Genomic DNA, 55,791 nt, shown 5'->3' with positions numbered 1-55,791 from the left:
CTCTGCTACCACCGTGACCGGTCCGGCTCCCTGGCGCTGCGCGAGGAGTTGACGGAAGAGCACTGGTGCTACATGGACCGGTTCGCGAAGGAGTTGATCGCCCGGGGCCCGACGTTTGCCGACGACGGCGACACGCTCACCGGCAGCGTGCACATCGTCGACCTGCCCGGTCCCGCGGCCGCCCGCGCGTTCGCCTTCGACGAGCCGAACTACCAGGCGGGGGTCTACCGTGACGTGCTGCTGCGGCGGTGGCGCAACACGCTGGGGCGCACCATGTGGGAGTTTCCCGGCGGCCGCGACGGCGGCCGCCGCTACCTGGTGCTCGGCCTGGGCGCGGGCCCGGCCGCCGACCTGGAGGTGCCGCCCGGCCGGGACGAGCTGATCGCGTACGGGCCGCTGCTGTCCGACGACGGCGCGGCCTGGCTGGGCACGGCGGCGCTGCTGCGGGCGCCGGACGCGGAGAGCGCACGCGCCGTGCTGACGCCGGGCCGGTACGCCGACATCGAGGTGCACGACTGGGTGTTCGGCGGGCGCCGGTAGCGACCGGAGCCGGCCCGCCGGGTTCCTGACGTCGCGCTCAGGACCGGGCGGCGTCCGCCGCTCTCAGGTGTGCCGCCCGGCGCGCGGGCCCGCGCCGCGCGCGGTCCGCGGGCGGGACCGGCCGCGGTCACCGGTCCCGCCCGCGGACCCGTGTCACGAGGTGAAGCGCTGGCTCGCCGAGCCGTCGCAGTTCTGCAGGCGCAGCGGCTGGCGGACGGCGGTCTGGGTCAGGCAGAGCCCGGTCGCTGCGGCCGGCCGGACCGTGCCGCCGTCGCGGAGGAACTTCTGGTTCGCCGCGCCGGAGCAGTTCCAGATGATCAGCGCGGCGCCGGCCTGATATTTGGCGCCCGGCACGTCCAGGCACCGGTCCTGGGTCAGTCCGGTGTGGAGGGTCTGCCGGGCGGCGTCGTACCACCAGTCCTGGTTGCGGGTGCCGCCACAGGTCCAGCCGAGCACCGCGGTGCCGTTGGCGCTCTGCGAGGAGTCGACGTCGACGCAGTCGCCGGTGGCCTGGTTGCGCACCGGCCGGTAAGCGTCGTCCCAGGCCTGCGGGAAGAGCGTGGGGGTGCCGGAGGAGTTGACGTCCGCGCACGCGCCCTCGCGCAGCCCTGAGTCGTAGAAGCGGGTCAGGCAGGTCGCGAAGGCCGCGTGGCCGCGGGCGTTGGGGTGGAAGGACTGGCGTACGGAGTTCTCGTCGGGCAGGCCGGGCTTGGACAGGTCGATGTAGAGGCCGCGCGCCCAGGTGTCCTCCGTGCACACCTCGTGGCCGTTGAACAGGCGCGAGTCGTCGAGGTAGAGCGCCCCGGCGTCGGCCGCGGCCTCGCGGATGCCCCGTTCGAAGGCGGGCACCGCCACGTTGCGTCCCCAGGCGGTGTCCGAGTCGTAGCCGAGGCCGCCGCAGGCGAGCTTGCCGGGGAAGTTCGGGTTGTCGCGGAAGTCCGGCCCGATGGGGCTCGGGTAGCTCATGACGACGAGTTTGTAGTCCCCGTCGGCGTAACCGGCGTCGCGCATCACGGTCTTGAGATCGCGCACGGTCTGTTCGACCTTGGGGACCAGGGCGTCGACGCGGGCCTGCCAGCCGGGTGCGTACTTGGACTCGCAGGGGCCCTGGGAGAGCAGGTAGCGCTCGACGCAGTCGGTCATGACGGGACCGAACTGGAGGTCGTCGTTGGCGCCGGCCACCAACAGCACCATCTTGATGCGGGTGTTGCGCGCCTTGACGGCCAGGCTGTCGCTCTGCACCAGCTCGTCGGCGTACTGCTTGGCGCCGCCGATGCGGATGTTGCCGGTGTAGGCGCCGGAGCAGGCCACGTTGTAGGTGAGGTCCGCGGGGATCCCGGTGCGGTGGATGGCGGCGTCGCCGGAGCGGTGGCACCAGTTGGCGGGGCCGTTGGTCGGCGCCTCGTAGGAGCCGACGCCCTCCCCCGAGATCTCGCTGTCGCCGAGCGAGATCAGCGCGGTCTTGCGGTCGGCGAGCGGACGCACCGCCGCGTCGCCGTAGAGCGCGGTGGCCTCGGCGGCCCGGATGCTCTCGAGGTCGGGCGGGAGCAAGGTGGCGGACACCGGCGCGGCGGTGTCCGGGCCCGCCGCCGCCGCGGGGGCGGCTGCCGCGGGTGTGCCGAGCAGGGCGGCGGACGCGGCCACGGTGGCGAGCGTCCACCTGAGTCTGTACCGGGAGCGTCTCATGGGCACCTCCTGGTCGTATCGGGTTACCCACGGTTCTTACTGGTCGGTAGGGGTTTTGGGAATACCTCCGGCGAGAACTGCCGCAGGATGTGCCGCACGACGTCTTGAAGGCACGCCCCGGCGGCTGATGGGATGCGCGGCACCGTGCACACCGACGAGCCGGAGGTCCCTCGTGCTGCGAACCACCTTGACGGCAGGCGCGGTCGTCGCCGCGCTGCTCGCCCCCGCTGCCCCGCACGCCCGCCCGGCCGGCCGGGACTCCCCCGCGACCGCCACCGCCCGCCCGGCCGGGCAGCGGATCCCCCGCCTCACCGACCGGGACGGGCGCACCCTGACGCTGCGCGGCTGGAACGTCGAGGACAAGGCGCACCGCGGCGACCAGGCGCTGACCGCCGTCACCGAGCGCGACTTCAGGGATCTGCGGGCCAAGGGCTTCGACTTCGCGCGGCTGCTGGTCTTCTGGGACGACCTGGAGCCGCGGCCCGGCCGGTACAGCCAGGAGTACCTGCGGCGCATCGGGCGCGTCCTCGACTGGGCCGCGCGCTACGACGTGCGGGTCGTCATCGACATGCACCAGGACGTGTTCGGACCCGCGTTCGGCCACCGCGGCGTCCCCGCGTGGGCGACCCGGACCGACTCGCTGCCCTTCACGGCACACCCGGACGACTGGTTCGCCGAGTACTTCGAGCCGGCCGTCCAGCGCGCCTTCACCCACCTGTACGAGGACGCGGACCTGCGCCGCGCCCAGGCGCGGGCCTGGCAGGTGCTCGCCGCCCGCTTCGCCCGCCACCCGGCCGTCCTCGGCTACGACCTGATCAACGAGCCGATGGGAGAGGTGCGCGGGGACGAGGACCTGGCGACGGCGGCCCGCCGGATCGAGCGCGACCAGCTCACTCCGATGTACAACCGCCTCGCCGACGCGGTCCGTTCGGCCGACCCGCACGCGTGGCTGTTCGTCGAACCCACCCCGATCGTGGGCGAGGGCGTGCCGACCGGGCTCGGACGGATCGACGACCCGAAGGTGGTGTACGCGCCGCACTTCTACAACACGGCCATGGAGGCGGGCGCGGACTACGATCCCGCGGCCGGCTGGATCCCGGCGTACGAGGCGGCCGTCACCCGGTACCCGAAGGAGTACGGGGTGCCGGTGGTGGTCGGCGAGTGGGGACCGCTCAACAGCGGCCTGCCGAACATGAACCGCTTCTACCGGGAGGCGATGGCCTCGCTCGGCCGCTACAGCTCGGGCTGGGCGGGCTACGTGTGGTGCCGCGGCGGCGGGTACTGCGCCCTCGACGACACCGGCGCCTTGCGCCCCAACAAGGAGCTGACCGCCGAGCCGTACGCCGAGGCGGTGGCGGGTACGGTGCGCTCCGCGTCGTACGACGCCGCGCGCGGCGTGTACCGGCTGACGTACACCGCGGCGCGGCGCGGTTCCCGCACCACCGAGCTGTCCCTGCCGCCCGGGCGGTGGCGGATCTCGGTCGGCGGCAGGGCGACCGTGCGGCGCGAGGCGGCGGGCCGGGCACGGGTGCTGGCCGCCGCGGGCGGCCGGATCTCGGTCACCGTGACGCGCGGCTAGACGGGGAGACCCGGGCCGCCGCGCGCGGGTCCTGGGCCGGTGGGCGGCAGGTCGTGGCGCAGGTGTTCGGGCGGCAGCCCGGCGTGGACGAGGGCGGCCGCCAGGGCGTGCACGACGGCCGGTGGTCCGGCCATCAGGGTCCGTCCGGCCGCCGGGGCCGGGCCCCGGGTCAGGGCCTCGGCCGTCCGGTCGCGGGCGCGCTCGGGCGAGGTGTCCACGACCGGCACCACGGTGAGCCACGGGTGGCGGCGTTCCAGTTCGGTGAGGTGGTCGGTGTCGTAGAGGTCGGCGGGCGTCTCGGCGCCGAGGTGGCGCCGTACCGGGCGCGCCTGGTGCCGCGGGGCCGACCGGAGGCGGTGGTCCAGTTCCTGGAGGAGCGCCTTCATCGCGGCCCAGCCGGTGTCCCAGGCCACCAGCCGCAGTTCGCCGTCCGCCGCGTCGTCCAGCGCCAGGTTTCCCCGCGGCGGGCCGACGCGCACCTCGTCCCCGGCCGCCGTACCGCTCACCAGGGCGTCGCTGACTCCCCCGGGTCCGGTGCGGCGGACGTGGAACTCGATGTCCCCCCGCGTGCCGGGCGCGCCGGCCGGATCGTACGGGCGCCAGGTGCGCGGCAGTCGCGGCGACTCCCGTGCGACGTACTGACCGGCCCGGTGGCGGAAGGTCTCGTGCCGGCGGAGACGAAGGAGCGTGAGGTCCGGTGCGAGCAGCCGGTGGGAGGTCACCGTGGCCCGCCAGAAGGGCGGTTCGCGCGGCGCCGCCTCCGCGCCCCGCACCGGGGCCGTGACGCCGAAGCGCAGCATGCGCAGCCACGCCTGCCCCAGTTCCGCGGTCCAGCGCGGGCCCGCCTGCACCCGCAGCGCCTCGCTCAGCGCCGTCTCGAACGCCGCGTACTGTGCCGGGAGCAGCCCGAGTCCGCGGTGGTCGCGGCCGAGCCGGGTGAAGGTCTCGACGATGGCGTCGGGCTGGTCCAGGTGCTCGATCAGGTACCGCAACGCCCGTGCGAGATGCGCTCGTTGGAACTCCATCGAGGCCGGGAAGAGTGAGCGCGGCGAGGGGTGCCGGGCGAAGAGTGCCCGGTAGAGGTGGCCGATCAGCTCGTCGAAGCTCATCGTCGGCGTCCCCTCGGCGTCGGTGACGGGTGGCCGCGCCTGGCGCAGGGGTGATCCACCCGTGGAAACGCCGGTCAGTACGGCATCGGGGGCATCTGCCCCGACGTCCCGCCTGACCAGGGACTTCGGGCCCTTGACAGGGGTCGGCGGAGAGGCTCGCGGCGTCGGTGCGCGCGAGGTCACACGGGACGCAGGCGGGTGCGCAGGAGGCAGAACTCGTTGCCCTCGGGATCTGCCAGGACGTGCCAGTCCTCGGTTCCGCTCTGCCCGACGTCGGCGGGCCGGGCGCCCAGGGCGAGCAGTCGCTCCAGCTCGGCGTCCTGGTCGCGGTCGGTGGCGTTGACGTCGAGGTGCAGGGGCAGTTTCCCGGCCCGGGGGTGCTCGCCGGGGCTGAGGATCAGGGTGGGCTGCGGGCCGCCGAAGCCGACGCCGGGCGGGCCGATCTCGATGCTTCCGTCGTCCTCGCGGCCCACTTCGACATACCCGAGCACCTCGCACCAGAACACCGCGAGCCGTTCCGGATCGGCGCAGTCGAGGACCAGCTCACTGATGCGGCATGCCATGCCGGTCAGTCTACGCGTACGGGCCGATCGGGGCCGCGTGTAGGGGAGTTGTCCGCCGCGGCCCGGGGCTTTCCTCTCGCCCTGTCTCCGGTGGGCGGTGGCGTGGTGATCCGTGGCGGGAGGGGCGGGTCCGGATGCGCTCCGTCGGGGTGGGACGGCGTGTGCCGCGACGGGTCCGGAGGAGAGCGCGCCGAGGTGGACCAGGGTGGTCGCCACCGCGCCGCCGGGGGGGCGCGCACTGTCCGGCCGGTGCGGGCCGGGTGTGCGGGCCGGCCGGCGAAGGCCGGGCAGGTGGCCGGCGCCCCGTCGGCCACGTGTTTCGCCTCCGGTCGGTCCGGCGGTGTGTGGGATGGCCGGCGGCGTGAGGTGGGCGGCGGTCTCGCCGAACCCGGCGTGCGGGCAGCGCCGTTGGTCGGCGGTATACGAACGCCCGGGCCGTGGCGTGTGGGCGGCCTTCGTCCCGTACGGCCGGTGCTCGCTCGCCGTCGGGCTACGTGCCCCCGCGCCCGGGAGCCACCTGAGGGCTCGTCCTGTGGGCCGGCGCCGAATCCGACGGTTCGTCCGCGCGCCGGGTTTCTCGTCGTCACCCGGGTGTGTGGATGCGAGGGTTTCAGCTCATGATCATGACAGGCGGGTGTGAGCCTGACGGGGTGTGGGCGGCCGGGTGTGTCGCGTCGCGGGTCGGCTCCCTTGGCAGGTGCTTCACGAAGAGTGGCCCGGTGTCCCCCTGGTGGAGCAGGAAAAGGCCGTCGGATGCCGTCGCGTGCTCCGAATGCGGCTCTCAAGTGGTGCGCCGACGCCAGCCCGCACAAGGTGATCACGTCACGACTGTGATCCCGAAGAGCGGGAGTCGTGATGACTCACGAATGGCGAAGGGAACACCCATGCGTATCACTCGTACCCTGTTCACCTCTGCTGCGGTCGCCACCGCCGTGGCCCTCTCCGCTCCGGGAGCGGGTGCCATGACCGCGGCCACCCTCTCCGGCGCCGTCTCCCACACGGCCGGTGTCACGGCCAAGGGTGACTCCGGCGACAACGGCGACGACCACGGCTCGGACCGCGGCGGCGACGAAGGCGGCCACGGCGGCGACAAGGGCGGCCGTGGCGGCGACGAAGGCGGTTCGGGCAAGGGCGGCCGCGGCGGCGACGAGGGCGGTCGTGGCGGTGACCGCGGCGGCGACGAGGGCGGCCACGGCAAGGACAAGCCTCGCGGCGGCGTCCACGCCGGCGGCGGCTTCCTCGCCATGGCCACCACCGGCGACAACGGCGGCGACGACCACGGCTCCGACGAAGGCGGCCACGGCAAGGGCGACCGCGGCGGCGACGAAGGCGGCTCCGGCAAGGGCGACGAAGGCGGGCGCGGCGGCGACCGCGGCGGCGACCGCGGCGGCGACGAGGGCGGCCACGGCAAGGACAAGCCTCGCGGCGGCGTCCACGCCGGCGGCGGCTTCCTCGCCATGGCCACCACCGGCGACAACGGCGGCGACGACCACGGCTCCGACGAAGGCGGCCGCGGCGGCGACGAAGGCGGCCACGGCAAGGGCGACCGCGGCGGCGACGACCACGGCGGCGACAAGGGCGGCCGCGGCGGCGACGAAGGCGGGCGCGGCGGCGACCGCGGCGGCGACGAGGGCGGTCGTGGCGGTGACCGCGGCGGCGACGAGGGCGGCCACGGCAAGGACAAGCCTCGCGGCGGCGTCCACGCCGGCGGCGGTGGCCTCGCGCAGAACGCGAACGGCATGGGCGCGGGCGCCGCGCTGGTGCTCGGCGGTCTGGGCGTCGGCGCCTACATGCTGCGTCGCCGGCGTGCCGCGGACGGCTCTGTCGCCTGACCGGATTCCGGTCGGCCACGCTCCGCTGTCGCGGGTTCGGTAGCCCCGCGCGCTCCGGGCGACACGCCCGGAGCGTGGCAGGGGCCGAGGCGACAGAGTGTCCGCCGGCCCGCAGCCTCCTCACCACCACCGGTTCATGAAAGGCACCGAGCATGTCCGTGCAGCAGCCGTCCCAGAACGAGCAGTCCGGGACCAGGCACAGGGGTCCTCACCGACGTCGGCTGCTGTGGCCCGCGGCGGCGGTCGGACTGGGTCTCGTGCTGATCCACAACTCACTCGGCACCACACAGGCGAGCCTGCCGTATCCGGCCCGCCCCAAGACGGCCGTCTCGGCGGCCCCGCACCCGAAGACCTCCGCGAGCCCCGACGGCGAGGAACTGCCGCGGTCGCAGCCGAAGCGGATCTCGATCCCGGACATCGGCGTGGACGCGCCGTTCACCAACCTGTCGATCGGCGCCTCCGGTCAGCTCGACGCACCGCCGGCCGACGACACCAATCTGGTCGGCTGGTTCCAGGGCGGGGTGTCGCCCGGTGAGCGCGGCGCGGCGATCGTCGTGGGCCACGTGGACACGAAGACCGGCCCAGCGGTCTTCGCCAACCTGTCGACGCTGGAGCCCGGCAGCCTCATCGACATCACGCGGTCGGACGGCGTCGTCGCGAGCTTCAAGATCGACACCGTGGACACCTTCAGCAAGGCGGACTTCCCCAACGACGAGGTCTACGCCGACACCTCGGACCCGGAACTGCGTCTGATCACCTGCGGCGGCAGCTACAACCGCACCGCCCAGGACTACGAGTCGAACGTGGTGGTGTTCGCCCACCTCGACTCGACCAGTCCCGCTGAGTGAACCTTCCCGGCGACAAGGAGCGCGGCATGCCGACGGACCCGGTCGAACGATTCCTGGCGGCACTGGACCCGGAGCACCGGGAGGCGGTCGGCGCCGGGCCGCGCGAGGAGCAGGAGCGGCTCGCGGCGGCCTGGGAACGGGAACTCGAGGCGGACGACGAACTCGACACCCTGGACGAGCTGTCCCCGCCGGCTGCGGAGGCCGAGGCGGCCCGGCGCGTCCTGGAGCGGGAAGCCGGGTAGCGCTTTGTCAGGGTCCCCGCGGCGGCGTGGCCGTCCGGCGCCGCGGGGCCGCTCGGCCGAGTCCTCGGCGTGGCGCCGCTCGGCGGGCGCTCCGGCCGGGCCGCCCGACATGCCCGGCGCGACCCGGCCGTGGCCGGAAATGGTTGCACCCCACATGTTGCGCTTGCGTCCCACTTCTGTAGCACTTTCGTGCCAGCGCCAAATCTGGTTGACGTGTGAAGGAGACGTGTAAAAGATCATTGGGTAACCCGGGTCCCCCGGGCCGCACGCCGGCCCGGGGGACCCGTTCCTCACAACAACTGGAGGACCCACGTGGTCAAAGGTTCCGGCCTGAACACGCGCCGCACGGTGACGCGTGTCGCGGCTGCGGCGCTCACCGCCGCTCTCGTGGCGACCGGCACGAGTGCCGCTTTCGCCGCCGACGCGTCCGGGAGCCGTTCCGCCGCGAGGGCCTTCGACGGCGCCAAGCCGTCGGCGGCCTCCAAGTCCGGTGTCCGGGCGGGGCTCGGCAACACTCAGATCAACCCGGTGTTCGGTACGGACAGCTCGGGCACCCTGTGGGAGTACGACCCCAACTTCAAGGGTGGCCTGGACGCCCGCTACAAGGCGGGCAAGGGTTGGCAGTACACCAGCTTCATGACGCAGGTCGACCAGGACTCCGACGGCCTCTCCGACGGCGTCTGGGACGTGACCAGCGGCAGGCTGTCCTACACCGAGTGGGGCTCCACCACCAACACGGTGATCGGCAGCGGCTGGAACATCTACAACCGGGTGTTCTCGGCCGGCAACCTCGGCGGCGCCGACGCCGACGACCTGCTCGCGCGGGACGGCTCCGGTGTGCTGTGGCTGTACCTCGGCTACGGCAACGGCAAGCTGACCACGCGCTACAAGGTCGGCTCCGGGTGGAACGCCTACACCGAGATCACCGGCAAGGGCGACCTGTCCGGTGACGGCAAGGACGACATCGTCGCCCGGGACAGCTCCGGCGTGCTGTGGCTCTACAAGGGCACCGGCAACTCCAAGGCGCCCTTCGCGTCCCGCGTGAAGATCGGCGCCGGCTGGAACACGTACAACAAGCTGGTCTCGGTCGGTGACATCGACATCGACGGCATCACCGACCTTGTCGCCCGCGACAAGAGCGGCGCGCTGTACCTGTACAAGGGCACCGGCAACGCCTCCGCCCCGTACGCGCCCCGCGTGAAGATCGGCACCAGCGGCTGGAACACCTACCGCCTCCTGTTCTGACCGGGATGCGTCGCCTTCCCTGAAGGCGTCTGAACGGGCCGCTCCCTCCGGGGGGCGGCCCGTTTCGCTCGTCCGGTCCCGCCGGCCGACACACGCTGTTCATGTCCGAGGCGGAATCCCCCGGCGGCGCGAGGGCGTTGGCACCGGCATGACTGTGGGAGCGACGATCGACACGACCGGATCCGCCTTGCCCGTCGACGAGGTGGTGCGTCAGGCGCACGAGGCGCGGGCGGCCGGCCTCACCAGCCTCTGGTTCGGCCAGACCTTCGGCTACGACTCGCCGACCATCGCCGCGATCGTCGGCCGCGAGGTGCCCGACATCCACCTCGGCACCTCGGCGCTACCGGTCTTCGGCCGGCATCCGCTGCTCGTCTCCAGCCAGGCGCAGACCGTCCAGGCGGCCACCGGCGGCCGCTACCACCTCGGACTCGCGCTCGGCACCAAGCTGTTCACCGAGGGCGCGTTCGGGCTGCCCTTCGAGCGGCCGGTGGCCCGGCTGAAGGAGTTCCTCACCGCGCTGCGCCAGCTGACCACGACCGGCCGGGCGCAGTTCGAGGGGGAACTGCTCACCGCGCGCACTCCGCTGCCCGCCTCGGTGCCCGGCGCCGAGCCCGCCGTGCCGCTGCTGGTGGCCGCGATGGGTCCGCAGGCGCTGCGGGTCAGCGGCCGGCTCGCGGACGGCATCCTGCCCTACCTCGCCGGCCCGCGCGCGCTGGAGGAGCACATCGTCCCGGCCCTCACCCGCGCCGCCGAGGAGGCCGGCCGTCCCGCCCCGCGCGTGGTCGCCTTCGTGCCCGGCGTCGTCACCTCCGCACCCGACCGGGTCCGCGCCGCGGCCCATGAGGCGCTCACCTTCTACCAGCAGATCCCCTCCTACGCGCGCGTCCTGGAACAGTCCGGCGTCTCCCACCCGGTGGAACTCGCGGCGATCGGCGACGAGAAGACCCTCGCCGACACGGTCCGCGGCTACCGGGACGCCGGGGCCACCCAGGTCGTCGTCGCCGCCAGTGAACTCGGCGGCCCGGACGACCGGCTGCGCACCTGGGAGGCGCTGGGCGCCCTGGCCTGACCGGCGGCCGGCACGCCGGCTCTGCGACGATGCCGACGGCGACCGCGATGATCTCGGTGATCTCGGTGATCTCGGTGATCTCGGTGATCTCGGTGATCTCGGTGATCTCGGTGTTCACGGTGGTCACAGTGACGGCGGTGGCAGCGGTGGCAGCGGTGGCCGCCGGGTGCGCGAGGGCGGGGAGGGCCGGCTGATGGACGGCGGGGCGCGGTGCGCCGAGATCTACGGCGAGGGCACGGGGACGGCGAGTCTGCGGGCCCTGCTCTCCTTCGACGACGGGGAGGCCGTACGGCTGCTGTGCGCGCCGGCCGGCCCGGACATCTCGGTCGCCCGGGTCGCGGTAGGGCTGGACGACCTGGGGGCGGGAGAGCGCGACGCCCTGCTCCTGGCCGTCGGTGCGCCCGCCGTGGCCGGGACGGTCCGGCGGGCCGCCCGGCGCGGCGCCTCGGCGGTCGTACTGGGCGACGGCGCGCCCGCGGACGACGCGCGAGCGCGGGCGGAGACGGTCGCGGCAGCCGAGGAGACCGGCGTCGCCCTGCTGGCCCGCGCCGAGGGCGCCGACTGGGCGCAGGTGGCCGCGCTGCTGCGCAGCGCCTTGTCCTACGCCCTCGCGGATCGTCCCGTTCACGCCGCCCGCGGACCCGGTTCCGGGGAGGCGTTCTCGCTCGCCGCGCTCGCCGCGCGGGTGGCCGTCCAGGTGAAGGGCTCCATCACCGTCGAGGACACCCGGTTGCGGGTGCTGGCCCACTCCGCCACCGGCGAGGCGGCCGATCCGCTGCGCCGCAGCACGATCCTCGGCGGGCGGGTGCCCGCGTGGCGGGTCGCCGAGCTGCGGCACAGCGGTCTGCTGCGCGCCCTGTGGACCTCGACGGAGGTGATCCACCGGCCCGCCGACGCGGCCGGGCCGGAACGGCTGGTGGTCGCGGTGCGCAGCGGGCAGGAGGTGCTGGGCTCGATCTGGGCGGCCGCCGACGGCGGCGCGCTCGCCCCCGACGCCGCCGCACACCTGCGGGCGGCCGCGGGGCTCGCGGCTCCGCTGCTGGTCGGCGAGCGGCTGCGGGAGAGCGGGACGGCGCGGCGGCGGGAGTCGGCGCTGCGCGGCCTGCTGGAGGGGTCCGGGGACCGGCGGACGCACGCCTGGTCGCTGGGGCTGTCGGCGGACACGGCGTGCGCGGTCGTCGTGGCCGAGCGCCCGCCCGGCGCCGCGGGCGACCGGGTGCTGGACGTGCTGGCCCTGCGGGCCGCGGCGCTGCGTCCGGGCACCGGGATGCTGCGGGACGGGGACCGGCTGACGCTGCTGCTCGTCCGCGACGCGCAGCCGGCCGAGCCGGGCGGCCGGACCGGCCGGACCGGACGTCGGCGGCCACCGGGCCCGGGCGAGCACGGCGACGGCGACGAGGGCGACCGGGAAGTCCTCGCCTTCCTGCGCGAGTTGGATCTGTTCCTGCGCGAGCAGGACCCGTCGGCCGCGCCGGCGGCGGAGGCCGCCGCGGTGTGGCTGGGCGCCGGGCCCGTCGTCCCCTCGGCGCGGGCCGCGGAGTCCCGCGAGCGGGCCGCGCTCGTCGTACGGGCGCTGCGGGAGCGGGAGGCGCGGGCCCTGGCCGCCGGGCGGCCCCGGCCGCCGCGGCACTCGGGGCCGCGAGGGGTGGACACGACGCTGGAGGTCCTGCGCGCGCTGGACACCGTGCGGCCGGTGTGGGAGTCGGGTGCGGGACCGGTGCACGCGTTCGTGCGGACGGACGCCGCCGCGGGCGGTGAGCTGCTGCGGACGCTGGCCGCCTACCTCGACGCCGGGGGTGACGTCCCGGCCGCCGCGCGGCGGCTCGTCGTCCACCCCAACACCCTGCGCTACCGGCTCAAGCGGGTCCGGGAGCGCCACGGCGTCGACCTGGCCGACCCGGACACCCGGCTGCTCGTCGCGCTGGCCGCCCGGCTGGCCGCTCCCCCGCCAGGGTGAGCGGCCAGCCGGCGCCGTGCTGCGTCTGCCGGGTGTGTTGTGCGGGTGTACGAAGGAACGGGCGCGGCTTTGTGGCACGGTCCGAAGACGCCCGGGCCGGTGGGGCGCGACGCTGGTCACCAGACCCTGAGCCCGGCGTGATCAGAGCGAGAGTCCCCAGCGGCCACGCCGCGCCGCCGCCCGAGCGAGGAGACCCGTAGATGCCCGTCCCCGTGGCCCCCGTGGGAGACACACCTGACCGGCTGTCCGTCGAACGTGCCCTGCGGCAGGCCGTGGCCGACGGCCTCCTCGGCCCCGACCACCCGGTGGCCGGGTTCATCGACGTCCAGGGGGTGCGCGAGAGCGTCGACGCGCTGCACGCGGCGTTCACACGTGTGCCGGACGTCCTGCACACCTTCGCTGTGAAGGCCTGCTCCCTGGTGCCCGTGCTGCGTCTGCTGCGCGAGACCGGGATGGGGTGCGAGGTCGCCAGTCCCGGCGAACTGCGGCTGGCGCTGGACGCGGGTTTCGCGCCCGGGCGCATCGTGCTCGACGCGCCCGCCAAGACCCGTGCCGAGATCGCCGAGGCGCTGGCCCGCGGGGTGGCGCTGAACGCCGACAACCTCGACGAGCTGGACCGGATCGACGCGCTGCGGCCGCCCGGCTGCGCCTCCGTGCTGGGACTGCGGGTCAACCCGCAGGTCGGCGGCGGGACGATCGGGGCCATGAGCACCGCGACGCGGCACTCGAAGTTCGGGGTGGCGCTGGGCGACCCGGGCGTCCGCGAGCGGGTCGTGGCTGCCTTCGCGCGCCGTCCCTGGCTGACCCGGCTGCACGCGCACGTCGGGTCGCAGGGGTGTCCGCTGCCGCTGATCGCCGAGGGGCTGGCCGCCGCGTACCGGCTGGCGGAGGAGATCAACGAGCGGGCCGGGCGCCGACAGGTCACCAGTCTCGACCTCGGCGGCGGACTGCCGGTGAACTTCGCCGACGAGCGGACGCTGCCCACCTACGCCGACTACGTCGCCGCGCTCGACGCCGCCGAACCGGGCCTGCTGGCCGGGCGGTACCGGATCGTCACCGAGTTCGGGCGCTCGCTGCTGGCCAAGAACGGCTTCGTCGCCGCGCTGGTCGAGTACGTCAAGGACGCCGGCGGGCGGCGCGTGGCGCTGACCCACGCCGGGGCGCACATCGCCACGCGGACGGTGTTCATGCCCGAGGCGTGGCCGCTGCGGGCGTCGGCGTACGGGCCGGACGGCCGTGCCAAGCGGGCGCCGCTGCTGCGGCAGGACGTGGCCGGGCCCTGCTGCTTCGCCGGTGACGTGGTGGCGCACGCGCGCGAGCTGCCCGAGCTGGCCGAGGGCGACCTGGTGGTGCTGCACGACACCGGGGCCTACTACTTCTCGACGCACTGGGCGTACAACAGCCTGCCGCGGCCCGCGGTGTACGGCTGTGCCGAGTCGGACGGCCGGGTGGTGTTCGCGACGGTCCGGCGCGCGCAGACGCTGCGCGAGATCTCCGAGGAGAGCGGTCTGGCGCACGCCGACGCCCTGGTGGAGCCGCCCGCCGGAGAACGGCCGAAGCATGCCGTTCCCAAAGAACAGCTTTGATGTTCTCAAAGTACAAGTGTTAACGTTTCCGCCATGAAGTCAGCAGCCGCGCACCGCGCCGACGCCCCCTGGGGCGCCGGCCGCCTCGTCATGGGCGTCCCGCTCGTGGCGCGCCTGCACGTCGACCTCTGCCGCTGCATGTCCGCGGTCTGTCGCGCCTGATCGCGCTCCCCCGACGCAGCGGCGCCGTCGACGCTTCCTCACGGTCGCCGCTTCCCAGTCGCCGTTTCACCTCACCCCTTTTCCGTGCGTCCCCCAGCTGGAGTGTGTCCGTGTCCGACACCACCGATCCCAAGCCCGCGAAGACCGGCTTCCGGATACCCGTCCCGTTCTGGGCCCAGGTCCTGCTCGGCCTCGTCGTCGGCCTCGCTCTCGGGTTCGTCGCCCGCACCTATGACGTCGCGTGGCTGGCCACCACTCTCGACAAGGTGGGCGGCATCTTCATCCAGCTGCTGAAGCTGGCCGTGGCCCCCCTGGTCTTCTTCGCGATCATGGTGTCGATCACCAACCTGCGGAAGGTCAACAACGCGGCCCGGCTGGCCGGCCGCACGCTTCTGTGGTTCATGATCACCTCGCTGATCGCGGTGGTCATCGGCCTGGTCATCGGCCTGGTCTCCAACCCGGGCTCCGGCTCCCACCTCACCGCGGCCGACGGCGCCAAGCCGGACCACGCCGGCAGCTGGCTCGACTTCCTCACCGGCATCATCCCCACCGACGTCATCACCCCGTTCACCGAGCTGAACGTGCTCCAGATCGTCTTCATGGCGGTCGTCGCCGGTGTCGCCGTGCTGAAGATCGGCGCGAAGGCCCAGCCGATCCTGACCCTGTCCGAGTCGGTCCTGGAGCTGCTCCAGAAGGCCCTGTGGTGGGTGATCCTGCTCGCCCCGATCGGCTCCGCCGGCCTGATCGGCCGCGCGATCGTGCAGTACGGCTGGGACCTGCTCGGCAACTACGCCACCTTCACCGTCGACATCTACGTCGGCTGCGCGCTGGTCCTGTTCGGCGTCTACCCGCTGCTGCTCGCCACCGTCGCCAAGCTGAACCCGCTGCAGTTCTTCAAGGGCGCCTGGCCCGCGATCCAGCTGGCGTTCGTCTCCCGCTCCTCGGTCGGCACCATGCCGGTCACCCAGCAGTCGGCGATCCGGCTGGGCGTTCCGAAGGACTACGCCTCCTTCGCCGTGCCGTTCGGCGCGACGACCAAGATGGACGGCTGCGCGGCGATCTACCCGGCCATCTCGGCGATCTTCGTGGCGGAGATCTTCCACCTGTCGCTGGGCGTCAGGGAGTACCTGCTCATCGCGTTCGTCTCGGTGATCGGCTCGGCGGCCACCGCCGGTCTGACGGGTGCGACGGTCATGCTGACGCTCACCCTGTCCACCCTCGGCCTGCCGATGGAGGGCGTGGGTCTGCTGCTCGCCATCGACCCGATCCTGGACATGATGCGCACCGCCACCAACGTGGCGGGCCAGGCCCTCGTCCCGGTCCTCGTCTCCGCCCGCGAGAAGATCCTGGACCAGGCGAAGTACGACAACGCGTCGGCCTCCGCGATCGACGACCTGGAGAGCGTCTACAGCGAGCCGGAGCCCCAGCCGCAGCCCGCGGCACCGGCGGCCGCCTGACGCCGGACCGCTCGCCTATGGCGCAGCGTCTCCCGCTCCGCCCCCGCCGGCAGCCGCCGGCGGGGGCGGAGGGCTGTGCGGGGGCATGCGGAACGGCGCCCGTGGGTCCGGCCGGGTGGTCGGCGGGAACGCCGGCCGGTGTTTCCCGAGGCGTACCCTGCCCGCATGGACGCTCGTGTGTTGCCCGACCCGCCGGGACGCGGCACCGCGTCACCGCCGTCGGCACCCCTTCGGGGCCGTCACCTCCAGGCGCTCGCGCGGCTGCTCGGCTCGGGGCGGGTGCTCGTGCTCAGCGGGGCCGGCATCTCCACCGAGTCCGGCATTCCCGACTACCGCGGGCCGACGGGCAGCCGCCGCCGGCACACGCCGATGACCTACCAGGAGTTCACCGGCAGCGAGGAGAGCCGCCGGCGCTACTGGGCCCGCAGCCATCTCGGCTGGGAGACGATCCGCCGGGCGCGGCCCAACGCCGGACACCGGGCGGTGGCCCGCCTGACCGCGGCCGGCCTGGTCCGCGGGGTGATCACGCAGAACGTGGACGGGCTGCACGCGGCGGCGGGCACCCCGCAAGCGGTCGAGCTGCACGGCAGCCTGCACCGGGTGATCTGTCTGAACTGCCGCAACACCGTCTCCCGGGCGCACCTGGACCAGCGGCTGCGGGAGGCCAACCCGGGCTTTCACGACCTCGCCGCCCGGATCAACCCCGACGGCGACGCGGACCTCGCGCCCGAGCAGGAGGCGCACTTCCACACCGTGCCCTGCCAGGTGTGCGGCACCGGCACCCTCAAACCGGACGTCGTCTTCTTCGGCGAGAACGTCCCCAAGCCGCGCGTCGCGCACTGCTACGAGCTGGTCGACGCCGCGTCCGCGCTACTGGTCGCCGGGTCCTCGCTCACCGTGCTCTCCGGCCTCCGCTTCGTGCGCCGCGCGGCGCGGCAGGGCAAGCCGGTCGCCATCGTCAACCAGGGCCCGACGCGCGGCGACGAACTGGCCGCCGTACGGCTCGACCTGCCCCTGGGCGACACCCTCGCCCGGCTCGCCGACGAGCTCGGCGCGTAGGGGGCGCGGCGGGCTCGGGCTCAGGCCGGCTTGCGGGCGGCCTCGTACAGCTCCTCGGAGGTGGACAGCAGCTCGCGCTGCTCCTCCTCGGACCCGACCATCGGCTGGGAGCCGTGCAGCGGCATCTGCGCGCTCTCCGGCAGGAACTTCACGGTCACCAGGCCGATGACACCGGCCGCCATCAGGTAGTAGGCGGGCATCAGGTCGTTGCCCGTCGCGCCGACCAGGGCGGCGGTGACCAGCGGGGTGGTGCCGCCGAACGCGGCGACGGCGAAGTTGAAGCCGATGCCCATGGCCGCGTACCGCACGGCGGTCGGGAAGAGCGCGGGCAGGGTGGCGGCGCTGGGCGCGGCGAAACCGGCCAGCAGCGTGGCCAGGATCAGCACGCCGAGGACCGGCGGCCAGGTGCCGTGCATCTTGATCAGCAGGAAGGAGGGCACGGCGAGGACGATCATCGCGACCGCCGCGACCGCGTAGACGGGCCGGCGGCCGACGTGGTCGCTGAGCCGGCCGATGAAGGTGATCAGCAGCACGATCCACACCATGCCGATCAGCACCAGCAGATCGGCGGAGCCGCTGGAGCGACGCAGGGTCTCGGTCTGGTACGTGGGCAGATAGCCGGTCACCATGTAGTTGGTGACGTTGTAGAGCAGGACGATGCCCATGCAGATCAGCAGGGCCGGCCAGTGCTTCTTGACGATGGTCTTGAACTCGCTGCCCGCCGACGACTGGGCGAGGGACTTCTCGTGCTCGTCCAGCTGCTGCTGGAAGGCGGGCGACTCCTCCAGTTTGAGCCGCATGTACAGGCCGATCGCGCCGAGCGGTCCGGCGATCAGGAACGGCACCCGCCAGCCCCAGGCGAGCATCTGGGCGTCGGTGAGGGCGAGGTTCAGGACCGTGACCAGCGCCGAGCCGAGCGCGTAGCCGACGAAGGTGCCGAAGTCCAGCCAGCTGGAGAGGAAGCCGCGGCGGCGGTCGGGCGAGTACTCGGCCACGAAGGTGGTCGCGCCGCCGTACTCGCCGCCGGTGGAGAAGCCCTGGACCATACGGGCGAGCAGCAGCAGGACGGGCGCGGCGATGCCGATGGTGGCGTAGCTCGGGATCAGGCCGATGGCGAACGTCCCGATCGCCATCATGATCATGGTGGTGGCGAGCACCTTCTGCCGGCCGAGGCGGTCGCCGAGCGGACCGAACACCAGGCCGCCGAGCGGTCGTACGACGAACGCGGCCGCGAAGGTGGCGAACGAGGAGATCACCTGGGCGCCCGGTGAGGCGCCGGGGAAGAACACCTTGCCGATGGTGGCGGCCAGGTAGCTGTAGACGCCGAAGTCGAACCACTCCATGCAGTTGCCGAGGGCGGAGGCGCCGACCGCGCGCCGCAGCAGGGGCGGCTCGACGACCTGGACGTCCTCCTTGCGCAGGGCGCGTTTGTTCCGCCGGAGTCTGCGGGTCAGCTCCTCGCGTACCTGCCGCGGCATCGTCGCGAGGGCGCTCCGCGGCCGTTCCGCGCCAAGGGGGTCGGTCTGTCCTTCAGGTGTCACATCAGCCACCACACCACCTTGCCCCCGAATTCGCATTCGTAACGTGGCAGTATGCGAAGAAGATCTTCAGATGATGCGCGGGTGTGCGGGGGCGCCCTGCCGGGCGGTGTCTACGAGGGCGCGCAGACAGGCCATGAAGAGGGGGTGTGTGCCGGGTGCGTCGTCGTGCCGCAGGACGGTGCCGAAGTACTGGCTCAGCGCGGCGCCCACGGCGGCGCCGATGACGGCGTGCATCGGGTGGGACTCGGGCAGTCCGGTCGCGGCCGCGAGCGCGGGACCGGTCAGGCGCACCGCCTCGGTCAGCTGGCTGCTGCCGTGCGCCTTGAGCGCGGGGTTGGCCTCGAACATGGCGGTGAGCAGCGCCAGCAGCTCCGGGTCCAGGGCGTCGGCCTCACCGGTGAGCCAGGTGTCGACGACGTCCAGGAAGCCGCTTCCGGGCCGGTCCCGGAAGACGGCGGTGAGCCGGGCCGCGATCTCGTCGGGCACGGACAGGGCGATGTCGTGCTTGGAGGGGAAGTACATCGACACGGTGCGGGGGGCGACCTCGGCCGCCTCGGCGATGTCGGCGACGGTGGTGCCGTCGTAGCCCCGCTCGGCGAACAGGCGCATGCCCGAGCGCCTGATCGCCTCCCGGCGCCGGGCCTTGCTCCGCTCCCGGTGGGACGTTCCGGTCTCGCCAGTCATGGCTCGTAGCGTAGTCGGGCCGGACGGCCTGCGGCCCGGGCCGCCTCAGGTGTGCGCGCGGGCCGGGGCGGTCACACCTCGTCCCAGGCCACGAGCATCTTCGAGAAGCCCTTCACGCCGGAGCCGGTCTTGCGCGCCAGGTCGTCGCCGGTGCCGGCCAGGCGCAGGCCGGGCAGCCGGGTCAGCAGGGTGCGCAGGGTCACCTGGAGTTCCATCCGGGCCAGTTGCGCGCCCAGGCAGTGGTGCGGGCCGTGGCCGAAGCCGACGTGCGTGGCCTCCTGCCGGGTCAGGTCCAGCGCCTCGGGGCAGGTGTAGACGGCCCGGTCGCGGTTGGCCGACACGTTGGAGGCGACGACCGGTTCGCCGGCGCGGACCACGCCGCCGCTCAGCGCCACGTCCTCCAGGGCGTAGCGGGCGATCCCCGCGTCGCCGAGGGGCACGAACCGCATGAGTTCCTCCACCGCCCGGGGCACGAGGTCCGGCTCGGCGCGGAGCCGGGCCAGCTGGTCGGGGTGGTCGAGCAGGGTGTGCACGAAGTTCGGGATCTGGCTGGCGGTCGTCTCGTGGCCGGCGACCAGCACGCTGACGCCCATGGCCACGAGTTCGTCCTCGGTGAGCCGGTCCTCCTCGTCGCGCGCGGCGACCATCACGCCGAGCAGGTCGTCCTTGGGCTCCTTGCGCCGTTCGGCGATCAGGGCGGCCATGTAGGCGGACAGCTCGTCGGCGCAGCGCTCCACCTCCTGCGGGGTGAAGCGCGTGGTGGACAGCAGGGCGTCCGACCACACCCGGAAGCGGGTGCGGTCCTCCAGCGGCACGCCGAGCAGTTCGCAGATCACCGTGACCGGCAGCGGCAGGGCGAAGCCGGCGACCAGGTCGGCGGGCGGTCCTTGGGCGATCATGGCGTCGACGAGTCCGTCGGCGATGGCCTGGGCGCGCACCCTCAGTTCCTGCACCCGGCGGACGGTGAAGGCCTTGGCCACCACCCGCCGGAGCCGGGTGTGCTCGGGCGGGTCGAACTCCAGGATGTTGCCGGGCAGGCCGCGGTGGTAGCGGGTGCGGGGCTCGTCCTCGCGCACCGCTCTGGCCCGGCTGAAGCGGGAGTCGCCGAGTACGGTCTTCACGTCCTCGTACCGGGTCACCAGCCAGGCCGGCTCCCCGTGCGGCAGCCGCACCGGGCACAGCGGCTCGCTCTCCCGGAGTTCTTCGAAGCGCGGTTCGACGTACAGCTCGTCGGTGACCTTGAACGGGTAGGGCCGAGGGTTGCCGATGGTCATGAGGTGCCGCCTCTCGTGGGGGGAGAGCCATCCGCACGCGATGTCGCGACGCCGGCCGGTCCGTCGTGCCGGCGGCCGCGTCCGGTGTCCGGACCGTCGTATTTCTCCAGTATTCGGCACCCTAGGCAATCTTGCAGGGGGCGGCAATATTGCTTTCGGCCGCATCGTTGTCGGCCGGGTCGGCCGCCCGGCGGGCGGTGCGCGGCGCGGCGGCTCGCACCGGTTGGGCGGCAAATGTTCCGCCCGCGGCGGCCCGGGGCCTCGGGGTGAGCGCCGCCGGGCTCGGCCGAGCGGACGTTTCCGGACTCCGCCGCGCCCGCGGGGCGGGCCGGAACGCGGCGAGGCGGGGGCCGTGGTCCCCGCCTCCTGTCGTCTCCGCGTGCGCCCGGGGGTTCCGGGCCGCTACCTCCTCGTCACGGACCGGTGCAGCCGATCGAGCCGACCGGGTAGTCGTTGCCCGTGGAGGTGGCGGTGAACCCGAAGGTGACACTGCCGTCGGGTGGGACGACCCGGTTGTAGTCCGCGTTCACGACCGTGACCGTGCCGTCGGCGGCCGTGGTCAGGGTGCCGTTCCAGGCGGTGCCGATCCGGGTGCCGGCGCCCGGCTTCCACGCCACCGTCCAGCCGTTGAGCGGCGTGGTGCCGTGGTTCATCACTTCCACGGATCCCTGGAACCCGCCGCTCCAGGAGTTGGTCACGGTGTACACGGCCATGCAGGAGCCGGTGTGCGGGTCGGTCGGGGTGGGCGTGGGAGTGGGCGTCGGGGTCGGGGTCGGGGTGGGCGTCGGGGCGCCCTGGCCGCGGATGCCGGTCACCTCGCCGTGACCGCCGTCGAAGACGACGTCCGAGCAGGAGAAGAAGTTCTCCTGACTGTCCGAACGCACCCACTGGATGAAGATCAGCGCGTCACCGGAGCGGCCGGAGGGCAGCTTCAGGTCCCAGTAGTAGTGGCCGCCGTCGGCGCCCGGCGAGCCCTGCTGCGGCGGGTTGGTGACCGTCTGGACCAGGTCGAGGTCGGCCCAGCGCAGCGCGGAGGTCGGCGACCAGCCCGCCTTGGTCACGTAGATCCTGAAGTCGCCCGGGTGCGCGGCCCAGTTGCTGTACTGCGCCTGGATGGTCGCCCCGGAGGTCAGGTGCGTCCTCGGCCAGTCGGCGCGGGCGGCGTTGTACGCCGAGAAGTCGTACGGCGACTTGTCGCCCGCGCTGCACAGGGTCCCGTCCGGTACGTAACCGGAGCCCCGGCCGCCGGCGTTGGAGTCGAGCACGGCGAACCAGTTGTACAGCGCGGTCGCGCCGCTCTTGGCCAGCGCGTCCTTGCAGGCGGGGTTGGTCGGGTCGAGGGCGCCGGTGCTGGTCTGGGCGTCCAGATGGCACAGGTAGGTGCGCGATCCGGGGAGCATCGCCACGCCGTGCGCCTCGGCGCGGCCCTGCCCGAGGAGGGTCAGCCCCAGGGCTGCGAGGAGGGTGGCGAAGGCCGCCGCCACCGACAGGAGTCTGCTGCGTCGAGCCACGTCGGGATCCTTCCGTGGAGGAGGGGTGAGCCGGTTCCGTTCTCTTCGTGCCTCTTCATGCCTCTTCGTACGGGACGTCCGGTGGGCGTCGGTGCTCGGCGCCCACCGGAGTGGGAGCGCTCCCAATACCGGTTGGTCGGGACTGTAGGAGCAACACATGTCCCTGACAAGACTGCGCGCGCACGCCCGAAAGGTTTCGGTGAAGCGGCCCCCGGACGTCCGCCTCAGGCCGATTCCCTGAGCACCAGCTCCGTGCGCAGCAGCACACGGCGCCGGGCCGCACCCCGCTCCGCCGTCTCTCCCGACCCCTCCCTCTCCCCTGTGTCCCTCATGTCTCCCGTGTCTCGCATCTCCTCCAGCAGTAGGCCGACCAGCGCGCGGCCCATCTCCGCCATCGGCTGGCGGACCGTGGTGAGCTGCGGGACGGTGTCCCGGGCGAGCGGGAAGTCGTCGAAGCCGATCACGGCGACGTCCTCGGGCACCCGGCGGCCCGCCTCGCGCAGGGCGGTCAGCGCACCGGCCGCGGTGGTGTCCGAGGCGGCCAGCACCGCGTCGACGCCCGGGTGCCGGGCCAGGAGCTCCGCCATCGCGCGCCGGCCGCTCGCCTCGGTGAAGTCGCCTCCGGCCGTCCAGGAAGGGCCGCCGTCCAGTCCGGCCCGTGCCAGGGCCTCCCGGTAGCCGCGCAGCCGGCACTGGGCGACGTACATGTCCAGCGGTCCGGTGATGGTGGCGATCGCGGTACGCCCCTGGCCGACCAGGTGGTCGACGGCGTCGCGGGCTCCGCCGGCGTTGTCCGCGTCGACGTAGGGAATGCGCTCGTCGCCCGAGCGCCGGCCGAGCAGGACGGTGGGCAGCCGTGCCTCGGCGAGCATGTCGGGCAGCGCGTCGTCGGCGCGCACCGACACCAGCAGCACCCCGTCGACCCGGCCGCCGCGCGCGTACTCCACGAACCGCTTGCGTTCCTCGTCGGTGCGGATGAGGGTGAGCAGGAGCTGCACGCCGGTCTCGGCGAGGGCGTCGCCGACGCCGTGCACGGTCTCGGCGAAGAACGGCTCGCCGAACAGCCGCCAGTCCCGCTCCGTCATGGCGAGCGCGACGGCGTCCGCGCGCCGTCCGGCCAGGGAGCGGGCCGCGAGATTGGGGACGTACCCCAGCTCGGCGATGGCCTCGCGTACGGCGCGGCGGGTCGACTCCTTCACTCCCGCCGCGTTGTTGACGACGCGCGAGACGGTGCCCCGCCCCACACCCGCGCGGGCGGCCACCTCCTCCAGCGTCGGCGTGTCCGGGCGCCGCCTGCCCATGGCCACCTCCCCCAAGGAAGCTCCGATCCTACGGCCCCGGCGCGCCGTGCGCCCGTGCGACCGCTCCCCCGGCGCCCGCCACGGTCACGGTCGCGCGCGATGAGGTGATCGACGGGTTCCGGCGGCCCCGGTCGCCGTGAAAATGCCGGGGGGAGGGGTAGGTGATGTTCCAGCCAGTGAATCGCGCGCAACAGTGGAGGACCCCATGTTCGAGGCACAGGACATCCGCGAGTGGCGGGGGCACGCCGTGCACGGGGGCGACGGCAGCAAGATCGGCGAGCTGGAGGCCGTCTACGTCGACACGATCACGGACCAGCCGTTCTTCGCCACCGTGAAGACGGGCATGCTCGGGCGGCAGCGGCTGGTGTTCGTGCCGCTCGCCGGGGCGACCGTCAGCCCCAGCCGGCTCAACGTCGCCTACGACAAGAAGTACGTCAAGGACGCCCCGTCCATCGACACCGACGGGGAGCTTCCCGTGGGGGACGAGCCGGCGGTGTTCGAGCACTACGGGCTGCCGTACGAGACCGGCGCGGCCGGGCAGCGGCGGCTGGCCCGGCGCTGAGCCGCGGGCCGTCCGCGGCCCCGGACCGGCCGTGCCCCCGGCCCACGAGTCCCTGACCACCGCCCTTCCGGCAGTCCTCTGCCGGTGGCCCGAGAAAGCGATCGGACAATGCTGGCCCTCTTCCTGTTCCTCATCCTGGTGGCCGTCGTCCTCGGAGTGATCGGCGTCGCCGCTTCCGGTCTGATGTACCTGCTGATCATCGGCATCGTGGTGTTCGTCGCCGACGTGCTCCTGCTGGGCCTGAGGCTCGGCGGACGACGCGGCAGGCGTCCGGCGCGCTGAGCGCGACGAGGGGGAGCCCGCCGGTGCTCCGGCGGGCTCCCCCTCGTGTCCACGGGTCCGGCGACCGGTCCGCCCGCCTCAGAACCTGGGAGTCGCCGCCTGGCTCTCGACCAGGCGCGCGGCCTCCTCGGGCGTCGCCACCGACGGCGGGGAGCCCGCCAGCGGGCGGCGCGCCGTCTCCTTCATGCAGGCCACCGAGACCACGCCGACCAGGGCCGCCGCCATCGCGTAGTAGGCGGGCATCAGCTCGCTTCCGGTGGCGGAGATCAGCGCGGTGATCACCAGCGGGGTGGTGCCGCCGAACACGGACGTGGAGAGGTTGTAGCCGATGGACAGGGAGCCGTAGCGCACCTGGGTCGGGAAAAGCGCGGGCAGCGCGGCGGACATCGTGCCGAGCAGGCACACCAGGGACAGTCCGAGGATCAGCATCCCCGCGGACACCGCGACCAGGCCGCCCTGCTGGACCAGCAGGAAGGCCGGCACCGACAGCACGAAGAAGCCGAGCATGCCGGCCATCAGGACCGGCTTGCGGCCGATCCGGTCGGAGAGCCGGCCCACCTGGTTGACCAGCAGCATCAGCACCACCATCGTGGCGATCAGGATGAGCAGGCCGTGGGTCTCGGAGTAGCCCATCTCGTCCGACAGGTACGTCGGCATGTACGACAGGAGCATGTAGTCGGCGATGTTGTAGCCGCCGACCAGGCAGACGCACAGCAGGAGGGTCGGCCAGTAGTCGCGGAAGATCTTCGCCAGGTCGCCCTTGGCGGTGGTCTCGACCGCGGTCGCCGCCTCCGAGGCCCGGTGCGGGGAGGCGTCCTCCAGCTTCCGGAAGGCGGGCGTCTCGTCCAGCTTGAGCCGCAGGTACAGGCCGATCAGTCCGATGGGCCCGGCCACCAGGAACGGCACCCGCCAGCCCCAGGACTCCATGCCGTCGCTGCCGAGCAGCGAGGTCAGGACGGTCACCAGGCCGGCCGCGCCGACGTAGCCGGCCAGCGTGCCCAGTTCAAGGAAGCTGCCGAAGAAGCCGCGGCGCCGGTCGGGCGCGTACTCGGCGATGAACGTGGAGGCGCCGCCGTACTCGCCGCCGGTCGAGAAGCCCTGCACCAGCCGGAAGAGGATCAGCAGCACGGGCGCCCAGAAGCCGATCATGGCGTAGGGCGGGATCAGGCCGATGGCGAAGGTGCCGACGGCCATCATGATCATGGTCAGGGCGAGGACCTTCTTGCGGCCGATCTTGTCGCCCATCGGGCCGAACACCATGCCGCCGAGCGGGCGCACCAGGAAGGACACGGCGAACGTCGCGAACGACGACAGCAACTGCACGGTGTCGTTCCCGGACGGGAAGAACACATGGCCGATGGTGACCGCGAGATAGCTGTAGATGCCGAAGTCGAACCACTCCATGGCGTTGCCGAGCGAGGCCGCCTTCACGGCCCGGCGCACGGCGGCCTCGTCGGTGACCGTGATGTCGGTCCGCCGCAGGGGCGGGTTCCTGCGGCGCTGGACGGCCCGGAACAGCGTGCGGTGGCGTCTGAGGGCCGCTGGATCGGCGTCGATCTCGTGAAGACCGGCTTCGTTGTCCGCCATGGTGGTTCCTCTCTGCCTTCGCCCGCTCGTGCAGAGACCGCCTGCTCACTCGTGGCACCGGCAAACGGACCGGTCGCCGGGAGCGAGATTCACCACGTCCGGTTGCGGGTGTGACGGGCGGAATTGTGGTGACCGGCCCTCCCCCGCAGTGGCGGCCGGTACTCCCCGCCCGCCGTGTCACGGCTCTTGCCGCCGCGGCGGTTCCCGTGCTGTCATGCCCCTGACCGATCGCTTGACAACGTTGTCCGAGACAGGAGGTCCTGTGCGCGCCGGACCCTTTCCAGACACCCGCGCCCGATGGCTGCGCGGTCTGCGCCTGTGCGTGGCGGGGGCGGTGGCGGCGTCCGCGCTGCTGACCGCGCCCGTCGCCGCGCAGGCCGCCGAACAGCACGGCGGAGCCCTCACCGACCTGGTCAATCCGTTCATCGGCACCCAGAACGAGGGGAACACCTATCCCGGGGCCGCCGTCCCGTTCGGCATGGTGCAGCTGTCGCCCGACACCGGGCACAACACCGGCTACGACTACGCCGAGGACCACATCCGCGGCTTCTCCCTGGTCCACCTCTCCGGGGTGGGCTGCGGGCTGGGCGGCGATCTGCCGGTGCTGCCGACCATCGGCGACGTCACCCAGACCGACTACGCGAAGTACGCGGCCGGCTTCTCCCACGAGGACGAGTCGGCGAGCCCCGGCTACTACCGGGTCGGCCTGGACTCCGGCATCGGGGCGGAGCTGACCGCGACCGCCCGCACCGGCGTGCAGCGCTACACCTTCCCCGCCACCGACAAGGCCAACGTGCTGCTCGACGCCGGGCAGGCGCTGCACCGCATGGTCTCCACCGAGGTCGAGATCCTCGACAACCGCACCGTGCGCACCGCGATCACCGGCCGCGGCTTCTGCCAGGACACCCTGCCGTACACCGTCTACACGATCACCCGCTTCGACCGGCCGTTCACCGCGTACGGCACCTGGGACGGCTCGACGGTGACACCGGGCTCGGCCACCGGCCACGGCGGCGCCTACGTCCGGTTCGACACCACCAAGGACCGTACCGTCGAGGCGACCACCGCGCTGTCCTACGTCGACGCGGCCGGCGCCGCCGGCAACCTGCGGGCGGAGGGCGGGCGTTCGTTCGACACCGTGCGGACCGCCGCCCGGCGCGCCTGGGAGAAGCGGCTCGACGGCGTCCGGGTGTCCGGCGGCGCCGACACCGCGCGCCGCACCTTCTACTCGGCGCTGTACCGGTCGTTCCTGGCGCCCAACGTCGGCAGCGACGCCGACGGCCGCTACACCGGCTGGGACCGGCGCGTGCACCGCACCGACGGGTTCACGTACTACCAGAACTGGTCGCTGTGGGACACCTACCGCACCCAGACGCAGCTGCTGTCCCTGCTCGCGCCGCGCGAGGCCCGCGACATGGCGGTCTCCGTCGTCCACATCGCCGAGGAGAGCGGCTGGCTGCCCAAGTGGGGCTACGGCACGGTCGAGACGAACATCATGACCGGCGACCCGGTCACCCCGTTCCTCACCAACGCCTACCAGCAGGGACTGCTCAAGGGGTACGAGGAGCGGGCGTACCGGGCGCTCAAGCGGAACGCCGACTCGGTGCCGCCGGCCGCCTCGCCCGCGGTGGGCCGCGAGGGCAACGAGGAGTATCTGAGGAACGGGTTCGTCCCGTACCTCAAGGACCGCCCGCACGCCAAGCCCGGTGACTCGGACTACGACCACGGCGCCTCGGCCACGCTGGAGTACGCCCTGTCGGACGCGATGCTCGCCCAGATGGCCCGGGACCTGGGCCACCGGCAGGACGCCGACCGCTACGCGGCCCGCTCCCGCGACTACCGGACCGTCTTCGACCCGTCGACCGGGTTCTTCCGGGCGCGCGACGCCTCCGGCGCCTTCACCGGGCCGGCGGACCCCGCGCAGAGCGAGGGCTTCCACGAGGGGACGTCCTGGCAGTACCAGTGGCTGGTGCCGCAGGACCTGCCGGGAATGGTCGGCCTCATCGGCGGCACCCGGGCGGCCAACGACCGGCTGGACTCCTTCTTCGCCTACGACCGGCTGCTGAAGGACCCGGCGGGGACGGCGCGCGAGGTGTGGGTCAACGGGCCGTACGACTACTACAACGCCGACAAGTACAACCCGCAGAACGAACCCGACCTCATCGCCCCGTACACGTATCTGTCGACCGGGCAGCCGTGGAAGACCACCGACGTGGTGCACGCCGCGCTCACCCTGTTCACCGACACCCCGACGGGCATGACCGGCAACGACGACCTGGGCACCATGTCCGCCTGGGTGGTGCTGTCCTCCATCGGGCTGTTCCCGGTGCAGCCCGGGTACGACACCTGGGGGCTGTCCACGCCGGTCTTCGACCGGGTCGACCTGACACTCGACCGCCGCTACAGCCCGCACGGCCGGCTGACGATCACGGCGCGCGGAACGTCGGACGCCGACCGGTACGCGCAGGGGCTGCGCGCCGACGGATCGCGCTACGACCGGACGTATCTCACCACCGGTGCGCTGCGCTCCCTGCGGACCCTGGACTTCACCGTCGGTCCGCGGCCGTCGGCGTGGGCGACGGGGCCGCACGCGGCGCCACCCGCGCTGAACTGACCGGGCGCCGGCGCCGAGTTCAGTCGCGGCGCCGGCACCGCAGGAAGAGGTGCTCCTCGGGCGGCACGTCGGCGCCGTCCGGGGCGTAGCCGCGGGAGCTCTCCTCGACGACGTCGAAGCCCGCCGCCTCGACCACCCGGCGCAGCTCGGCGCGCGGATGGCCGGAGACCCGGATCCGGCGGCCGAGGAACGGGATCGGGACGTCGTCCACGTCGGCCTCGACCATCGACAGCGCGAACAGCCCTGTCGGCGCCAGTGACTGACGTACCGTCAGCAGCGCTCCGGGGATCTCGGCCCGGGGCAGCATGAGCAGGGAGAAGAAGGCCGTGGCCGCGTCGAAGCGGCCCAGGTCGCAGGGGCCGCCGGGGCCGAGGTCCGCGAGGTCGGCCTGGTGGAACTCGGCGCCGGGCACCTGGGCGCGGGCCCGGGCGACCATGCCGGCCGACAGGTCGACGCCGACGACCCGCATCCCCGCCTCCGCCAGCCGGCGGGCGGTGGGCACACCGGTGCCGCAGCCGAGGTCCAGCACCCGCGATCCGGCGGGCAGGGACGCGACGAGCCACTCGGTGGCCGAGATCTGCCCCTCCTTGTGCGGGAACGCCTCGTCGTAGCGGTCGCCGATGGCGTCGAACGCCTCGGCCTGGCCGGTGCGGTCGCGCGGCGGGCCCGCACCCTCGCGCTCTCCGAAGACGTTGCTGCTCATCCGCTGTCTCCCCCTCGTCCTCGGCACCTGGCCGTTGCCGACCCTACCGGGCGGGCGGCGGTGGTGGGGAGGCTGCGGGACGGGCGGCGTACCGGGAGGAAACGGTCAACCGTGGACCACTTGTGGGCGTGGGCGCGGCCTCCGTGCAGACTTTGCCGTGACGCGATCTCACCACGGAGGACGATCCACGCATGATTACGCTGACGAAGGAAGACGGCCCGGCGGACCTGGACGGGGTCACCCATCTGTCCATCGGCGTGTCCTGGGACCCGACCGCGGGATCCAGCGGCGGGGTCATGGGGGTGCTCCGCCGCAAGACCGGCACCGACCTGGACCTCATCGCCATCGCGCTCCAGGGCTCGGACCCGGTGCGCCTGGCGGGCCTCGACTCGCTGGACCCCATGGGCAACGGCTCCCTGGTGCACAGCGGTGACAACCAGACCGGCCGCGGGGACGGCGACGACGAGACCGTGACGGTCGAGTTCGCCCGGATACCGCCGAACATCACCGCGATCGTGTTCGTCGCGGCCGCGTTCAAGAAGGGCAGTTCCTTCCAGAAGGCGCGCAACATCAGCTTCAAGGTGTACGACGCGACCGGCGGCAGCTCGCAGCAGGTCGCCGACATCTGGCCCAGCCTGCTGACCCAGGACAACGGCTGCGCCGTGGCCAAGGCGGTCCGGGTCGGCGGCGCCTGGAAGCTGGAAGTGATCAACACGACCGGGAAGATCAAGCAGGGCGACGAGCACGCCCTGATGCGCTTCGCCGTCAGCAAGTAGCCCCCGCCGGTGGGGCGTCCGGCGGCGGCGAGAACCCTGGTGCGGGGGCGCGGACCGGGTGCGGGGGCGCGGACCGGGGTGCGAGCCCCGGACCGCGCCCCCGCTGCCGGCGTCGGGTCAGCGCGTCGCGGCGAGCTTGGCGACCGCCTGGGCCAGGCCGTTGGCCCACAGCTGGTTGACCCGGGACCGCTCGGCGGCGTTCGGGTAGCGGTTGGTGCAGGACGTGCCGGGGCCGCCGCCCGACATCAGCTCGCTGCACGGGCCGCTGTAGTGGTCCGGCAGACCCAGCACATGTCCGGTCTCGTGCGCGGTGACGCGGATCGAGTCGTACTGCCGGTTCTGCGCGTAGTCCAGGAAGATGTAGCCGCTGCCGTGGCCGTTGGTGGAGGCGTAGGAGCCGCGCGAGTCGTTGCCCTCGTAGTAGGCGAAGTCGGCGCTGCCCGAGGTGGCCTGGAGCTTGACGTTCGACACCGAGCTGTTCCAGATCGAGGCGGCGCTCGATATCTGCGAGCGGAAGCTCGGCGCCTGGGCGGTGCTGTAGTAGACGGTCACCGACTGGAGGTCCGGCTGGGCGGCCTGCCGCTTGGCGACCGACTGGAGCACGGCGTCGAAGAACGCCTTGTTGGCGGCGCTCTCCTGGGCCGAGCCCGCGTAGTGGGCGTAGCCGGCGACGGCGGTCGTGGCCGGGGCGGCGGGCTGCGCGGCGGCGGGGACCGCCGTGCCGAGCGCGGCCGAGGCCAGGCCGAGGCCGAGCGCGAGGGCCACCAGTCTGCGGCCGGACTTCGGGGAGTTGCTGTGCGTGCGCTGTGACATCACGTGGGGGCTCCTACTCGTTCCCTGTGGGGTGTGAACGATCGGTTGTGCAGGAGTCTCGGGCCGAGCGGCGCCGTCGCGGATGATGGCAAGTGGGGATAGCGCGGGGCTATCGGGGGGCCGACTCGTCCATTTCCATTGGGATTTGAACATCTGGCGGGCGGTCCCGGAGCCGCCCTACGCTGCGCCCATGGAGCTCGAGGTCAGACATCTGCGCGTCCTCTGCGCCATCGCGGACACCGGCAGTCTGCACCGGGCGGCGCGTGAACTCGGCATGGCGCAGCCCTCGTTGAGCACCCAGTTGCGGCGGATCGAGCAGGCGCTGGGCGGGCAGCTCTTCGTCCGGGCGCGCACCGGGTGCCGGGCCACGCCGCTGGGGCACGAGGTGCTCGGCCGGGCCCGGCCGCTGGTCGCCGAACTGGCCGCGCTCGTCACCGAGACCCGGGCGGCGGCCGCGCGGGCGGCCTGCGGGCAGCGGCTGCGCATCGGGTCGACCGCCAGCCGGGCCATCCCGGGCTGGCTGCGCCGGCTGCGCGCCCGGGCGCCGCGGACCGAACCGGCGCTCCAGATGGACGTGTCGGCGAACTCCCTGCTGCGCATGGTGGTGTCGGGGCGGCTCGACACGGCCTTCGTGCACGAGGTCGAGGGCACTCCGCTGCGGGTGCCGCCCGGACTGTGCCTGCGGGTGCTGGTGGAGCGGGAGCCGCAGTTCGTCACCCTGGCCGCGGACCATCCGGCGGCCGTCCGGCGCGAGGTCGCGCTCGGGGATCTCGCCGGGGACCGGTGGATGGTGGACTCCACCGTCGACGGCGAATGGGACGCGCTGCGCCGGGTGCTGCGGGCGGCCGGGCAGGAACCCGACATGCTGCACGGCGACTACCTCACGGCGTACTCACTGGCCGCGATCGGTGAGGTGGTCACGGTCAGCCAGCCCACCGCGCATCCGCGCGCCGACCTCGCCCTGCGGCCGCTGCGCGGGGACCCGATCGGGGTACGGCTGCTGCTCGCGGCCCGTACGGAGGAGGAGGTGGACGGCGTCTTCGAGGAGTTGGCCGACGCCTACCGGGAGGCGGCGGCGCAGTCGCCGGTGTACCGCGACTGGCTGGAGCGGTCGGCGGCGGGCGGCGCGGCATGGGCCGCGGACCTGTGCGGGACGGTGGCCGGGGGGTGGGGGCGGGGCCGGACGGCGGACGGTCCGCTGGTGTCCGTCCTCGACGGCGGCCCGCTCGCCGCCGGGCGGCGGGGAGCGGGCCGGTGAGGGGCGTACGCCCGGGCGGCGGTCACCCGGTCGGCAGCGCCTCGCGGATCGCGCCGGCCGTTCCGGTCGGGTCGTAGTTCTCCGGGACGCCCGGGACCAGGATGATGTCGCCCTCGATGTGGCGGGCGCGCAGGGGGGCGATCTCCCGGTAGGCGGGCGAGTCCCACCAGGCGCGCGCCTCGGTCATCGCGGGGAAGGAGATCATGACGACGTGGCCGGGCCAGGCGCCCTCCTTCACCTCGTGCTGCGCGGCGTGCACCAGGAACCGGCCGCCGTAGGGCTCGAAGGTGCCGCTGATGCGCTCCATGTACTCGGCGATCTCCGGGTGCGGGGCGGCCTCGCGCAGGTGGGCGATGGCGTAGGCGGTCATGGCGTCCTCCGGTCGGTCGGCTCGTACGGTCGGCTTCGTACGACGACGAGCCTGGCAGACGCCGTGGGCCGGGGTCGATGACCTCTCGGGTAAGGCGTCGCTCAGGCGGCGGCGTGGGCGGGGGCGGCGGCCCGGCCGCCGGGGTGACGGTGGCGCCAGAACCAGAACACCGCGCAGGAGACGACGGCCCAGGCGGCCAGCACCAGGAAGGGGAAGGCGTGCTGGTGGCCGGCGAAGTAGACGGCCGTGTGCTGCGCGTTCACCGAGGCTCCCGGCGGCAGCCACTGGCCGATGACGCCGAGCACGGAGGGCAGCAGCGGCCAGGAGACCGCGCCGCCCGAGGACGGGTTGCCGAGCAGGACCATCAGCCCCCAGGTCGGCAGCATGGCCCAGCGGCCGAAGAGGGTGTTGAACATGGTGAAGACCATGCCGGAGGCGAACATCGTCAGCGCGAGGATCATCCACGACTCGACGAACGGCAGGTGGACCGCGCCCAGCAGCCAGTCCACCACCGCCGCGATCACGAACCCGCCGAGCAGGGCGTAGGCCACCGTGAAGAGGATGCGTTCGAACGGGTTGAGCGCGCGGGCGTGCACGCTGAGCTGGATGGCGCCCACGAAGCCGATGATCACGGCCGCGAGCGAGATGTAGAAGATCGCCAGCCCGCGCGGGTCGCCCTTCTGCAGCGGCTTGAGGTCGCGCACTGTGACGGGCGCGCCGGACGCCTTGCCGACCTGCTGTGCCGCCTCCACCAGCACCTGGGCGACCGTCGCCCCCGAGGCGCTGGAGACGTCGAGCACGAAGGCGTCGCCCGCCGCGGGGATCTCCAGCACGGCGAACACCCGCTGGTCGTCCACGTCCGTCTCGGCCGCGGCCCGGTCGTCGTAGGCGTGCAGTTGCAGGGAGGCGGCCAGCGCCTTCTCCATGCCGGCGACGAAGCGCCGCCCCTGCGGCTGGTCGTAGGCGCCGACGACCGCGGTGGGGATGGTGTGCGGGGTGGGGTTGGCCATGGCGTAGGTGTAGGAGCCGGCGAAGAGCCCGGCGGCGGCGGCCAGGATCAGCGTCAGCACGGTCGCGGGCAGGAAGGGCGAGGCGCGGAAGGCGGCCCAGCGCTGGGCCGGGGTGGGCGGCCGGCCGTGTTCTCCGTGCGACAACTCGGGCATGTCGCCCACGCTAGATCATCACGCCCGCGCTCCCCCCGCCGAAGACGCCCCCGCCACGCCCGGCGCCCTCGATCACGCCCGGACGCCGGTACCCCCGACCCGTTCTCCGGCGCCGTGCCGCGGGCTCCCCCGTCCGCAGGATTCCCGGCCCCCGGGCCCTGGTGGCGCACTTCTTGCGGTGCGGCGCTCGGCCATACGGGACAAAAATGTCTGATTTGGCACTACCTCGGCACATGCCGGACCATGGAGTCCGTCCGGCGATCCTGGACACCAGTTCGATGGGAGGCGCACCACTCCATGCACGTCAACGGGACCGCCGCACAGCCGGCTCCGGCCCCGCGGGACGGCTCCGCGGCCCCCGCCCCTGGCGATCCCGTCCAGGACACCTCCGGCCGGCACGCCCGCCGTTTCGGGCTGCCCGTCGCCACCGCCCTGGTCATGGGCAACATCATCGGCGGCGGCATCTTCCTGCTGCCCGCCTCCGTCGCCCCGTACGGCACCGTCAGCCTGGTCGCCTTCGGCGTCCTGACCGCCGGGGCCATCGCACTCGCCCTGGTCTTCGGCCGGCTCGCCCAGCGCGACCCGCGCACCGGCGGCCCCTACGTCTACGCCCGCGAGGCGTTCGGCGACTTCGCCGGCTTCCTCGCGGCCTGGGCGTACTGGATCACCACCTGGGTGTCGAACGCCGCCCTCGCCGTCGCCGCCGTCGGCTACCTCGACGTGCTGATCCCGGTCGGCGGCCACCGCTGGACGGCGTGTCTGGCGGCGCTGGTCATCCAGTGGCTGCCCGCGCTCGCCAACTTCGCCGGGACCCGCTACGTGGGCGCCGTGCAGCTGGTCTCCACGGTGCTGAAGTTCCTGCCGCTGCTGCTCGTCGCGGTGGGCGGGCTGTTCTTCTTCGACCCGCGCAACCTCGGCCCGTTCAACGCCAGTGGCCAGAGTCCGATCGGCGCCGTCTCCGCCTCCGCGGCGCTGCTGCTGTTCTCCTACCTCGGGGTGGAGTCGGCCGCCGTGAGCGCGGGCGAGGTCAAGAACCCCCGGCGCAACGTGGGGCGCGCCACCGTGATCGGCACCGCGGGCGCGGCGCTGGTGTATCTGCTGGGCACCCTCTCCGTCTTCGGCACGGTCCCCCACGACCGGCTGGTGACGTCCGCCGCGCCCTTCTCGGACGCCGTGAACGCCATGTTCGGCGGCGGCTGGGGCGGCTGGGCCGTCGCGGCGGCCGCGCTGGTCTCGATGACCGGCTGCCTCAACGGCTGGACGCTGCTGAGCGCCCAGACCCCCTACGCCGCGGCCCGGGACGGGCTGTTCCCGGCCGCGTTCGCGCGCCGGCGCCGGGGCGTGCCGACCGTCGGCGTGGGCGTGACCGTCGTCCTGGCCTCGCTGCTCACCGTCTACAACTACACGTCGGGCTCGGCCAAGGTCTTCCAGGTCCTGGTGCTGGTGACGACGTTCACGGCGACCGTGCCGTATCTGCTGGCCTCGGCCGCGCAGCTCACACACCTGGTGTCGGGGCGGCGCGAGCTGGTGAACCCGGCGCGGCTGGTGCGCGACCTGGTGGTCGCCTCGGTCGCGGCGGGCTTCTCGCTGTGGCTCGTGGCGGGCGCCGGGTACGCGGCCGTGTACCAGGGCGTGCTGTTCCTGTTCGCCGGCGTCGTCGTGTACGCCGTGCTGGCGGGCCGCAGGCGCGGCGCACCGGCTGACGGTCCGGGCGGCGGCACGCAGTGAGCCGCCGGGCCTGAGCGAACGGCCGGAGCCGGGGCGGACGGGAAGATCGTCCACTGGCTATGTTGGGCGTCGGGCGGCCCGCCCGCGCGGCGGCGCCGCCGGCCCTGAATACCGGAAGGTGGCACGATGCCCAGCCCAGCGTCCCCGCACGGCGACCTCGCCGACCTCTACCGCGATCTGCACGCCCATCCCGAGCTGGCCTTCGCGGAGCACCGCACCGCGCGGATCGTGGCCGAGCGGCTGCGGGCCGCCGGGTACGAGACCACCGAGGGGGTCGGCGGCACGGGCGTCGTCGGGGTGCTGCGCAGCGGCGACGGGCCCACAATCGCGCTGCGCGCCGACATGGACGCGCTGCCGGTGGAGGAGCAGACCGCGCTGCCCTACGCCAGCACCGCGCGCACCACGGACGGCGAGGGCCGCCCGGTCCCCGTCATGCACGCCTGCGGCCACGACATGCACGTCGCGTGTCTGCTGGGCGCGGCGGCCGAGCTCGCGGCGGACCGCACCGCGTGGCGGGGAACCCTGCTGGTCGTCTTCCAGCCCGCCGAGGAGATGGGCCGGGGCGCCCAGGCGATGATCGACGACGGGCTGTTCGAGCGGTTCGGGCGGCCCGAGGTCGTCCTCGGCCAGCACGTGGCGCCGCTGCCGGCCGGCTACCTCGGACTGCACCCCGGACCGGCGTTCGCCGCCTCCGACTCGCTGCGCGTGGTCCTGCACGGCCGCGGCGGCCATGGCTCCCGGCCGGAGGCCTGCGTCGATCCGGTGGTCATGGCCGCCGCGACGGTGATGCGGCTCCAGGGCGTGGTCTCCCGCGAGGTGGCCGGCACCTCCACCGCGGTCGTCACCGTGGGGGCGCTGCACGCCGGGACCAAGCCGAACATCATCCCGGACCGCGCCGAGCTGCTGCTGAGCATCCGCACCTTCGAGCCCGGGGTGCGGGAGGGCGTGCTGGCCGCCGTGGAGCGGATCGTGCGGGCCGAGGCCGCCTCCTCGGGCGCGCCGCGCGAGCCGGAGATCGTGCGCACCGAGTCGTTCCCGGCGCTCGTCAACGACCCGGCGGCGTGCGAGCGCACCGGCGCCGCGCTCACCGGGGCGCTGGGCTCCCACCGGCTGGTGGACCCGGGGCCGGCCACCGGCAGCGAGGACATCGGGGTGCTGGCGCAGGCCGCCGGCGCGCCCTGCGTCTACTGGCTGCTGGGCGGCGCGGACCCGGTCGCCTTCGCCTCCGCCCGGTCCTTCGAGGAACTGGCCGACGTGGCGCGCCGGCAGCCCTCCAACCACTCCCCGCACTTCGCCCCGGTGGTGGAGCCGACCCTGAGCACCGGCATCACCGCGCTGGCCGCCGCCGCCCGGGGCTGGCTGGGGCGGGGGGACGACGCGGCCGCCCGGTAGCGGCCCGGCGCGCCCGGGCGCGCGGGGTCAGGCCAGGTAGCCGTCGGGGCGGACCAGGAAGGCGTCGCCCGGGGCGGCGGCGTAGGCGGCGTACGCGTGCCCGTCGGCGTCCACGACGAAGCGGGCGCCGTCGGCGGGTCCCGCCGGGGGCTGTTCGCCGGGGCGCAGCACGGTCCAGGTGTGCGGGGCGCCGGCCGCCGCGGGAACACGTGTGTCCGGTGCGGCCGGGGCGGGTGTGCCGCCGCCGAAGACCAGGCGGGTGAAGTGCGGCCCGCGGAAGAGGTCGAAGAGGCGGACCGCTCCGCCGGAGGCGTCGCGCAGGGGGGCGTCGGGGGCGCGGTCGCCGGTGACGAGGGCGCCGGTGGCGTCGGGGGCGCGGTAGGTGATGTCGAGGCCGAAGCCCTCCTCGCCGCGGCGGTGGGCGTTCTCGTGGCCCTCGGCGTACCGGGTGAGCAGTTCGGTGCTGACGCCGAGGACGCGGGCGGCGACGGCGCGCCGCTCGGTCTCGTAGCGGTCGAGGCCGGTCTCGGTGGCCAGCCGCCAGCCGAGGTTGTAGGCGTCCTGGACGCCGGTGTTCATGCCCTGGCCGCCGGTGGGCGGGTGGACGTGGGCGGCGTCGCCGGCGAGGAAGACCCTGCCCCGCCGGTAGCGCTCGGCGAGCCGTACGTTGGGCCGCCACACCGTCGCCCAGCCGTGGCCGGTCAGCCGCACGCCGGCCGAGAACCGGTCCAGGACGGCCTGCATGGTGGCCAGGGAGGCGTCGTCGTCCGCGCCGAGCACCGAGGCGTACTGGAACATGCCGGTGCCGGGCAGCGGAGTCATGACGACGCCGGACATGGGGTCGTCGGCCGCCGCGAACCAGTGGCCGAAGGCGGGATCGAGGCCCGGGGCGCGCACGTCGCCGACCAGGACGCGGAAGGACTCGTCCGTGGTGCCCGGGAAGGGCACGCCGATCGCCTTGCGGACCAGGCTCGCGCCGCCGTCGGCGCCGGCCAGGTAGTCGAAGCGGGCGCTCTCGCCGGTGGACAGGAGCGCGGTCACCCGCTCGTCGTCCTGCTCCAGTCCGACGAGCGCGACGCCGAGCTCGACCCGTACGCCGAACTCGGCGAGCCGGGCGCGCAGGATGCCCTCCAGCTGGGACTGGCCGAGCACCCAGGCGTTCGGGTACGGGACGTCGGGGCGGGGCTCGCGGGGTTCGAACATCCGGCGTTCGCCCGCCGGGCGGCCGTCGAGGCGGACGCGGATCGGGGCGGGCGGCGCGCCCTCCTTCAGGACGGCGTCCAGGACGCCGAGGTCGTCGAAGACCTCCAGGGTGCGCGGCTGGATGCCATCGCCGCGCGAGCCGTCGAAGAACTTCTCCGCCTTGTCCACGATCCGTACGCGGACGCCCCGGCGGGCCAGGTCGATGGCGAGGGTGAGGCCGGTGGGTCCGGCGCCGGCGATGAGGACGCTCAACATGGTGAATCTCCATTCAGTGAATTTAGATTCATCGTGGAGCCTGCTAGCGTGCGCTGTCAAGAAGGCGAGGGAGGTCCGCGTGAAACGTGCGGCGCAGGCGGCCGACACCAGGGCCGCGTTGCTGGCGGCGGCCAAGCGCCTGTTCGCCTCGCGCGGGTATCTGAACACCAAGATCACCGACATCACGGCGGAGGCGGGCCGGTCGGCGGGGTCGTTCTACACCCACTTCACAGGCAAGGAGGAGCTGCTGGAGGCGCTGCTCGCGGAGGTCTCCGAGGCAGGCGACCGCCAGGCGGAACGCCCCGAGCACAAGGCGGACTTCACCGATCCGCAGGCGATCCGCGACCATGTCGCCGGGTACTCGCGGGTGTACCGGGAGCACGCGGCCACCATGCTCGCGCTCCAGCAGGCGGCGCTGGTCGACGAGAACTTCGCCCGCACCCTGCGGCACTGGCGGCGGACCCAGTTCGAGGACCTGCGCGACCATCTGCGGCACATCCCCGACCTGCCGACCTCCCCCGAGGTCGCCCTCACCCTGCTGGCCTCGATGTTCGACAGCATCGGCCAGCTGTGGCCGGACATCCCCGAGGACGAGGCCGTCGAGGTGATCACCCGGTTCGCCTACCGGGCGCTGAACGGACGGGACGTCCCGGCCGACGGCGCCTGACCGCACGGCACCCGAGCGAGGGCGGTGCCCGGGCGCGCCCACGCGAAAGGGCGCCGGCGGCCGTCTCCGGCAACCGGCGCCCTTGGGCCGGGCTCCACGGGGAGTGCCCCGGTCAGACGATCTCGATCAGCAGGTCGCCGCCCTCCACCTGCTGGATGCGGTTGATGGCGAGCCGGCCCACCCGGCCGTCCTTGGTGGCGGTGATGGCGGCCTCCATCTTCATCGCCTCGATGCTGGCCACGCTCGCCCCGGCCGTCACCTCGTCGCCCTCGGCGACCGCGAGCGTCACCACCCCGGCGAACGGCGCCGCCACATGGCCGGGATTCGCCCGGTCGGCCTTCTCGGTCACCGGGACGTCGGAGGCGGCCGCCCGGTCGCGCACCTGGATGGGGCGCAGCTGACCGTTGAGGGTGGCCATCACGGTGCGCAGGCCGCGCTCGTCGGCCTCGCCCACGGCCTGCACCTCGATCAGCAGCCGCACGCCCGGCTCCAGGTCGACCGCGTACTCCTCGGCGGGCCGCAGCCCGTAGAAGAAGTCCTTGCTGTCCAGGACACCGGTGTCGCCGTAGGTCTGGCGGTGGGTCTCGAACTCCCGAGCGGGGCCGGGGAAGAGCAGCCGGTTCAGGGTGGCGCGGCGGGTCTTGTCCAGGCCGTCGCGGTCCTCCTCGGTGAGTTCCCGCGCGGGCTTGGCCGGTGCGCGGCCCTTCAGCGCCCGGGTGCGGAACGGCTCGGGCCAGCCGCCGGGCGGGGTGCCCAGTTCGCCGCGGAGGAAGCCGATGACGGAGTCGGGGATGTCGAACCGGTCGGGCGAGCGCTCGAAGTCCTCCGGGGCGACCCCGGCGCCCACCAGGTGCAGGGCCAGGTCGCCGACCACCTTGGAGGAGGGGGTGACCTTGACCAGGCGGCCCAGGATGCGGTCGGCGGCGGCGTACATCGCCTCGATGTCCTCGAAGCGGTCGCCGAGGCCGAGCGCGACCGCCTGGGTGCGCAGGTTGGACAGCTGGCCGCCGGGGATCTCGTGGTGGTAGACCCGGCCGGTCGGGGAGGCGAGGCCCGCCTCGAAGGGCGCGTAGATCTTGCGGACGCTCTCCCAGTACGGTTCCAGGTCGCCGACCGCCCTCAGGTCCAGGCCGGTGGGCCGTTCGGAGTGGTCGGTGGCGGCGACCAGCGCGGACAGCGACGGCTGCGAGGTGGTGCCGGCCATGGAGGCGACCGCGCCGTCCACCGCGTCGGCGCCGGCCCGGACCGCGGCGAGGTAGGTGGCGAGCTGGCCGCCGGCGGTGTCGTGGGTGTGCAGGTGGACGGGGAGGTCGAACTCGCGGCGCAGCGCCGACACCAGCGTGGCCGCGGCGGGCGCGCGCAGCAGTCCCGCCATGTCCTTGACGGCCAGCACATGCGCGCCGGCCTCGACGATCTGCTCGGCCAGGCGCAGGTAGTAGTCCAGCGTGTACAGGCGCTCGGCGGGGTCGGACAGGTCGGCGGTGTAGCACAGGGCGACCTCGGCGACGGCGGTGCCGGTCTCCCGTACGGCGTCGATGGCGGGCCGCATCTGGCCGACGTCGTTGAGCGCGTCGAAGATGCGGAACACGTCGATGCCGGTGGCGGCGGCCTCCTGGACGAAGGCGTCGGTGACCTCCGTCGGGTACGGCGTGTAGCCCACGGTGTTGCGGCCGCGCAGCAGCATCTGGAGGCAGATGTTGGGCACCGCCTCGCGCAGCGCGGCCAGCCGCTCCCAGGGGTCCTCGGCGAGGAAGCGCAGGGCGACGTCGTAGGTGGCGCCGCCCCAGCACTCCAGGGAGAGCAGTTCGGGCAGGGTGCGGGCGACGACCGGGGCGACGGCGAGGAGATCCTTGGTGCGCACCCGGGTGGCCAGCAGGGACTGGTGGGCGTCGCGGAAGGTGGTGTCGGTGACGCCGAGGGTGGGCGACTCGCGCAGCGCGCGGGCGAAGCCCTCGGGGCCGAGTTCGACCAGGCGCTGCCGGGATCCGGCGGGCGCCTCGCCGGCGGGCGGCGTGGGCAGCTTGGTGACCGGGTCGACGGTCTCGGGGCGTTCGCCGTGCGGCCGGTTGACGGTGACGTCGGCGAGGTAGGTGAGCAGCTTGGTGCCGCGGTCGGCGGAGGTGCGGGCGGTGAGCAGGTGCGGGCGCTGCTCGATGAACGAGGTGGTGACCCGCCCGGCCTGGAAGTCGGGGTCGTCCAGGACGGCCTGGAGGAAGGGGATGTTGGTGGCGACGCCGCGGATGCGGAACTCGGCGACCGCGCGCCGGGCGCGGCCGATGGCGGCCTTGAAGTCCCTTCCGCGGCAGGTGAGTTTGACCAGCATGGAGTCGAAGTGGGCGCTGATCTCGGTGCCGGCGTGGGTGGTTCCGCCGTCCAGGCGGATGCCGGAGCCGCCCGGTGAGCGGTAGGCGCTGATCCGGCCGGTGTCGGGGCGGAATCCGTTGGCCGGGTCCTCGGTGGTGATGCGGCACTGCAGGGCCGCGCCGCGCAGCCGCACGGTGTCCTGGGACAGTCCGAGGTCGGCCAGGGTCTCGCCGGCCGCGATGCGCAGCTGGGCCTGGACCAGGTCGACGTCGGTGACCTCCTCGGTCACGGTGTGCTCGACCTGGATGCGCGGGTTCATCTCGATGAAGACGTGGTTGCCGTCGCGGTCGAGCAGGAACTCGACGGTGCCGGCGTTGCGGTAGCCGATCTCGCGGGCGAAGCGGACCGCGTCGGCGCAGATCCGGTCCCGCAGTCCGGGGTCGAGGCCGGGGGCGGGGGCGAGCTCGATCACCTTCTGGTGGCGGCGCTGGAGCGAGCAGTCGCGCTCGAAGAGGTGGATGACCTCGCCCTCGCCGTCGGCGAGGATCTGCACCTCGATGTGGCGGGGTTCGACGACGGCCTTCTCCAGGAAGACGGTCGGGTCGCCGAAGGCGGAGGCCGCCTCGCGGGAGGCGGCCTCGATGGACTCGCGCAGCGCGGCCGGGTCCTCGACCCGGCGCATGCCGCGTCCGCCGCCGCCCGCGACGGCCTTGACGAAGACGGGGAAGCCGATGTCGTCGGCGGCGCGCACCAGTTCGTCGACGTCGGTGGAGGGCGGGCAGGAGCCCAGCACCGGGACCCCGGCGGCGCGGGCCGCCGCCACCGCGCGGGCCTTGTTGCCGGTCAGCTCCAGGATGCCGGCGTCGGGTCCGACGAAGGTGATGCCGGCCTCGGCGCAGGCGCGTGCCAGTTCGGGATTCTCCGACAGGAACCCGTAGCCCGGGTAGACGGCGTCCGCGCCCGCCCGGCGTGCCGCGCGGACGATCTCGTCCACCGAGAGGTAGGCGCGCACCGGGTGTCCGGGCTCGCCGATCTCGTAGGCCTCGTCGGCCTTGAGCCGGTGCAGCGAGTTGCGGTCCTCGTGGGGGAAGACGGCGACGGTGCGCGCTCCCAGCTCGTAGCCGGCGCGGAACGCGCGAATCGCGATCTCGCCGCGGTTGGCGACCAGTACCTTGCGGAACATCCTGGATCCCTTCGGCCTGCCGGTGACGAGGACCATGGTGTCGGCGACACCCCCGTGACGCCATGTGAGCCGGGCCACTCACGCCGGTGTCTCCCCCGGGCGGGGGCGCGGGCGCGGCCGTACCGGGTGCGACGCCCTACCGGATGCGAACCGGCCGCGACGGCACCGAAGGCGACGCTGTGTCAGGCGGTGGCCGGCCGTTCGGTCCCCGGGCGTCCGCGGAATTGTCAGTGATCGGTAACAGCGGGATCCTCGGGGGGCGTTCCGCCGTCCTCTGTAGTGCGCGGGCTCGGACGGCACGCGGCGGACACAGACCGGCAAGAAGCGGGGCGGGGACATGGTGCGGCATAACGGACGGGGTTGGCACGGTCGGGTGCTGGCGGCGGCGCTCGGGGTGACCGCGGTGGCCACGGCCGCCTCGGTGTGGACCGCGCAGGCCGACCCGTCCGGGGGCGGCCACGCGGGGGCGGGCGCCGCCGCGGGCCCCTCCGCGTCGGCCGCCGGGGCGCCGGGCGCGCAGGGGGGCGCGGCCGCGAAGGTGGCGGTGACCATCGCGCACGCCTCGGACCGGGGCGAGCGGGGCGTCAACATCACCATCGACGACGGCCCGGACCCCACCTGGACCCCGCAGGTGCTCCAGGTGCTGCGGGAGTACGGGGTGAAGGCCACGTTCTGCATGGTGGGCCCGCAGGCCGAGGCGCACCCCGATCTGGTGAAGGCGGTCGTGGCGGCCGGGCACCGGCTGTGCGACCACACGGTGACCCACGACACCGCCATGGACCACAAGTCCGAGGCCTACCAGTCGCAGCAGATCCTCGACGCCGAACGCATGATCACCAAGGCGTCCGGGGGCGTCCGGCCGATGTACTACCGGGCCCCGGGCGGCGCGTTCACCCCGTACAGCCGCTCGCTGGCCGCCTCGCACGGGATGCGGCCGCTGGGCTGGAACGTCGACTCCAAGGACTTCGAGCGGCCCGGCGCCGCCGCGATCGTCGCCACGGTCAAGCGGGAGATCTCCAACGGCCCGACCGTCCTGTTCCACGACGCGGGCGGGGACCGTTCCCAGACGGTGGCCGCGCTGCGCGAGGTGCTGCCCTGGCTGAAGCGGCAGGGGTACTCCTTCGGCTTCCCGGTGCGCTGAGGACGGCGGCGCCGTGCCACCGGGCGGGGGTGAGGGGGCGTCAGGCCGGGCAGGGCGTCGGGTCGCGGCGGCCGGCGGCCAGGGCCGCGGCGGTCAGCGCGGCCCAGCCCAAAGCGCCGGCCACCGCGCCGGCCCGGCGGAACCGGCCGGTGACGGTGCGGCCGAACAGTACGGCGTCGCCGACGTCGGAGGCGATGCGCACGGCCGCGGCGGTGACCAGGGCCGGGCCCGCGGGCGCCAAGAGCATCGCCAGGCCGTCGGCGGCGTCGCGCCACGCCAGCGGGCGCAGCGCCATGTCGGTGTGGGGGTGGGTGTCGCCCTGTTCGCCGACCATCCCCACGGGGCGGGCCAGCCAGTCCGGCCGGCAGGCGGCCGCCACTCCGTAGGCGGCCGTCGCGGCCCCGATCACGCGCAGCAGTCCGGTCCGCACCGAAGGCACCTCCGTGAGAGACGACCGCCGGGCGCGCGCCCGGCGCGGTCGCCGGGCCCGTCCGGCGCGGTCGCCGGTTCGCCGGGCGGCGCGTCCGGTGGGTCCGGCGTCGTTCCGGTCAGTGCCTACCCGGTCCGGGGCGGGCGCTACCGGGCCGGTCGGCCGGGCGGGTCGGCGGCGGTTCGGCCACTCGGGCGAACACGGGAGCGATCGTCGCGTGCCCCGGGGGGAGCCTTGTCACCGATTTGGGTGCACAGTGGAAGGAGCACCAACCCCCCAAACGGAGGCGGTCATGATCGTCCTCGGTGTCATTCTGCTGGTGGTCGGGTTCGTCACCGGCATCTCCATCCTCTGGACCATCGGCATCATCCTCGCCGTGGTCGGCGCCATCCTGTGGCTGCTGGGCAGCACGGGCCACGCGGTGGCCGGCCACCGCCACTATTGGTGACCGATCGGACGGCACTCGTTATCCGGCCCGGCACCGGGCACCGTACTCGACTCACTGCGAACGGCTCCGCGCTCCGGCGCGGGGCCGTTCGCGCGGCCCGGACCCCGAGGTCCGGGCGCCCGCCACAGGAGCGGGGCGGCCTAATCCGCGCCGGGCGGGGTAGCCGCACAGACGGAAGAGCAGTAACACACTGTGACACTTTGAGGCAACCACATGGCCGTCCCGCTTAGGCAGAAGGCGTCGGATGAGCCGGAACGGAACAGGAACACGGGTGTCGCGCTGCGCTGGCACGCCCACTGGAACAGTGGAGCGATCAGTGCGGCCGAAGCCCGGGCGGCAGTCGGAAGTTTCCTGGACCGAGTCCGTGCCACCGGCCACATCATCGTCCCCCCTCGCGTGGCACAGGACGCGCAACTGGTGGTCAGTGAGCTGATCACCAACGTCATCCGGCACGCTCCCGGCGCCTGCGGCATGGGCTTGGAGGTGTGGCCCGACGCGGGGCTGGTGCAGATCAGCGTGTGGGACACCTCGCCCCGGCCGCCCCGGCCCCGGCCGCCCGACGGCCGCCGGGTGGGCGGCCACGGCCTGGAGATCGTGCGGGCGGTCAGTCACGCGCTGACGGTCACCGACCGTGCGCACGGCAAGCAGATCACCGCCCAGCTGCTGCTGTCCCCCGCCCCGCCGGCGGAGTAGCCCCGGCGCCACGAGGACCCGGTACGTCCCGGCCGTGATGACAGCGCGGTGGGACATACCGGGTCTTCGGTGTCTTCGGGGTCTTCGGTGTCTCGTCTTCGGTGTCTTCGGAGCGTGACACTCGCCCCGGTGAACGACGAGAGCGGCGGCCCGCCGTCGCGGTCCGCCGCTCTCGTCGTTCGGGTCAGATCCGTCCGCCGGTGAGCCGGGTCAGCGGACCCTGCGACCGGCGGCCGGCCCGGCGGCCCACCGCGTACGAGGCCGCGGTGAGTCCGGCCAGGCCGCCGCCGAGGCCCGCGGCGACCAGCTTGCGCCGGGCGATCACCGTCCAGGCCGTACGGGCGGTGGCCGCGACCTGCCCGGAGGCGGTGACGACGGCCTTGCGGCCCGCTGCCACGCCCTTGGCGGCGCTGTGCGCCACGCTGCTCGTCGCCTCGGCGGCCTTCGCCGCGCCCGCCTTGGCGGCCGAGGCCGCCTCGTCCGTCTTCGCGGTGGCGGCGTCGGCGGCCCGGGCGGCCGGCACGGTCGCCTTGTCCGCGGCCCGTCGGGCCTTCGCGGCGGTGTTCTTCTGGTCGGTGCTGCCGTTGGATTCCGTCATGTGGACCGCTTTGCCCCTCGCGCCGTCGGCAAACTCGGCCGTCCGCCGCGGGCGGGGACCGGTTCGCGGCCTGCGGGTGCGGGTGCCGGGGCAGTCGGCCATTCTGGGAGGGAACGACGCCGCGAAGGAGTGCACGATGAGCATGATGGACAAGCTCAAGGGCCTGCTGAAGGGGCACGAGGAGCAGGCGGGCAAGGGCATCGACAAGGCCGGTGACTACACCGACGAACGCACCCAGGGCAAGTACCGCAGCCAGGTCGACACGGCCCAGGACAGGATGAAGCAGCAACTGGGCGACCAGGACCGGGGCCCGGACCAGCCGCCGCGGTGACCCGTGCGGGCCGCCGCCCCACCGGCGACGGCCCGTCCACCCGCGCCGGACGCGGCCGGGATCCGATCGCCGCGTGCGCGCCGGGCAACGGCACGGGGCCGCGCCGATGTTCCCGCTCCGACCGAGCAGTTCCCCATCCGCCCGCCGGGCGCGGCCGCCGCGTCAGGCGGGCGGCCGTTCCCCGTGCACGCGAAGCGGTTCGGCGTCCGCCCACTTGACGTCGAGACCGAGGCCCGGGCGGTCGGTGTCCGGGCGCAGGGCGCCGTCGACCGGGGTCGGGACGCCGTCGAACACCCGGTGTTCGAACCGGACGTGGTCGTGGAAGTACTCCAGGTGCCGCAGCCGGCGCACCGCGCAGAAGGCGTGCGCGGAGACGGCGGGCGCGCAGTGCGCGGACAGGTCCAGCTGCCGGGCCGACGCCAGGCCCGCGACCTCCAGCAGAGCGGTGATCCCGCCGCAGCGGGTGACGTCCGCCTGGAGGCAGTCCACCGCGCCGCCGTCGACCAGGTTCACGAAGTCGCGGGTGGTGTACGCGTACTCGCCCGCGGCGATCTCCAGCCGCGCCGGTCCCCGCTCGCTCAGCATGCGCAGGCCCTCGACGTCCGCGGAGCTGACCGGCTCCTCGAACCAGCGCACGTCCCACTCGTCGTGGAACCGGTGCGCCCAGTACAGCGCCTCCTTGCGGCCCAGCGCGCCGTTGGCGTCGGTGAGGATCTCGGTCGCGTCGCCGACCGCCGCGCGGACCGCGCGCAGCCGTTCGGGGTCGCGCTCCGGATCGCGCGAGGTCTTCAGCTTCACCCGGTCGATGCCCTGTTCCGTCCACCCGGCGAGCTGGCCGGTGAGGCGGTCGAGGGGGTAGTTGGTGAAGCCGCCGCTGCCGTAGACGGGGACCCGGTCGTGGTGGGCGGGCAGGAGGTGGACCAGCGGCAGGTCCAGCAGTCTGGCCTTGAGGTCCCACAGGGCGATGTCCGCGGCGGACGCCGCCATCGCCCCGACGCCGGGGCGCCCGGCGTTGCGGATCCGCCGGCCCGTCAGTTCCCACAGCGCGGGCGGTGAGAGGGGGCTTCGCCCCCGCAGCAGCGGGGCGATCGTGCCGGACAGGAAGGCGGCGACGGAGACGTCCCCGTAGGTGTAGCCGACGCCGGTCCGCCCACCGGCGTGCACCCGCAGCAGGATCATGGTGGTGGAGTCCCACTCCAGGGTGCCGTCCTGCTCCTTGCCGTCCGGTCCGTCGGTGGGCAGCCGGAAGGCGTGCACGTCGACGGCGTCGATCCGGCACTCGCGATCGGGCGCCCCTGCCATGCCGTACTCCTTCGCCCTCGCCTGCGACCGTCTCGGACGCCCCCTTGGGTGACCCGTGCGCGGGGCCGTAAACGACGCGGGGCCGTACACGAGGTGTGCCACCGGGCCGTCGCTGCCCCGCCCGGTTCACCCGTGAGACGGAAGGTGCGGCGCAGCCGGGCGAACGTCCGCTTGCGCCGGCGCCGCGAGCGGGGATCGGATCATCACTCGACGCGCCAAGGGCCTCTCGTTTGGATCAGGCCGGATCAGGGAGCGGGGTCTGGTGCCGTGCATCGCAAGGCGGAGGAGGGCGTCATGGCGGAGCCATGGCAACCGACGACAACGCGGCGAGGTGCGGTGCCAGGGCCCGCGAGCCCGGCGTGATCCAAACGAGAGGCCCTAGGAGTGCGCTCATGTCGCAGACACACCCCGGCCTGGACGAGCCGCGGCGCACCGCCGAGCCGCCCCGGGGCCGTACCGGGGAGACGATCCGGGGCTACCTGACCACGACCGACCACAAGAAGATCGGCCATCTGTACCTGATCACGTCGTTCGCCTTCTTCCTGGCGGCCGGTGTCATGGCGCTGCTGATGCGGGCCGAACTGGCCCGTCCGGGGCTCCAGATCATGGACCAGGAGCAGTACAACCAGCTGTTCACCATCCACGGCACGGTGATGATGCTGCTGTTCGCGACGCCGACGTTCGCCGGGTTCGCCAACGCCGTGATGCCGCTGCAGATCGGCGCCCCCGACGTCGCCTTCCCCCGGCTGAACGCGCTCACCTACTGGTTCTTCCTGTTCGGCGGGCTGACGGTGCTGTCCGGGTTCACGGTCGACGAGGGGGCCGCGCCGTTCGGCTGGTTCGCCTACACACCGCTGAGCCGGGCCGAGCACAGCCCCGGCCACGGCGGCGACCTGTGGGCGATGGGCCTGGTGGTCGCGGGTCTGAGCACCACGCTGGGCGCCGTCAACTTCATCGCCACCATCCTGTGCCTGCGCGCGCCGGGCATGACCATGTTCCGGATGCCGATCTTCACCTGGAACGTGCTGTTCACCTCGATCCTGGTGCTGCTGTCCTTCCCGGTGCTGACCGCCGCGCTGCTGGCCCTGGAGGCGGACCGCAAGTTCGGCTCGCACATCTACGACCCGGCCAACGGCGGCGCGCTGCTGTGGCAGCACCTGTTCTGGTTCTTCGGCCATCCCGAGGTCTACATCGTGGCGCTGCCCTTCTTCGGCGTCGTCACGGAGATCATCCCGGTCTTCAGCCGCAAACCGATCTTCGGCTACGCGGGCATGGTGGGGGCGACCATCGCGATCACCATGCTGTCGGCGACGGTCTGGGCGCACCACATGTTCGCCACCGGCGGCGTCCTGCTGCCGTTCTTCTCCGTGATGTCGTTCCTGATCGCCGTTCCCACCGGGGTGAAGTTCTTCAACTGGATCGGCACCATGTGGCACGGCAGTCTGTCCTTCGAGACGCCGATGCTGTGGTGCATGGGCTTCATGGTCACCTTCCTGCTCGGCGGGCTCAGCGGCGTGCTGATCGCCTCCCCGCCGCTGGACTTCCACCTGACCGACAGCTACTTCATCGTGGCCCACCTGCACTACGTGCTCTTCGGGACGATCGTCTTCGCCACCTTCGGCGGCTTCTACTTCTGGTGGCCGAAGATGACGGGCAAGCTGCTCGACGAGCGGCTGGGCAAGGTGCACTTCTGGTCGCTGTTCGTCGGCTTCCAGACCACGTTCCTGGTGCAGCACTGGCTGGGCGAGATGGGCATGCCGCGCCGTTACGCCGACTATCTGGCGGCCGACGGGTTCACCGCGCTCAACATGATCTCGTCCATCGGCGCGTTCCTGATCGGCCTGTCCACCCTGCCGTTCCTGTACAACCTGTTCAGGACCGCCCGCCACGGGCCCCGGGTGGAGGTGGACGACCCGTGGGGGTACGGCAGGTCGCTGGAGTGGGCGACGTCCTGTCCCCCGCCCCGGCACAACTTCACCGCGCTGCCGCGGGTGCGGTCCGACTCCCCCGCCTTCGACCTGCACCACCCCGCGGTCCTGCGGGAGCTGCCGCGGGGCGAGCACGGCGGCGTGGAGCCCACACCCGACACCCTGGGGAAGCGGAGCGAATGAAGTCCGAGGGGTACCTCTTCGCCGGCGTCGCCGTGTTCTTCCTGCTCACCGACGTGGCCTACGGCTGGTTCGCGCGGGAGCCCGCCGGCGTCGCCGCGCTGACCGTGTCGTGCTTCATGGCGTCGGTCATCGCGTTCTTCTGTCTGATCAACCACCGGCGCAAGGGCGCGCGCCCGGAGGACCGGCACGGCGGGGAGATCCACGAGCGCAGCGGCCGGCTCGACTTCTTCCCGCCGCACAGCCGCCACCCGGTGGTGACCGCGGCCGGGGTCGTCCTCTGCGCCGTCGGCGTCGTCTACGGCCTGTGGCTGTTCCTGATCGGCGCCGGCGTGCTGGCGCTCGGACTGCTCGGCATGGTGCTGGAGTTCGCAGGACGCGACGACGCCTGAGAAATCTACATAAAAGGGGCATAAGTCACCCGGACGGGGGAACCCTTGCACAAGGCAAAGGAACCCTTTCGGGAGAGGAGACGACAGCAATGTCGTATCCACATCGCTCCAGCTCCAGTGACGTGGGCAGCACCACCCACCCGGAGATGATGCACTCGCATCCGGAGATGGCCGAGATGCGCGAGCGGCTCGAACGCACCGCGTCGAGCGGCCCGGCGATCGCCGTCGAAGGTCTGATCCTGCTGACCGGCCTGTACGCCGCGATCTCCCCCTGGGTCGTGCACTTCGCGATCCAGCCGGCCATCACGGTCAACAACCTGATCGTGGGCCTCGCCATCGCCGCGATCGGGCTGGGTCTGGCACTGGCCCCGGAACGCATGTTCCGGCTGTCGTGGGCGCTGGTGCCGCTCGGGGTGTGGCTGTTCATCTCGCCCTGGGTGGTGACCCTCACGCACAGCGCGCGGGCGGGGATCATCTGGAACAACTGCTGGGTGGGCGCGATCACCGCCGCGCTGGGCCTGGCGGCCATGGGGCTGACCATCGGCGTGGCGCGCAAGGGCCACAAGACGCGCCGGTGACACAAGGGGAGAGCCCGCCGTGCCGGCGCCCCGGGCGCGGGCACGGCGCTGTGCCGGGCCGGCCGCACGCCCTCGGGCGGCGGCGGCCCGGCACAGCGGCGTCCGCTCACCGCCGCGCGGAGTTCCTGCCGCCCGACACCGGGTCGGCCCTGCGGCCGCCGATCTGCAGCCGCTCCTCCGCCGTGGCGGGCGCCTCGACGCGCTCGCCGTAGTACCAGCGGCTCAGCGCGGCCCGCAGCCGGTGCCGCAACGGCGCCCCAGGGCCCGGGTGTTCCAGCGGCAGCGGGACGTCCCTGACCAGGAAGCGGTAGCGCCGGCGTGGATCCACGTCCCGGTGGCTCTCGGACATGCCGCCGGGCAGGTCCTGGTACACCTCGCCGGTCTCCTCGCCCTCTTCGAGCAGCCGCCGCTCGTGCAGTTGCAGCGCCAGGCACACCCGCTTGACGATCAGGAAGGCCAGGACCGGGCCGAGAAAGAACAGCACCCGGAAGATCCAGGTCAGGCCGTTGACGGAGGTGCGGAAGAGGTAGGCGCTGACGTCGTTGCCGCCCGCCGCCAGCAGGACGGCGTACCAGACCAGGGCGGCGACGCCGAGTCCGGTGCGCACCGGGCGGTCGCGGGGCCGGTCGCACAGATGGTGTTCGACGAGGTCTCCAGTGATCCACCGCTCGAAGGAGGGGTAGGCGTACAGGACCAGGAACAGCAGCGTCGGCAGGACCACGGCCGGGAGCAGCACGTTCCACATGAAGGTGTGTCCGGCGACGTTCCACTCGATGCCCGGCGTCAGGCGCAGCGCGCCCTCCAGGAACCCGACGTACCAGTCCGGTTGGGCGTCCGTGGACACCTGGTCGGGGACGTACGGGCCGAACGCCCAGATGGGGTTGATCTGCGCGAGGGCGCCCAGCACGGCGAGGACGCCGAACACCATCAGCGACAGCCCGGTCGACTTGGCGGCGAACGCCGGGAACATGGGCGGCCCCACCACGTTGCGGTTGGTCCGGCCCGGCCGCGCCCACTGGGTGTGTTTCAGGTACACCACCATGATCAGGTGCACGGCGATCAGCGCGATGAGCAGCCCGGGCACGAACAGCACGTGCACGATGTAGAGCCGGCCGATGATCCGGTGGCCCGGGAAGGCGCCGCCCCAGGCGAAGTAGGCGAGATACGTGCCGACCACCGGGATGGACTGCACGATGGAGTTGGCGGTGCGCAGACCGGTGCCGGAGAGCAGGTCGTCGGGCAGGGAGTAGCCGCAGAAACCCTCCAGCAGCGCCAGCAGGAAGAGGGTGACGCCCACGGACCAGTTGATCTCGCGCGGCCGGCGGAAGGCGCCCGTGAAGAACACCCGCAGCATGTGCACACCGATGGCCGCCACGAACACCAGTGCGGCCCAGTGGTGCATCTGACGCATCAGCAGCCCGCCGCGCACGTCGAAGCTGAGGTACAGGGTGGAGTCGTAGGCCTGGGAGACCAGCAGACCGCGCAGCGGGCCGTACGAGCCGCGGTACGGCGCCTCGGCCGGGCTCGGGTCGAAGAAGAGCGTCAGGAAGGAGCCGGTGAGCACCAGCACGGCGAAGCTGTACAGGGCGATCTCGCCCAGCAGGAAGGACCAGTGGTCGGGGAACGCCTTGCGCAGCAGCTGCCCGGCCAGCTCCGAGACGGGCGCCCGCCGGTCGGCGGCGACGTAGGCCTGGAAGGCGGCCTGCCGGGCTCTGGCCTGGACTCTCGCCTTGCGGCGCCGCGTCAGCACGCCCGCATCACGCTCCTCAGGTGTCGTCTCCGGCGCCCGCCGGGTGTGCCGGTCGGCCAGGTGCTGCAATCTTGGGTGAGCGGCCCGCGCGCACGGCGCAGGCGTGCCGGGGGCACCCCCATTGCCACAGCGACGGTGAGGACCTGGTGTGGACGGTCGAAGCGGTGTCGTGGGGCGGTTGACGCAGGACCACGACCGGATCCGGTCGCTGTTCGACCAGATCCGTGCCGCGCGCCCGGACGGCGCCGAACGCGCGGCCCTGGTGGAGCGGGTGACCGGCGCGCTGGTGCGGCACGCGGTGGCGGAGAAGGCGCACCTGTATCCGGCGGTGCGCCGCCATGTGCCGGACGGCGACGTCCGGGTGGAGCGCGAGCTGCGCGCCCACCGCGAGGTCGGGGAACTGCTCGCGGCGCTGGCGGCGGCCGAGCCGGCGGACGAGGAGTTCACGGAGCTGCTGGTGGCGGTGGTCGACCGGGTGACGCGACAGCTCGTGGAGCAGGAGCAGACGCTGTTCCCGCGGCTGGAGGCCGGGTGCCCGCGGGAGGTCCTGCGCGACCTCGGGGACAAGGTCCGGGCGGCCGAGGCGAGCGCACCGACCCGGCCCCGCCCCGCCGCCCCCGACGCGGCCCCGCTGGTGCGGCTCACCGCCCAGGTGTGGGGCCCGCTGGACCGCCTGCGCGACCGGGCCGCCCGGCGCGGGCGGGGGTGAGCGGCGAGGGCGGGACGCGGAGCGGCGAGGGCGGGACGCGGTGCCACGGGTCCGTGGACCGTGATGGCCGGTGCCGGAATTTCCGCGTCGGCCGGCGCCGTCGGGGGTACTGCGGTGCTACGGACCGCATCGGCCCCGGCCGGGCGGCGGTTTCCACCGGGTGTGCGCCGGGCCTCGGTCCGGCACGGCCCGCCGTGGCGGCGCCGCCGTACCCGCCCGGTCGCCGGATCCGCAGGAGCCCTCGGGATCCGAAGGAGCCCTCGTGAACTACGAACGCGAACTCGCGCAGATCGAGAAGCAGTTGGTGACGCAGGACCCCCTCCTGGCCGAGAAGCTGGAGACGTTCGAGCAGATCACCGCCCCGCGACCGCAGAAGACCGGGCCACGGCGCCGGGTCTACCTCCTCGCCGCCATCGTCTTCGTCCTGCTCGCCCTCACCTCCGCGCTGGCCTCCGGCGCGGCCACCGAGCACCCCCGGTCCCCGCAGGTGGTCCCGGAGCAGCCGGCCGGACCCGGATAGGCGGGTGGACCGGCCGGACGGCCCGAGGAGCGGCGGGATGAGCGGTGAGAGCGGCGGGCGGGAGCCCGACGACGGCAGCCGGCCGCCGGCCACCCGCGCGAACGGCGTGCGCCGCCACTTCCCGCGGGTCCGGCACGCGGTGCTCGCCCTGGAGGACCGGCTCGGCGCGTTCGCCCTGGTCCGGCGGGGCCGGGACCTGGAGCTGATGCACCGGGCGATGGGCTTCGCCACCCTCTCCCTGGTCACCCTGGCGCCCCTGCTGATCGTGGTGGCGGCCGCCGATCCGCTGGGCGAGGGCGGGTTCGCGTACTGGCTGGTCGACGGCATGGGGCTGTCCGGCCGGTCCGCGCGGGTACTCACCGACATCATCAGTCCCCCGGTGAAGGTGATCAGCACCACCAGCGTCTGGGGCGGTGTCCTGCTCGCCGTGTTCGGGGTGTCCTTCGCCGGCAGCGTGCAGAACGGCTACGAGCGGATCTGGGGCCTGCCGCCCGGCCCCTGGCACCGGGTGTGGCGGCAGCTGACCTGGCTGGCCGTCATGACCGCCTACCTGTACCAGGAGGTGCTGAACCGGCAGGAGTTCGAGGGCCTGGAACGGGTGGCGGTGTCCACCAGCACCGGCGCGCTGTTCTTCTGGTGGGGCCAGCGCTTCCTGCTGGGCGGCCAGGTTCCCTGGCGGCGGCTGCTGCCGGGCGCGATCGCGACCATGGTGGGCCTCGGCGGGCTGCGCGTCTTCTCCAACCTGGTCTTCACCCCGCTCATCGTCGACAACGCGGTCAGCTACGGCACGGTCGGCATCGTCCTCGTCGTGGAGTCCTGGCTCACCGGCGTCGGCTTCGTGGTCTACGGCGGTGCGATGTTCGGCCGCTGGTTCTGCGAGCACCACTGGCTGCCCCGGCTGCGCTGACACGGGGGCAGAGCGTACGGCGGGCGGGGGTACGGCGGCCGGGAGGCGTTTGGCGGCGCTCGCGGCGGGATACTCCGTGACCGCCCAGCCCGCCCGAACGCCGGAGCGGCCGCTCCCCGGCCGCCCCCGGGCGTTCACCGTCGCAGCCGAGGTCAGCCACCGTGTTCGACGCCGCCTTCCGAGCCCGGCACCGGGCCGCCGTCCGGGCACTCCCGGGCGGCCGCCGGTGAGCGCCCTGACCATCGTGCTCGCGCTGCTCGCGGCGCTGTCGAACGCCTCCGCCTCCGTGCTCCAGCGGCGGGCCGCGACCGACGAGTCCGACGCCGGCACCGGGGCCCGGCAGGCGCTGCGCTGGCTCGTACGGGTGCTGCGCCGCCCGTACTGGCTGGCCGGCGCGGGCCTGCTGGCGCTGTCCACGGTGTTCCAGGCGGCGGCACTGGCCGTGGGCAGCCTCTCCCTGGTGCAGCCGCTGCTGGCCAGCGAGCTGCTGTTCACCCTGGCCGTCGGCAGCGTCGTCTTCCACCGCCGGCCGGACCCGCGGACCTGGCTGGCGTTCGCCGCGCTCGCGGTCGGCCTCGCGCTGTTCCTGGGCGCCGCCTCGCCCTCCGAGGGCCGGCCCACGGCCGAGCCGGGGAGCTGGCTGCCGGTGGGCGTGGCGGTACTGGGCGTGGTGGTCGTGGTGCTGGCCGCCTCCCGCCTGGTCACGGGCCCGCCCCGGGCGGGGTTGCTCGGCCTGGCGTCGGCGGTGTCGTTCGCGGCGACGGCGGCGCTGATCAAGGAGGTCATGGGGCGGCTCGGGCAGGGAGTGGGCGTCCTGCTCACGCAGTGGCCGCCGTACGTCGCGCTGGCCGTCGGGACGCTGAGCTTCCTGCTGCTGCAGAGCGCGTTCCGCGCCGGGAGCCTGACCGCCTCGCAGCCCGCGCTCACCCTGGGGGACGCCCTGACCAGCGTGGCGCTGGGCTGGGTGCTGTTCCAGGAGTACATCGGGCTCGGGGTGCGGGTGCTGCCCGAGGCGATCGGCGTGGCGCTCGTCGGGGCGGGCAGCGTGGGCCTGGCCGGCGCGACGGCCGGCGACCAGTGGGACACGCCGCCCGGCGAGCGCGGCGACTCCGGCGCCGACGACGGGCGGCGGGGCGTGGTCTAGGGGACGGTTCGGGGGCGGGTCCAGGGTCCAGGATTCGATCGGGTCTCGGGTCTAGGGGCCGGACGGTGCGGCCGCCGTCGCCGGTTCGGGGCCCGGGTCCTGTTCCGGTCCCGGCTCCGGGTCAGGATCGGGATCGGGATCGGGATCGGGGGCATGATCGGTGTCCGGGTCCGGGTGCCGGTCCGGCAGTCTGGTGTCCGGGAGGGCTTCGGCCAGGGCGAGGTCGATGCCGCCGACGCAGCGGGCGGACAGGTTGAAGCACAGGGCGCACACCGTCGCGAACACGGTGAACAGGACGACGCCGACGATCGCGAGGCCCAGCTGCCACAGCGGCGGCAGCAGCACGTCCTGGTCCAGCAGGGTGAGCACGATCCACAGCGGCGGCAGGGTGACGGCCGCGCACACCACCAGTCCCGCCGCGAGCAGGAAACTCGTCATCAGCACCGACATCGGATCGGTCCGGGACATGCGCACCCGCAGGCGTACCGGCCGGTCCGGCGCGGCGGACGAGGCCCACAGTCCGTCCAGTCCGGCGGGTATTCGAGTGTCCGGGCCGGCGGGCGCTGCGGGCGCGTCCGGCGCCGGCCGCACGCCCTCGGGCGGCGGCGGCCCGGCGGCGGCCGGCCGCGCCGCTG

At 73.5% G+C, this 55,791-nt stretch carries 52 protein-coding genes (1 of these 52 running past the window's edge); 32 read left to right on the top strand and 20 right to left on the bottom strand.

Going from position 1 to position 55,791, the window contains the following annotated elements:
* Nucleotides 1-540 carry the 3' portion of a YciI family protein gene (locus ABEB07_RS13485; protein WP_345668534.1) on the top strand. It extends 9 nt beyond the left edge of the window, so only the last 540 of its 549 coding nucleotides appear in the window; its start codon lies off the left edge, out of view; it ends in the stop codon at nt 538-540.
* A gap of 153 nt (nt 541-693) precedes the next feature.
* On the opposite strand, the gene ABEB07_RS13480 is transcribed toward ABEB07_RS13485, so the two are convergent.
* Nucleotides 694-2,226: a ricin-type beta-trefoil lectin domain protein gene (locus ABEB07_RS13480; protein ID WP_345668533.1), complete on the bottom strand. Its 1,533-nt coding sequence runs from the start codon at nt 2,224-2,226 to the stop codon at nt 694-696.
* A gap of 172 nt (nt 2,227-2,398) precedes the next feature.
* Here ABEB07_RS13480 and ABEB07_RS13475 point away from each other — a divergent pair, with 172 nt between their 5' ends.
* Nucleotides 2,399-3,805: a cellulase family glycosylhydrolase gene (locus ABEB07_RS13475; protein ID WP_345668532.1), complete on the top strand. Its 1,407-nt coding sequence runs from the start codon at nt 2,399-2,401 to the stop codon at nt 3,803-3,805.
* Here the strand turns inward: ABEB07_RS13475 and ABEB07_RS13470 are convergent.
* Together ABEB07_RS13470 and ABEB07_RS13465 are read right to left on the bottom strand one after the other, a co-directional pair.
* Nucleotides 3,802-4,914: a globin domain-containing protein gene (locus ABEB07_RS13470; protein WP_345668531.1), complete on the bottom strand. Its 1,113-nt coding sequence runs from the start codon at nt 4,912-4,914 to the stop codon at nt 3,802-3,804. The two genes, ABEB07_RS13475 and ABEB07_RS13470, sit on opposite strands and share 4 nt — an antisense overlap.
* Before the next feature lie 179 nt (nt 4,915-5,093).
* Complete coding sequence (locus tag ABEB07_RS13465; RefSeq protein WP_164584464.1) at nt 5,094-5,477, bottom strand: VOC family protein; 384 nt, start codon at nt 5,475-5,477, stop codon at nt 5,094-5,096.
* An 884-nt stretch (nt 5,478-6,361) separates the two neighbouring features.
* Here ABEB07_RS13465 and ABEB07_RS13460 point away from each other — a divergent pair.
* The 11 genes from ABEB07_RS13460 (at nt 6,362) to ABEB07_RS13410 (ending at nt 16,934) form a co-directional block, all read left to right on the top strand.
* Nucleotides 6,362-7,309, top strand: coding sequence for a hypothetical protein (locus ABEB07_RS13460; protein WP_345668529.1), 948 nt, complete (start codon nt 6,362-6,364; stop codon nt 7,307-7,309).
* Nucleotides 7,310-7,461: 152 nt separating this feature from the next.
* A complete protein-coding gene (locus ABEB07_RS13455) occupies nt 7,462-8,157 on the top strand; it encodes a class F sortase (RefSeq protein ID WP_176151645.1) in 696 nt (231 codons plus the stop codon).
* Between the two features lie 26 nt (nt 8,158-8,183).
* Nucleotides 8,184-8,399 (top strand): hypothetical protein, encoded by a 216-nt coding sequence (locus tag ABEB07_RS13450; protein WP_164584461.1) that lies wholly within the window; start codon nt 8,184-8,186, stop codon nt 8,397-8,399.
* 348 nt (nt 8,400-8,747) lie between these two features.
* The gene (locus ABEB07_RS13445; protein ID WP_345668528.1) at nt 8,748-9,644 is read left to right on the top strand and encodes an FG-GAP repeat domain-containing protein; all 897 of its coding nucleotides are present in this window, start codon (nt 8,748-8,750) and stop codon (nt 9,642-9,644) included.
* 148 nt (nt 9,645-9,792) lie between these two features.
* Nucleotides 9,793-10,713: an LLM class F420-dependent oxidoreductase gene (locus tag ABEB07_RS13440; RefSeq protein WP_176151643.1), complete on the top strand. Its 921-nt coding sequence runs from the start codon at nt 9,793-9,795 to the stop codon at nt 10,711-10,713.
* A 29-nt stretch (nt 10,714-10,742) separates the two neighbouring features.
* On the top strand, nt 10,743-10,907 hold the full coding sequence (locus ABEB07_RS13435; protein WP_345668527.1) for a hypothetical protein: 165 nt from the start codon (nt 10,743-10,745) through the stop codon (nt 10,905-10,907).
* Nucleotides 10,880-12,670 carry a PucR family transcriptional regulator gene (locus ABEB07_RS13430; RefSeq protein WP_345668526.1) on the top strand — a complete coding sequence of 597 codons (1,791 nt, stop codon included), beginning with the start codon at nt 10,880-10,882 and terminating at the stop codon, nt 12,668-12,670. The genes ABEB07_RS13435 and ABEB07_RS13430 overlap by 28 nt, the downstream gene beginning before the upstream one ends.
* 200 nt (nt 12,671-12,870) lie before the next feature.
* On the top strand, nt 12,871-14,256 hold the full coding sequence (locus ABEB07_RS13425; protein WP_345668525.1) for a type III PLP-dependent enzyme domain-containing protein: 1,386 nt from the start codon (nt 12,871-12,873) through the stop codon (nt 14,254-14,256).
* Between the two features lie 33 nt (nt 14,257-14,289).
* On the top strand, nt 14,290-14,418 hold the full coding sequence (locus tag ABEB07_RS13420) for a hypothetical protein (protein ID WP_345668524.1): 129 nt from the start codon (nt 14,290-14,292) through the stop codon (nt 14,416-14,418).
* A gap of 104 nt (nt 14,419-14,522) precedes the next feature.
* Nucleotides 14,523-15,875 (top strand): dicarboxylate/amino acid:cation symporter, encoded by a 1,353-nt coding sequence (locus ABEB07_RS13415; protein WP_425588999.1) that lies wholly within the window; start codon nt 14,523-14,525, stop codon nt 15,873-15,875.
* A 165-nt stretch (nt 15,876-16,040) separates the two neighbouring features.
* On the top strand, nt 16,041-16,934 hold the full coding sequence (locus ABEB07_RS13410) for an NAD-dependent protein deacetylase (RefSeq protein WP_345668522.1): 894 nt from the start codon (nt 16,041-16,043) through the stop codon (nt 16,932-16,934).
* A gap of 20 nt (nt 16,935-16,954) precedes the next feature.
* Here the strand turns inward: ABEB07_RS13410 and ABEB07_RS13405 are convergent, their stop codons facing one another.
* The 5 genes from ABEB07_RS13405 to ABEB07_RS13385 form a co-directional block, all read right to left on the bottom strand.
* Nucleotides 16,955-18,412, bottom strand: coding sequence for an MFS transporter (locus ABEB07_RS13405; protein WP_345668521.1), 1,458 nt, complete (start codon nt 18,410-18,412; stop codon nt 16,955-16,957).
* Between the two features lie 129 nt (nt 18,413-18,541).
* The gene (locus ABEB07_RS13400) at nt 18,542-19,159 is read right to left on the bottom strand and encodes a TetR/AcrR family transcriptional regulator (RefSeq protein ID WP_345668520.1); all 618 of its coding nucleotides are present in this window, start codon (nt 19,157-19,159) and stop codon (nt 18,542-18,544) included.
* 71 nt (nt 19,160-19,230) lie between these two features.
* Nucleotides 19,231-20,433 (bottom strand): cytochrome P450, encoded by a 1,203-nt coding sequence (locus ABEB07_RS13395; RefSeq protein ID WP_345668519.1) that lies wholly within the window; start codon nt 20,431-20,433, stop codon nt 19,231-19,233.
* A gap of 413 nt (nt 20,434-20,846) precedes the next feature.
* The gene (locus tag ABEB07_RS13390; RefSeq protein WP_345668518.1) at nt 20,847-21,944 is read right to left on the bottom strand and encodes a lytic polysaccharide monooxygenase; all 1,098 of its coding nucleotides are present in this window, start codon (nt 21,942-21,944) and stop codon (nt 20,847-20,849) included.
* A 224-nt stretch (nt 21,945-22,168) separates the two neighbouring features.
* Nucleotides 22,169-23,245, bottom strand: coding sequence for a LacI family DNA-binding transcriptional regulator (locus ABEB07_RS13385; RefSeq protein WP_345668517.1), 1,077 nt, complete (start codon nt 23,243-23,245; stop codon nt 22,169-22,171).
* 205 nt (nt 23,246-23,450) lie between these two features.
* On the opposite strand from ABEB07_RS13385, the gene ABEB07_RS13380 reads away from it, so the two are divergent.
* Together ABEB07_RS13380 and ABEB07_RS13375 are read left to right on the top strand one after the other, a co-directional pair.
* Entirely contained in the window at nt 23,451-23,807 is a 357-nt protein-coding gene (locus ABEB07_RS13380) for a PRC-barrel domain-containing protein (protein WP_176151635.1), read from the top strand.
* 108 nt (nt 23,808-23,915) lie between these two features.
* On the top strand, nt 23,916-24,089 hold the full coding sequence (locus tag ABEB07_RS13375) for a hypothetical protein (protein ID WP_176151634.1): 174 nt from the start codon (nt 23,916-23,918) through the stop codon (nt 24,087-24,089).
* 78 nt (nt 24,090-24,167) lie between these two features.
* Here ABEB07_RS13375 and proP read toward each other — a convergent pair whose 3' ends face one another.
* The gene (gene proP, locus ABEB07_RS13370; RefSeq protein ID WP_164585138.1) at nt 24,168-25,676 is read right to left on the bottom strand and encodes a glycine betaine/L-proline transporter ProP; all 1,509 of its coding nucleotides are present in this window, start codon (nt 25,674-25,676) and stop codon (nt 24,168-24,170) included.
* A gap of 214 nt (nt 25,677-25,890) precedes the next feature.
* Here proP and ABEB07_RS13365 point away from each other — a divergent pair, with 214 nt between their 5' ends.
* Nucleotides 25,891-28,290, top strand: a complete 2,400-nt coding sequence (locus ABEB07_RS13365) for a GH92 family glycosyl hydrolase (protein ID WP_345668516.1) — start codon at nt 25,891-25,893, stop codon at nt 28,288-28,290.
* A gap of 19 nt (nt 28,291-28,309) precedes the next feature.
* On the opposite strand, the gene ABEB07_RS13360 is transcribed toward ABEB07_RS13365, so the two are convergent.
* A complete protein-coding gene (locus tag ABEB07_RS13360) occupies nt 28,310-28,993 on the bottom strand; it encodes a class I SAM-dependent DNA methyltransferase (RefSeq protein WP_345668515.1) in 684 nt (227 codons plus the stop codon).
* 191 nt (nt 28,994-29,184) lie between these two features.
* Between ABEB07_RS13360 and ABEB07_RS13355 the strand changes: the two genes are divergently transcribed.
* Nucleotides 29,185-29,769, top strand: a complete 585-nt coding sequence (locus tag ABEB07_RS13355; RefSeq protein WP_345668514.1) for a TerD family protein — start codon at nt 29,185-29,187, stop codon at nt 29,767-29,769.
* A gap of 117 nt (nt 29,770-29,886) precedes the next feature.
* Here ABEB07_RS13355 and snpA read toward each other — a convergent pair whose 3' ends face one another.
* Nucleotides 29,887-30,582 carry a snapalysin gene (gene snpA, locus ABEB07_RS13350; RefSeq protein ID WP_345668513.1) on the bottom strand — a complete coding sequence of 232 codons (696 nt, stop codon included), beginning with the start codon at nt 30,580-30,582 and terminating at the stop codon, nt 29,887-29,889.
* Between the two features lie 190 nt (nt 30,583-30,772).
* Here snpA and ABEB07_RS13345 point away from each other — a divergent pair, with 190 nt between their 5' ends.
* On the top strand, nt 30,773-31,840 hold the full coding sequence (locus ABEB07_RS13345; RefSeq protein ID WP_345668512.1) for a LysR family transcriptional regulator: 1,068 nt from the start codon (nt 30,773-30,775) through the stop codon (nt 31,838-31,840).
* A 22-nt stretch (nt 31,841-31,862) separates the two neighbouring features.
* Here ABEB07_RS13345 and ABEB07_RS13340 read toward each other — a convergent pair whose 3' ends face one another.
* Nucleotides 31,863-32,210, bottom strand: coding sequence for a DUF1330 domain-containing protein (locus tag ABEB07_RS13340; RefSeq protein ID WP_164588440.1), 348 nt, complete (start codon nt 32,208-32,210; stop codon nt 31,863-31,865).
* Nucleotides 32,211-32,311: 101 nt separating this feature from the next.
* Nucleotides 32,312-33,373, bottom strand: a complete 1,062-nt coding sequence (locus tag ABEB07_RS13335) for a DUF3533 domain-containing protein (RefSeq protein WP_176151629.1) — start codon at nt 33,371-33,373, stop codon at nt 32,312-32,314.
* Between the two features lie 297 nt (nt 33,374-33,670).
* Here ABEB07_RS13335 and ABEB07_RS13330 point away from each other — a divergent pair, with 297 nt between their 5' ends.
* Nucleotides 33,671-35,101 (top strand): amino acid permease, encoded by a 1,431-nt coding sequence (locus tag ABEB07_RS13330; RefSeq protein ID WP_345668511.1) that lies wholly within the window; start codon nt 33,671-33,673, stop codon nt 35,099-35,101.
* A 126-nt stretch (nt 35,102-35,227) separates the two neighbouring features.
* Nucleotides 35,228-36,493 carry an amidohydrolase gene (locus tag ABEB07_RS13325; RefSeq protein WP_345668510.1) on the top strand — a complete coding sequence of 422 codons (1,266 nt, stop codon included), beginning with the start codon at nt 35,228-35,230 and terminating at the stop codon, nt 36,491-36,493.
* 27 nt (nt 36,494-36,520) lie between these two features.
* Here the strand turns inward: ABEB07_RS13325 and ABEB07_RS13320 are convergent, their stop codons facing one another.
* Complete coding sequence (locus tag ABEB07_RS13320) at nt 36,521-37,948, bottom strand: FAD-dependent monooxygenase (protein WP_425589000.1); 1,428 nt, start codon at nt 37,946-37,948, stop codon at nt 36,521-36,523.
* Nucleotides 37,949-38,030: 82 nt separating this feature from the next.
* Between ABEB07_RS13320 and ABEB07_RS13315 the strand changes: the two genes are divergently transcribed.
* On the top strand, nt 38,031-38,618 hold the full coding sequence (locus ABEB07_RS13315) for a TetR/AcrR family transcriptional regulator (protein WP_176151626.1): 588 nt from the start codon (nt 38,031-38,033) through the stop codon (nt 38,616-38,618).
* 112 nt (nt 38,619-38,730) lie between these two features.
* Here ABEB07_RS13315 and ABEB07_RS13310 read toward each other — a convergent pair whose 3' ends face one another.
* A complete protein-coding gene (locus tag ABEB07_RS13310; protein WP_176151625.1) occupies nt 38,731-42,105 on the bottom strand; it encodes a pyruvate carboxylase in 3,375 nt (1,124 codons plus the stop codon).
* A gap of 337 nt (nt 42,106-42,442) precedes the next feature.
* Between ABEB07_RS13310 and ABEB07_RS13305 the strand changes: the two genes are divergently transcribed.
* A complete protein-coding gene (locus ABEB07_RS13305) occupies nt 42,443-43,246 on the top strand; it encodes a polysaccharide deacetylase family protein (protein ID WP_176151624.1) in 804 nt (267 codons plus the stop codon).
* Between the two features lie 40 nt (nt 43,247-43,286).
* Here the strand turns inward: ABEB07_RS13305 and ABEB07_RS13300 are convergent, their stop codons facing one another.
* The gene (locus ABEB07_RS13300) at nt 43,287-43,685 is read right to left on the bottom strand and encodes a hypothetical protein (protein ID WP_425588998.1); all 399 of its coding nucleotides are present in this window, start codon (nt 43,683-43,685) and stop codon (nt 43,287-43,289) included.
* Between the two features lie 283 nt (nt 43,686-43,968).
* On the opposite strand from ABEB07_RS13300, the gene ABEB07_RS13295 reads away from it, so the two are divergent.
* Nucleotides 43,969-44,124 carry a DUF6131 family protein gene (locus ABEB07_RS13295; RefSeq protein ID WP_176151622.1) on the top strand — a complete coding sequence of 52 codons (156 nt, stop codon included), beginning with the start codon at nt 43,969-43,971 and terminating at the stop codon, nt 44,122-44,124.
* Nucleotides 44,125-44,520: 396 nt separating this feature from the next.
* Nucleotides 44,521-44,817 carry an ATP-binding protein gene (locus ABEB07_RS39185; protein ID WP_425588997.1) on the top strand — a complete coding sequence of 99 codons (297 nt, stop codon included), beginning with the start codon at nt 44,521-44,523 and terminating at the stop codon, nt 44,815-44,817.
* 184 nt (nt 44,818-45,001) lie between these two features.
* Here the strand turns inward: ABEB07_RS39185 and ABEB07_RS13285 are convergent, their stop codons facing one another.
* A complete protein-coding gene (locus ABEB07_RS13285) occupies nt 45,002-45,415 on the bottom strand; it encodes a hypothetical protein (protein ID WP_176151620.1) in 414 nt (137 codons plus the stop codon).
* A gap of 136 nt (nt 45,416-45,551) precedes the next feature.
* Here ABEB07_RS13285 and ABEB07_RS13280 point away from each other — a divergent pair, with 136 nt between their 5' ends.
* A complete protein-coding gene (locus tag ABEB07_RS13280) occupies nt 45,552-45,746 on the top strand; it encodes an antitoxin (protein WP_164586406.1) in 195 nt (64 codons plus the stop codon).
* Nucleotides 45,747-45,908: 162 nt separating this feature from the next.
* Here ABEB07_RS13280 and ABEB07_RS13275 read toward each other — a convergent pair whose 3' ends face one another.
* On the bottom strand, nt 45,909-47,048 hold the full coding sequence (locus ABEB07_RS13275) for an enolase C-terminal domain-like protein (RefSeq protein WP_345668507.1): 1,140 nt from the start codon (nt 47,046-47,048) through the stop codon (nt 45,909-45,911).
* A 392-nt stretch (nt 47,049-47,440) separates the two neighbouring features.
* Here ABEB07_RS13275 and ctaD point away from each other — a divergent pair, with 392 nt between their 5' ends.
* The 3 genes from ctaD to ABEB07_RS13260 all read left to right on the top strand — a co-directional run bounded on the left by ctaD (nt 47,441) and on the right by ABEB07_RS13260 (nt 50,126).
* A complete protein-coding gene (gene ctaD / locus ABEB07_RS13270; protein WP_345668506.1) occupies nt 47,441-49,159 on the top strand; it encodes an aa3-type cytochrome oxidase subunit I in 1,719 nt (572 codons plus the stop codon).
* Complete coding sequence (gene ctaF / locus ABEB07_RS13265; protein ID WP_176151617.1) at nt 49,156-49,548, top strand: aa3-type cytochrome oxidase subunit IV; 393 nt, start codon at nt 49,156-49,158, stop codon at nt 49,546-49,548. The genes ctaD and ctaF overlap by 4 nt, the downstream gene beginning before the upstream one ends.
* Before the next feature lie 89 nt (nt 49,549-49,637).
* Nucleotides 49,638-50,126 carry an SPW repeat protein gene (locus tag ABEB07_RS13260; protein WP_345668505.1) on the top strand — a complete coding sequence of 163 codons (489 nt, stop codon included), beginning with the start codon at nt 49,638-49,640 and terminating at the stop codon, nt 50,124-50,126.
* Between the two features lie 106 nt (nt 50,127-50,232).
* On the opposite strand, the gene qcrB is transcribed toward ABEB07_RS13260, so the two are convergent.
* Complete coding sequence (qcrB, locus tag ABEB07_RS13255) at nt 50,233-51,876, bottom strand: cytochrome bc1 complex cytochrome b subunit (protein ID WP_345668504.1); 1,644 nt, start codon at nt 51,874-51,876, stop codon at nt 50,233-50,235.
* Nucleotides 51,877-52,045: 169 nt separating this feature from the next.
* Here qcrB and ABEB07_RS13250 point away from each other — a divergent pair, with 169 nt between their 5' ends.
* The 4 genes from ABEB07_RS13250 (at nt 52,046) to ABEB07_RS13235 (ending at nt 55,156) form a co-directional block, all read left to right on the top strand.
* Nucleotides 52,046-52,585: a hemerythrin domain-containing protein gene (locus tag ABEB07_RS13250; RefSeq protein WP_345668554.1), complete on the top strand. Its 540-nt coding sequence runs from the start codon at nt 52,046-52,048 to the stop codon at nt 52,583-52,585.
* Between the two features lie 262 nt (nt 52,586-52,847).
* Nucleotides 52,848-53,105 carry a DUF3040 domain-containing protein gene (locus tag ABEB07_RS13245; protein WP_176151613.1) on the top strand — a complete coding sequence of 86 codons (258 nt, stop codon included), beginning with the start codon at nt 52,848-52,850 and terminating at the stop codon, nt 53,103-53,105.
* Nucleotides 53,106-53,142: 37 nt separating this feature from the next.
* Entirely contained in the window at nt 53,143-54,012 is an 870-nt protein-coding gene (locus ABEB07_RS13240) for a ribonuclease BN (protein WP_345668503.1), read from the top strand.
* A 226-nt stretch (nt 54,013-54,238) separates the two neighbouring features.
* Entirely contained in the window at nt 54,239-55,156 is a 918-nt protein-coding gene (locus ABEB07_RS13235) for a DMT family transporter (RefSeq protein ID WP_345668502.1), read from the top strand.
* Nucleotides 55,157-55,207: 51 nt separating this feature from the next.
* Here the strand turns inward: ABEB07_RS13235 and ABEB07_RS13230 are convergent.
* Nucleotides 55,208-55,791, bottom strand: a 584-nt coding sequence (locus ABEB07_RS13230) for a DUF3566 domain-containing protein (RefSeq protein WP_345668501.1), incomplete at its 5' end; no start/stop codon positions are given.

The sequence above is a fragment of the Streptomyces similanensis genome, from assembly GCF_039543625.1.
Taxonomy (GTDB): Bacteria; Actinomycetota; Actinomycetes; order Streptomycetales; family Streptomycetaceae; genus Streptomyces; species Streptomyces similanensis.
Note: the sequence above shows the minus strand (reverse complement) of the source record. Positions and strands in the feature narration are given on the sequence as shown.

Excerpts from the sequence above, each read along its gene's own strand:
- ABEB07_RS13405 (WP_345668521.1), bottom strand. The coding sequence starts at position 18,412 with ATGCCGCGGCAGGTACGCGAGGAGCTGACCCGCAGACTCCGGCGGAAC.
- snpA (WP_345668513.1), bottom strand. The coding sequence starts at position 30,582 with ATGTCACAGCGCACGCACAGCAACTCCCCGAAGTCCGGCCGCAGACTG.
- ABEB07_RS13275 (WP_345668507.1), bottom strand. The coding sequence starts at position 47,048 with ATGGCAGGGGCGCCCGATCGCGAGTGCCGGATCGACGCCGTCGACGTG.
- ABEB07_RS13285 (WP_176151620.1), bottom strand. The coding sequence starts at position 45,415 with ATGACGGAATCCAACGGCAGCACCGACCAGAAGAACACCGCCGCGAAG.
- proP (WP_164585138.1), bottom strand. The coding sequence starts at position 25,676 with ATGGCGGACAACGAAGCCGGTCTTCACGAGATCGACGCCGATCCAGCG.
- ABEB07_RS13260 (WP_345668505.1), top strand. The coding sequence starts at position 49,638 with ATGTCGTATCCACATCGCTCCAGCTCCAGTGACGTGGGCAGCACCACC.
- ABEB07_RS13420 (WP_345668524.1), top strand. The coding sequence starts at position 14,290 with ATGAAGTCAGCAGCCGCGCACCGCGCCGACGCCCCCTGGGGCGCCGGC.
- ABEB07_RS13385 (WP_345668517.1), bottom strand. The coding sequence starts at position 23,245 with ATGGGCAGGCGGCGCCCGGACACGCCGACGCTGGAGGAGGTGGCCGCC.
- ABEB07_RS13295 (WP_176151622.1), top strand. The coding sequence starts at position 43,969 with ATGATCGTCCTCGGTGTCATTCTGCTGGTGGTCGGGTTCGTCACCGGC.
- ABEB07_RS13425 (WP_345668525.1), top strand. The coding sequence starts at position 12,871 with ATGCCCGTCCCCGTGGCCCCCGTGGGAGACACACCTGACCGGCTGTCC.
- ABEB07_RS13450 (WP_164584461.1), top strand. The coding sequence starts at position 8,184 with ATGCCGACGGACCCGGTCGAACGATTCCTGGCGGCACTGGACCCGGAG.
- ABEB07_RS13355 (WP_345668514.1), top strand. The coding sequence starts at position 29,185 with ATGATTACGCTGACGAAGGAAGACGGCCCGGCGGACCTGGACGGGGTC.
- ABEB07_RS13480 (WP_345668533.1), bottom strand. The coding sequence starts at position 2,226 with ATGAGACGCTCCCGGTACAGACTCAGGTGGACGCTCGCCACCGTGGCC.
- ABEB07_RS13305 (WP_176151624.1), top strand. The coding sequence starts at position 42,443 with ATGGTGCGGCATAACGGACGGGGTTGGCACGGTCGGGTGCTGGCGGCG.
- ABEB07_RS13470 (WP_345668531.1), bottom strand. The coding sequence starts at position 4,914 with ATGAGCTTCGACGAGCTGATCGGCCACCTCTACCGGGCACTCTTCGCC.
- ABEB07_RS13375 (WP_176151634.1), top strand. The coding sequence starts at position 23,916 with ATGCTGGCCCTCTTCCTGTTCCTCATCCTGGTGGCCGTCGTCCTCGGA.
- ABEB07_RS13325 (WP_345668510.1), top strand. The coding sequence starts at position 35,228 with ATGCCCAGCCCAGCGTCCCCGCACGGCGACCTCGCCGACCTCTACCGC.
- ABEB07_RS13340 (WP_164588440.1), bottom strand. The coding sequence starts at position 32,210 with ATGACCGCCTACGCCATCGCCCACCTGCGCGAGGCCGCCCCGCACCCG.
- ABEB07_RS13410 (WP_345668522.1), top strand. The coding sequence starts at position 16,041 with ATGGACGCTCGTGTGTTGCCCGACCCGCCGGGACGCGGCACCGCGTCA.
- ABEB07_RS13310 (WP_176151625.1), bottom strand. The coding sequence starts at position 42,105 with ATGTTCCGCAAGGTACTGGTCGCCAACCGCGGCGAGATCGCGATTCGC.
- ABEB07_RS13345 (WP_345668512.1), top strand. The coding sequence starts at position 30,773 with ATGGAGCTCGAGGTCAGACATCTGCGCGTCCTCTGCGCCATCGCGGAC.
- ABEB07_RS13240 (WP_345668503.1), top strand. The coding sequence starts at position 53,143 with ATGAGCGGTGAGAGCGGCGGGCGGGAGCCCGACGACGGCAGCCGGCCG.
- ABEB07_RS13440 (WP_176151643.1), top strand. The coding sequence starts at position 9,793 with ATGACTGTGGGAGCGACGATCGACACGACCGGATCCGCCTTGCCCGTC.
- ABEB07_RS13335 (WP_176151629.1), bottom strand. The coding sequence starts at position 33,373 with ATGCCCGAGTTGTCGCACGGAGAACACGGCCGGCCGCCCACCCCGGCC.
- ABEB07_RS13395 (WP_345668519.1), bottom strand. The coding sequence starts at position 20,433 with ATGACCATCGGCAACCCTCGGCCCTACCCGTTCAAGGTCACCGACGAG.
- ctaF (WP_176151617.1), top strand. The coding sequence starts at position 49,156 with ATGAAGTCCGAGGGGTACCTCTTCGCCGGCGTCGCCGTGTTCTTCCTG.
- ABEB07_RS13280 (WP_164586406.1), top strand. The coding sequence starts at position 45,552 with ATGAGCATGATGGACAAGCTCAAGGGCCTGCTGAAGGGGCACGAGGAG.
- ctaD (WP_345668506.1), top strand. The coding sequence starts at position 47,441 with ATGTCGCAGACACACCCCGGCCTGGACGAGCCGCGGCGCACCGCCGAG.
- ABEB07_RS13465 (WP_164584464.1), bottom strand. The coding sequence starts at position 5,477 with ATGGCATGCCGCATCAGTGAGCTGGTCCTCGACTGCGCCGATCCGGAA.
- ABEB07_RS13460 (WP_345668529.1), top strand. The coding sequence starts at position 6,362 with ATGCGTATCACTCGTACCCTGTTCACCTCTGCTGCGGTCGCCACCGCC.
- ABEB07_RS13360 (WP_345668515.1), bottom strand. The coding sequence starts at position 28,993 with ATGAGCAGCAACGTCTTCGGAGAGCGCGAGGGTGCGGGCCCGCCGCGC.
- ABEB07_RS13455 (WP_176151645.1), top strand. The coding sequence starts at position 7,462 with ATGTCCGTGCAGCAGCCGTCCCAGAACGAGCAGTCCGGGACCAGGCAC.
- ABEB07_RS13400 (WP_345668520.1), bottom strand. The coding sequence starts at position 19,159 with ATGACTGGCGAGACCGGAACGTCCCACCGGGAGCGGAGCAAGGCCCGG.
- ABEB07_RS13365 (WP_345668516.1), top strand. The coding sequence starts at position 25,891 with ATGCCCCTGACCGATCGCTTGACAACGTTGTCCGAGACAGGAGGTCCT.
- ABEB07_RS13380 (WP_176151635.1), top strand. The coding sequence starts at position 23,451 with ATGTTCGAGGCACAGGACATCCGCGAGTGGCGGGGGCACGCCGTGCAC.
- ABEB07_RS13435 (WP_345668527.1), top strand. The coding sequence starts at position 10,743 with ATGCCGACGGCGACCGCGATGATCTCGGTGATCTCGGTGATCTCGGTG.
- ABEB07_RS13330 (WP_345668511.1), top strand. The coding sequence starts at position 33,671 with ATGCACGTCAACGGGACCGCCGCACAGCCGGCTCCGGCCCCGCGGGAC.